Source organism: Psychrobacter sp. TB55-MNA-CIBAN-0194 (assembly GCF_040309505.1).
Classification (GTDB): Bacteria; Pseudomonadota; Gammaproteobacteria; order Pseudomonadales; family Moraxellaceae; genus Psychrobacter; species Psychrobacter fozii.
The window spans coordinates 1-57,671 of the sequence record NZ_JBEOOW010000011.1 but is presented as its reverse complement, the minus strand read 5'-3'; the positions used below and the strand labels follow the sequence as shown (position 1 = coordinate 57,671).

General features: G+C 43.0%; 50 protein-coding genes, 1 tRNA gene and 1 other RNA gene. 27 read left to right on the top strand and 25 right to left on the bottom strand.

Annotated elements, in window-relative coordinates; all coding sequences use genetic code 11:
• Positions 1-27: 27 nt before the first annotated feature.
• The 8 genes from scpB to mrdA all read right to left on the bottom strand — a co-directional run bounded on the left by scpB (position 28) and on the right by mrdA (position 8,108).
• Positions 28-627, bottom strand: a complete 600-nt coding sequence (scpB, locus tag AAEY75_RS12745) for an SMC-Scp complex subunit ScpB (RefSeq protein ID WP_352259783.1) — start codon at positions 625-627, stop codon at positions 28-30.
• Between the two features lie 216 nt (positions 628-843).
• A complete protein-coding gene (locus AAEY75_RS12740) occupies positions 844-1,683 on the bottom strand; it encodes a segregation and condensation protein A (protein WP_352259782.1) in 840 nt (279 codons plus the stop codon).
• Positions 1,684-1,711: 28 nt separating this feature from the next.
• Entirely contained in the window at positions 1,712-2,797 is a 1,086-nt protein-coding gene (locus tag AAEY75_RS12735; RefSeq protein ID WP_352259737.1) for a tryptophan--tRNA ligase, read from the bottom strand.
• 124 nt (positions 2,798-2,921) lie between these two features.
• Positions 2,922-4,013, bottom strand: a complete 1,092-nt coding sequence (locus tag AAEY75_RS12730) for a lysophospholipid acyltransferase family protein (RefSeq protein WP_502944408.1) — start codon at positions 4,011-4,013, stop codon at positions 2,922-2,924.
• 322 nt (positions 4,014-4,335) lie between these two features.
• Complete coding sequence (gene rpsI, locus AAEY75_RS12725) at positions 4,336-4,722, bottom strand: 30S ribosomal protein S9 (RefSeq protein ID WP_110922597.1); 387 nt, start codon at positions 4,720-4,722, stop codon at positions 4,336-4,338.
• A gap of 10 nt (positions 4,723-4,732) precedes the next feature.
• Complete coding sequence (rplM, locus tag AAEY75_RS12720; RefSeq protein ID WP_010199223.1) at positions 4,733-5,161, bottom strand: 50S ribosomal protein L13; 429 nt, start codon at positions 5,159-5,161, stop codon at positions 4,733-4,735.
• A gap of 253 nt (positions 5,162-5,414) precedes the next feature.
• Positions 5,415-6,104, bottom strand: a complete 690-nt coding sequence (gene rsmD, locus AAEY75_RS12715) for a 16S rRNA (guanine(966)-N(2))-methyltransferase RsmD (RefSeq protein WP_352259736.1) — start codon at positions 6,102-6,104, stop codon at positions 5,415-5,417.
• A 24-nt stretch (positions 6,105-6,128) separates the two neighbouring features.
• Positions 6,129-8,108 (bottom strand): penicillin-binding protein 2, encoded by a 1,980-nt coding sequence (gene mrdA, locus AAEY75_RS12710; RefSeq protein WP_352259735.1) that lies wholly within the window; start codon positions 8,106-8,108, stop codon positions 6,129-6,131.
• Between the two features lie 480 nt (positions 8,109-8,588).
• Here mrdA and AAEY75_RS12705 point away from each other — a divergent pair, with 480 nt between their 5' ends.
• From AAEY75_RS12705 to adk, 6 genes are all read left to right on the top strand, one after another.
• The gene (locus AAEY75_RS12705) at positions 8,589-9,920 is read left to right on the top strand and encodes a DUF445 domain-containing protein (RefSeq protein ID WP_197099958.1); all 1,332 of its coding nucleotides are present in this window, start codon (positions 8,589-8,591) and stop codon (positions 9,918-9,920) included.
• 233 nt (positions 9,921-10,153) lie between these two features.
• On the top strand, positions 10,154-12,184 hold the full coding sequence (locus tag AAEY75_RS12700; RefSeq protein WP_352259734.1) for a heme lyase CcmF/NrfE family subunit: 2,031 nt from the start codon (positions 10,154-10,156) through the stop codon (positions 12,182-12,184).
• Positions 12,184-12,843, top strand: a complete 660-nt coding sequence (locus tag AAEY75_RS12695) for a DsbE family thiol:disulfide interchange protein (RefSeq protein WP_110922602.1) — start codon at positions 12,184-12,186, stop codon at positions 12,841-12,843. The genes AAEY75_RS12700 and AAEY75_RS12695 overlap by 1 nt, the downstream gene beginning before the upstream one ends.
• 65 nt (positions 12,844-12,908) lie before the next feature.
• A complete protein-coding gene (locus AAEY75_RS12690) occupies positions 12,909-13,403 on the top strand; it encodes a cytochrome c-type biogenesis protein (RefSeq protein ID WP_245905654.1) in 495 nt (164 codons plus the stop codon).
• Entirely contained in the window at positions 13,400-14,680 is a 1,281-nt protein-coding gene (gene ccmI / locus AAEY75_RS12685) for a c-type cytochrome biogenesis protein CcmI (RefSeq protein WP_197216874.1), read from the top strand. The genes AAEY75_RS12690 and ccmI overlap by 4 nt, the downstream gene beginning before the upstream one ends.
• 219 nt (positions 14,681-14,899) lie before the next feature.
• Entirely contained in the window at positions 14,900-15,556 is a 657-nt protein-coding gene (gene adk, locus AAEY75_RS12680; protein ID WP_110922605.1) for an adenylate kinase, read from the top strand.
• A 234-nt stretch (positions 15,557-15,790) separates the two neighbouring features.
• On the opposite strand, the gene secB is transcribed toward adk, so the two are convergent.
• The 4 genes from secB to rsgA form a co-directional block, all read right to left on the bottom strand.
• Positions 15,791-16,243, bottom strand: coding sequence for a protein-export chaperone SecB (gene secB, locus AAEY75_RS12675; RefSeq protein WP_110922606.1), 453 nt, complete (start codon positions 16,241-16,243; stop codon positions 15,791-15,793).
• Positions 16,244-16,426: 183 nt separating this feature from the next.
• A complete protein-coding gene (gene grxC, locus AAEY75_RS12670) occupies positions 16,427-16,690 on the bottom strand; it encodes a glutaredoxin 3 (RefSeq protein ID WP_197216876.1) in 264 nt (87 codons plus the stop codon).
• Between the two features lie 268 nt (positions 16,691-16,958).
• Positions 16,959-17,414 (bottom strand): rhodanese-like domain-containing protein, encoded by a 456-nt coding sequence (locus AAEY75_RS12665; protein WP_110922608.1) that lies wholly within the window; start codon positions 17,412-17,414, stop codon positions 16,959-16,961.
• 142 nt (positions 17,415-17,556) lie between these two features.
• Positions 17,557-18,660 (bottom strand): ribosome small subunit-dependent GTPase A, encoded by a 1,104-nt coding sequence (gene rsgA / locus AAEY75_RS12660; protein ID WP_110922609.1) that lies wholly within the window; start codon positions 18,658-18,660, stop codon positions 17,557-17,559.
• Between the two features lie 228 nt (positions 18,661-18,888).
• Here rsgA and orn point away from each other — a divergent pair, with 228 nt between their 5' ends.
• Positions 18,889-19,476, top strand: coding sequence for an oligoribonuclease (gene orn, locus AAEY75_RS12655; RefSeq protein WP_197099964.1), 588 nt, complete (start codon positions 18,889-18,891; stop codon positions 19,474-19,476).
• A gap of 106 nt (positions 19,477-19,582) precedes the next feature.
• Here orn and AAEY75_RS12650 read toward each other — a convergent pair whose 3' ends face one another.
• Together AAEY75_RS12650 and AAEY75_RS12645 are read right to left on the bottom strand one after the other, a co-directional pair.
• On the bottom strand, positions 19,583-20,437 hold the full coding sequence (locus AAEY75_RS12650; protein ID WP_352259733.1) for a UDP-2,3-diacylglucosamine diphosphatase: 855 nt from the start codon (positions 20,435-20,437) through the stop codon (positions 19,583-19,585).
• Between the two features lie 101 nt (positions 20,438-20,538).
• Positions 20,539-21,054, bottom strand: coding sequence for a peptidylprolyl isomerase (locus tag AAEY75_RS12645; protein WP_194197192.1), 516 nt, complete (start codon positions 21,052-21,054; stop codon positions 20,539-20,541).
• 273 nt (positions 21,055-21,327) lie between these two features.
• On the opposite strand from AAEY75_RS12645, the gene AAEY75_RS12640 reads away from it, so the two are divergent.
• From AAEY75_RS12640 to AAEY75_RS12620, 5 genes are all read left to right on the top strand, one after another.
• Positions 21,328-23,067 carry a glutamine--tRNA ligase/YqeY domain fusion protein gene (locus AAEY75_RS12640; protein ID WP_197216880.1) on the top strand — a complete coding sequence of 580 codons (1,740 nt, stop codon included), beginning with the start codon at positions 21,328-21,330 and terminating at the stop codon, positions 23,065-23,067.
• 145 nt (positions 23,068-23,212) lie between these two features.
• Positions 23,213-23,986, top strand: a complete 774-nt coding sequence (locus AAEY75_RS12635) for a phospholipase D family protein (protein ID WP_197216882.1) — start codon at positions 23,213-23,215, stop codon at positions 23,984-23,986.
• A gap of 217 nt (positions 23,987-24,203) precedes the next feature.
• Entirely contained in the window at positions 24,204-24,842 is a 639-nt protein-coding gene (locus tag AAEY75_RS12630) for a peroxiredoxin (protein ID WP_197216884.1), read from the top strand.
• Between the two features lie 337 nt (positions 24,843-25,179).
• The gene (locus tag AAEY75_RS12625; protein WP_197216886.1) at positions 25,180-25,842 is read left to right on the top strand and encodes a glutathione S-transferase family protein; all 663 of its coding nucleotides are present in this window, start codon (positions 25,180-25,182) and stop codon (positions 25,840-25,842) included.
• A 440-nt stretch (positions 25,843-26,282) separates the two neighbouring features.
• Entirely contained in the window at positions 26,283-27,272 is a 990-nt protein-coding gene (locus AAEY75_RS12620) for an META domain-containing protein (RefSeq protein WP_197216888.1), read from the top strand.
• 89 nt (positions 27,273-27,361) lie between these two features.
• On the opposite strand, the gene ruvC is transcribed toward AAEY75_RS12620, so the two are convergent.
• Entirely contained in the window at positions 27,362-27,946 is a 585-nt protein-coding gene (gene ruvC, locus AAEY75_RS12615; RefSeq protein ID WP_045446965.1) for a crossover junction endodeoxyribonuclease RuvC, read from the bottom strand.
• Between the two features lie 258 nt (positions 27,947-28,204).
• Between ruvC and AAEY75_RS12610 the strand changes: the two genes are divergently transcribed.
• Positions 28,205-28,828, top strand: a complete 624-nt coding sequence (locus AAEY75_RS12610; protein WP_197099972.1) for an FxsA family protein — start codon at positions 28,205-28,207, stop codon at positions 28,826-28,828.
• A 138-nt stretch (positions 28,829-28,966) separates the two neighbouring features.
• On the opposite strand, the gene ssrS is transcribed toward AAEY75_RS12610, so the two are convergent.
• A non-coding RNA gene (gene ssrS, locus AAEY75_RS12605) (6S RNA) lies at positions 28,967-29,162 on the bottom strand.
• Between the two features lie 245 nt (positions 29,163-29,407).
• Here ssrS and gpmI point away from each other — a divergent pair.
• Together gpmI and AAEY75_RS12595 are read left to right on the top strand one after the other, a co-directional pair.
• Positions 29,408-31,066: a 2,3-bisphosphoglycerate-independent phosphoglycerate mutase gene (gene gpmI / locus AAEY75_RS12600; RefSeq protein WP_197216889.1), complete on the top strand. Its 1,659-nt coding sequence runs from the start codon at positions 29,408-29,410 to the stop codon at positions 31,064-31,066.
• 346 nt (positions 31,067-31,412) lie between these two features.
• Positions 31,413-32,795, top strand: coding sequence for a S41 family peptidase (locus AAEY75_RS12595; RefSeq protein ID WP_352259732.1), 1,383 nt, complete (start codon positions 31,413-31,415; stop codon positions 32,793-32,795).
• 174 nt (positions 32,796-32,969) lie between these two features.
• Here the strand turns inward: AAEY75_RS12595 and AAEY75_RS12590 are convergent, their stop codons facing one another.
• From AAEY75_RS12590 to AAEY75_RS12580, 3 genes are all read right to left on the bottom strand, one after another.
• Positions 32,970-34,634 carry a sigma-54-dependent transcriptional regulator gene (locus tag AAEY75_RS12590; protein ID WP_352259731.1) on the bottom strand — a complete coding sequence of 555 codons (1,665 nt, stop codon included), beginning with the start codon at positions 34,632-34,634 and terminating at the stop codon, positions 32,970-32,972.
• 215 nt (positions 34,635-34,849) lie between these two features.
• On the bottom strand, positions 34,850-36,625 hold the full coding sequence (locus tag AAEY75_RS12585; RefSeq protein WP_352259730.1) for a sensor histidine kinase: 1,776 nt from the start codon (positions 36,623-36,625) through the stop codon (positions 34,850-34,852).
• Between the two features lie 36 nt (positions 36,626-36,661).
• Complete coding sequence (locus tag AAEY75_RS12580) at positions 36,662-37,297, bottom strand: response regulator (RefSeq protein ID WP_201550272.1); 636 nt, start codon at positions 37,295-37,297, stop codon at positions 36,662-36,664.
• A 413-nt stretch (positions 37,298-37,710) separates the two neighbouring features.
• Here AAEY75_RS12580 and AAEY75_RS12575 point away from each other — a divergent pair, with 413 nt between their 5' ends.
• Positions 37,711-38,772 (top strand): serine hydrolase, encoded by a 1,062-nt coding sequence (locus AAEY75_RS12575; RefSeq protein ID WP_352259729.1) that lies wholly within the window; start codon positions 37,711-37,713, stop codon positions 38,770-38,772.
• Between the two features lie 81 nt (positions 38,773-38,853).
• Positions 38,854-39,522, top strand: coding sequence for a thiamine phosphate synthase (locus AAEY75_RS12570; RefSeq protein ID WP_352259728.1), 669 nt, complete (start codon positions 38,854-38,856; stop codon positions 39,520-39,522).
• 29 nt (positions 39,523-39,551) lie between these two features.
• On the opposite strand, the gene AAEY75_RS12565 is transcribed toward AAEY75_RS12570, so the two are convergent.
• Positions 39,552-39,881 (bottom strand): TraR/DksA family transcriptional regulator, encoded by a 330-nt coding sequence (locus AAEY75_RS12565; RefSeq protein WP_352259727.1) that lies wholly within the window; start codon positions 39,879-39,881, stop codon positions 39,552-39,554.
• 374 nt (positions 39,882-40,255) lie between these two features.
• On the opposite strand from AAEY75_RS12565, the gene AAEY75_RS12560 reads away from it, so the two are divergent.
• From AAEY75_RS12560 to ruvB, 5 genes are all read left to right on the top strand, one after another.
• Positions 40,256-41,458 carry a phosphoglycerate kinase gene (locus AAEY75_RS12560; RefSeq protein WP_352259726.1) on the top strand — a complete coding sequence of 401 codons (1,203 nt, stop codon included), beginning with the start codon at positions 40,256-40,258 and terminating at the stop codon, positions 41,456-41,458.
• Positions 41,459-41,714: 256 nt separating this feature from the next.
• Positions 41,715-42,080: a hypothetical protein gene (locus tag AAEY75_RS12555; protein ID WP_197131570.1), complete on the top strand. Its 366-nt coding sequence runs from the start codon at positions 41,715-41,717 to the stop codon at positions 42,078-42,080.
• A 515-nt stretch (positions 42,081-42,595) separates the two neighbouring features.
• Positions 42,596-43,633, top strand: a complete 1,038-nt coding sequence (gene fba, locus AAEY75_RS12550; protein WP_197216899.1) for a class II fructose-bisphosphate aldolase — start codon at positions 42,596-42,598, stop codon at positions 43,631-43,633.
• Positions 43,634-43,715: 82 nt separating this feature from the next.
• Positions 43,716-44,339, top strand: coding sequence for a Holliday junction branch migration protein RuvA (gene ruvA / locus AAEY75_RS12545; RefSeq protein WP_197216900.1), 624 nt, complete (start codon positions 43,716-43,718; stop codon positions 44,337-44,339).
• A gap of 175 nt (positions 44,340-44,514) precedes the next feature.
• Positions 44,515-45,495, top strand: a complete 981-nt coding sequence (gene ruvB / locus AAEY75_RS12540; protein ID WP_110922844.1) for a Holliday junction branch migration DNA helicase RuvB — start codon at positions 44,515-44,517, stop codon at positions 45,493-45,495.
• A 142-nt stretch (positions 45,496-45,637) separates the two neighbouring features.
• Here ruvB and AAEY75_RS12535 read toward each other — a convergent pair whose 3' ends face one another.
• The 4 genes from AAEY75_RS12535 to AAEY75_RS12520 all read right to left on the bottom strand — a co-directional run bounded on the left by AAEY75_RS12535 (position 45,638) and on the right by AAEY75_RS12520 (position 50,083).
• Positions 45,638-47,299 (bottom strand): ABC1 kinase family protein, encoded by a 1,662-nt coding sequence (locus AAEY75_RS12535; protein ID WP_197216901.1) that lies wholly within the window; start codon positions 47,297-47,299, stop codon positions 45,638-45,640.
• A 52-nt stretch (positions 47,300-47,351) separates the two neighbouring features.
• Positions 47,352-48,056: a ubiquinone biosynthesis accessory factor UbiJ gene (locus AAEY75_RS12530; protein WP_197216902.1), complete on the bottom strand. Its 705-nt coding sequence runs from the start codon at positions 48,054-48,056 to the stop codon at positions 47,352-47,354.
• 101 nt (positions 48,057-48,157) lie between these two features.
• Complete coding sequence (gene ubiE, locus AAEY75_RS12525; protein ID WP_197216951.1) at positions 48,158-49,033, bottom strand: bifunctional demethylmenaquinone methyltransferase/2-methoxy-6-polyprenyl-1,4-benzoquinol methylase UbiE; 876 nt, start codon at positions 49,031-49,033, stop codon at positions 48,158-48,160.
• Between the two features lie 336 nt (positions 49,034-49,369).
• The gene (locus AAEY75_RS12520) at positions 49,370-50,083 is read right to left on the bottom strand and encodes an FFLEELY motif protein (protein WP_110922632.1); all 714 of its coding nucleotides are present in this window, start codon (positions 50,081-50,083) and stop codon (positions 49,370-49,372) included.
• Positions 50,084-50,321: 238 nt separating this feature from the next.
• Between AAEY75_RS12520 and AAEY75_RS12515 the strand changes: the two genes are divergently transcribed.
• Both AAEY75_RS12515 and AAEY75_RS12510 read left to right on the top strand, forming a co-directional pair.
• Positions 50,322-52,034 (top strand): ATPase, encoded by a 1,713-nt coding sequence (locus AAEY75_RS12515; RefSeq protein WP_352259725.1) that lies wholly within the window; start codon positions 50,322-50,324, stop codon positions 52,032-52,034.
• Between the two features lie 535 nt (positions 52,035-52,569).
• Positions 52,570-54,177, top strand: a complete 1,608-nt coding sequence (locus AAEY75_RS12510) for an inorganic phosphate transporter (protein ID WP_110922634.1) — start codon at positions 52,570-52,572, stop codon at positions 54,175-54,177.
• Positions 54,178-54,276: 99 nt separating this feature from the next.
• Here AAEY75_RS12510 and AAEY75_RS12505 read toward each other — a convergent pair whose 3' ends face one another.
• Complete coding sequence (locus tag AAEY75_RS12505) at positions 54,277-55,929, bottom strand: aminotransferase class I/II-fold pyridoxal phosphate-dependent enzyme (protein ID WP_197216953.1); 1,653 nt, start codon at positions 55,927-55,929, stop codon at positions 54,277-54,279.
• A gap of 365 nt (positions 55,930-56,294) precedes the next feature.
• Between AAEY75_RS12505 and msrB the strand changes: the two genes are divergently transcribed.
• The 3 genes from msrB to AAEY75_RS12490 all read left to right on the top strand — a co-directional run bounded on the left by msrB (position 56,295) and on the right by AAEY75_RS12490 (position 57,671).
• Complete coding sequence (gene msrB / locus AAEY75_RS12500; RefSeq protein ID WP_194197216.1) at positions 56,295-56,720, top strand: peptide-methionine (R)-S-oxide reductase MsrB; 426 nt, start codon at positions 56,295-56,297, stop codon at positions 56,718-56,720.
• Between the two features lie 170 nt (positions 56,721-56,890).
• On the top strand, positions 56,891-57,376 hold the full coding sequence (locus AAEY75_RS12495; RefSeq protein ID WP_197216904.1) for a glutathione peroxidase: 486 nt from the start codon (positions 56,891-56,893) through the stop codon (positions 57,374-57,376).
• Between the two features lie 223 nt (positions 57,377-57,599).
• Positions 57,600-57,671 (top strand) — tRNA-Val (locus AAEY75_RS12490).

Sequence of the window (57,671 nt, the reverse complement as noted above, 5' to 3'; positions counted from 1 at the left end):
TATTGTGTGTTGAGTATATTCAAAGATTTAAGACATGGCTTTGATAGCATTCATATCTGGCATCGGTGGTAATTCATCTAAATCACTCAATCCAAAGGCATCTAAAAACTGCGGTGTGGTGTGTAGCAATGCAGGACGACCTAACGTATCTTTATAACCGTCTTCCTTGACCCAGCCTTTATCAAAGAGCTGCCTAAGTATGTTGCTCGATAGCGTCACACCGCGTACATACTCTATGTCACTACGGGTGACGGGTTGTTTGTAAGCAATGACACTTAACGTCTCTAGTAACGCTTGGCTGAGGCGTTCCTGACGTTGTGGAAAGACAGTCTGAATGAGGGCGCTGTAGTTATCTGCTATTTGTAATCGATAGCCACTAGCGGTCTCGTGTAAGCTAAGTACACCCGTGTCCAATCGCGTCTGTAATAATGCGAGCGCTTGTTTGAGATCTTTGGTAGATAAATTCAGATGCTTCTTTAATACATTAGCGGTCAGTGGCGTTTCTGAAGCATGTAACAGTACTTCGATATCTTTGCTGATACTTTCAAATCTTTGCAGCTGATCATTAGGCAGTGATGAGCGTCCGGCTGCTGATATCGATTTTTGTGTCTTATCGTTTAGTGCCATGTCGTTTGGTGTTATGTAATTTGGTACTGTGTCATTTAGTGTCATGTCGTCAATATCTACCATCGAGAGTATGCTCTTTTATAAGTATTGTATTTTTCATATAGGGCAGGTTAAATATAGTCGGTTCAATAGCATCTAGATAAAAGGAAGGCGAGTGAAATTACGACAAGTAGCAGACTAACACCGTATCCAGTTTATAGAGGATCGATTATATGGCTAAGCCAACCACTGCAAGGTCAACGGCCCAATGTACGAGTCGTTTTCAGAACCACTATCAGCAGTGGGGTTGCTTGCTAAATCAGTATCCACGACACCGACTAACTGCCGTTTTATTAGCTCTAATACCGCGACGAAACTGACCACCACACCTATCTTACCTTGTGCTTTGTCCAATAACTCATAAAAAGAGCGTGCACCATCAGTACTGAGCTGCCGACTGATACTTGCGATACGATCAGCAAGCGGTACAGCATCGACCTTAATATTGTGCATCTGATAGTCGGGCTGTAGCTGCATTTTAAACAAACTATCAATTAACAAATTTGGTGAGTAGTTTGGCAGTTCGGTATTCATGATTTCTTGACTGGGCATACTCACCATGGCCAAAAACACATCGCGCTCAAGACGAACCAAATTGTCTAGGCGCTGACTGGCTACCTTAATCTGAGCATAAGCTTCAAGACGTTCAATCAATTCTGCCTTTGGGTCGCGCTCATCGGTAGGTGCTTCTGGTTTAGGCAGTAATAGCTCTGTTTTGATGGCGATTAACGTCGATGCCATCAGTAGATAGTCACCTGCCAATTCAAAATGCTCAGTATCTAACTCACCAATGTATGCCAAATACTGCTCAGTGATGGGCAGTATTGGCATCTGGGTCAGATCAACATTGTTCTTTTTGACCAAATACAACAGAAAATCCAATGGTCCAGCAAACTGCTCTAGCCAAATGGCAAAGGCTTGCGGTGGCACATATAAATCTTCTGGCAAATGTTGTACTGGCGTCTGATAAATACGCAACGACATATCATGAGCGTTGGCAGAGGATACTGGTATCATTTCTGGTACATGGTATGTCTTCAATGGATTACTTAAGCTTGGCAAGTGGACGAATACCAATGGCACGGCGAGTCTTGTCTAGTTGCTTACGGCTATGACGACGTGCTTTTTCTGCGCCCATTTGTAAGATTTCTTCAAGTTCTTTCGGATTGGCCATCAGTTCTTGATAACGCTCACGGAATGGGGCGATTTCATCGTTTATTTTTTCAAACAAGGCTTTTTTTGCATCGCCCCAACCAATACCAGCTGCAAACTTCTCACGCATATCAGCAATTTCTTCAGGCGTTGCAAAAGCTTTATAAATCTCAAAAATAGCAGAGTCATCAGGATCTTTTGGCTCTTCAGGCAGCTGCGAGTTGGTGACGATTTTCATGATGGCTTTATGCATCTGTTTTTCGGCGCTGACTTGCGGATTAGAGTCACCAAATAGAGGAATGGTATTGCCATAGCTCTTACTCATTTTACGGCCATCAAGTCCCGTCAATAACGGGATATTGTCATCAACGACAGCTGATGGTAGCGTGAATAAGGTTTTGTAACGATGATTAAAAGTACCAGCAATATCACGCGCCATTTCGATATGCTGTATTTGGTCGCGGCCAACAGGCACATGAGTAGCATTGAACATCAATATATCAGCTGCCATGAGCACAGGATAGCCGAATAGCCCCATATTGATACCTTGATCAGGATCGACATCTTCTTTGTCCATATTGATATCGACCGCTGCTTTATAAGCGTGAGCACGGTTCATCAAACCTTTGGCACATGAGCAATTCAATACCCATGCTAGCTCTGGAATTTCAGGCACGTCTGACTGACGATAGAAGGTCACACGCTCTGGGTCTAGACCACAGGCAATCCAGGTCGCGGCAATCGCTTTGGTTGACTCATGAATGATAGCGGGATCGTAACAGCCAATAATGCCGTGATAATCTGCCAAAAAGAAAAATGCTTCATCGTCACTGTTTTGAATAGCTTGGATGGCTGGACGAATCGCACCAACATAATTACCCAAATGTAGGGTGCCAGTTGGTTTAATACCAGTCAAAACACGCTTTACAGCTGCTGCCTCAGTAGAGGTTTGATTGTTAGATGTACTATTACTAGTCATAGGAAATCCGTTATTTTGTTTATCAAATTATTATAAATGCGTTGTTATTTATGAGTCGATCATATTGAAAATATTGGTCACAAAGTATAACAAACTTTTCGACCATTTTTCTTTGGAATAACGGCTACTTATAGATATCCGTGCGACCTTTCGGACCATGTTTAAAGCGCCGATGAAACCACATCCACTGGGTGGGATCGATACGAATAAGCCCTTCTAAGACTTCATTGATCTGAGTGGCATCAGCGACTTCATCATTACTTGGATAATTACTTATCTCAGGCGTAATCGTCAGATGATAATGCGGACGTTTACCACTGGGTAAATTGTCAGGCGTTTGACGATAGGTATGTAGTGCCATGAACACTGGCGAATGGGCCTTATCGCCTAATTTAGCCATACGTCGTGAGGCAGTAATAGTGGCAGCTGGCACACCGAAAAATGGTGCCATAACACCTTGTTTAAGACCATAGTCTTGATCAGGAGAGTACCAGATAACGTGTTTTTCCTTGATGGAGCTGACCAAACTCCGCATATCTCGACTGGAGATTTGCTTACCAAAGATATTGGTACGACCGTTATAAATGAACCAATCTAATAAAGGATTATTTTGCGTACGATACATACAGTCTAAGGCAAAAAACTGAGCACAAAACAAGCCACCCAAATCAAGCATCGTATAGTGGGCGCCAAGCAAGATAACTGGACGGCCCTCATTTTGGGCATTAACGAGATGCTGAAGTCCGGAAATAGAAACCGTACGAGTAAAGACGTTGGGACGAAACCAAGCACACAAGGTTTCAAACACTCCAATACCCTGATTGACAAAGACTTGCTTGGCCATCAATTCACGTTCAACTTCCGGCTTTTCTGGAAAGGCCAGCTTAAGGTTAATCAACGTATCACGTCGGCGTGAGCCTGCTACTTTATAAAGTAAAGTACCCAGTTTACGACCTAGCCAAAACTGATAGCGTAAGGGTAAGTAAATCAGTGGCAATACCAAAGCGAGCAATAACCATATACCCCAGTATTTAGGCGATAAAAACTGCCATTCAAAGGGTTTCTTATCCGCTTGCGCTGTACGCTTATGGGTTTGCGTAATCGTTGGCGTACCAGCAGGTAGTGCCGGTGACTTAGCCGACGGCTGTATGCTCGGTGAAGGCATGCTGTCTTTTGAAGGTTGCTTACTAGGGTCGTATTGTTCGGGCGCTTTCATAATATCCTTTTGCAGCACTTTTATGGCATCGGGTTATGGCATCTTATAGCATTGTCACTATTGATGAAAAGTTATTATGATAATGGGGTAGTGGCAACGGGTTTACAAGTTGCTCTTTGGCAAAGTAACTCCATAAACATGCTATGAATTGGCGTATCTATAAAATATGAAAGATAACGCTCTATCTAATAAATAGCCATAAAAAAACCTTACAAGCTGCGAACAGCTTGTAAGGTTTTGCAAATCTACTCTTTCATTTAATGCGAATACTGTTGCTCTGAGATAAAGACAACAGTCGCAAAAAGATAAGAGATAGCTTTGATTAACGTTTTGAGAATTGTGGACGTTTACGTGCTTTACGTAGACCCAATTTCTTACGTTCAACTTGACGTGAGTCACGAGTAACAAAGCCAGCTGCTTTTAGAGCAGGTTTCAAAGCTTCGTCAGCTTCGATTAGCGCACGAGTGATGCCGTGGCGGATTGCGCCAGCTTGACCACTAATACCACCGCCTGCAACAGTTACATATAAGTCATATGCGTTAGCAGAGTCTAGTAGTTCTAATGGTTGACGTACTACCATGCGTGAAGTTTCACGGCTGAAGTATTCGTCAAGTGGCTTGCCGTTAACGACAATGCTACCAGTACCTTTTGATAAAAAGACACGAGCAGTAGAAGTCTTACGACGACCAGTTCCGTAATTGCGTTCCATAAGTGTATCCTTAGATGTCTAGTGCTTTAGGTTGCTGTGCTTCATGTGGATGTTCAGTACCCGCATATAGTTTCAGCTTCTTGATCATCGCATAGCCAAGAGGGCCTTTTGGAAGCATACCCTTAACTGCTTTGTGTAGAACATCTTCAGGCTTATGTGCAAGCAATTTACTGAAGTTAGTTTCTTTGATACCACCTGGGTAGCCACTGTGACGATAGTATTTTTTATCTTGTGCTTTTTTACCCGTTACCGTGATTTTGTCAGCATTGATGACAACAATAAAGTCACCAGTATCAACGTGCGGTGTAAAAGAAGGCTTATGCTTGCCACGTAAGCGAGTAGCAATTTGAGTGGCTAAGCGACCAAGGGTTTTGCCGTCAGCATCTACGACATACCAGTCATGGGTCACTTCAGCTGGTTTTGCACTAAGTGTTTTCATGATAAAACCTTAAAATTAGAATTCGTTGAGAGTTTAGCTGGGAACGGGGCTCTCAAAAAACAGACTGCACATTATAAGCAGTAGAGCCTACGCTTGCAAGCTGCATTAGGGTTTATTTTTGCCTTATATACATTTAACTGCAGCGTTTGGCCAGTTTTAAGCGGTTTTAGACATTTTTAGTGGGTATTAAATGATTTCTCAAACAAGACAAATTACATAACCGTCAATGTTATGTTTGGTAATCACCGTGCAATTATGACGATGATAGCCGATAAAGTCCAGCGACAACTTGTCCGACTTTGGTTTGTTTCAAGCATTCAAACGCCATGACCTCTAGGGTTGTCTGCGCTTGAGCAGTTAAATTATTATTCAAAATATTTGCCAATTGCTGCAGTTGACTCTCTAAATCTTTGTCAGCTTCCAAATAAATGAGCGTGTCAGTATCAATTAATGTTTGAGTCATTAGGGCTGTCAAAATTGGTTGCCACAGATCTTGAGCATAAGGCGGGTCAATGAACACGATATCAAAAGTTTGCGGGACGACTTGCTGCTGGCTCAAGACTTTCTCTGCTGTGCCAGTGATGATTTGATGGCTGTCAGCATCAATGCGCAGTTGTAAAGCGCTTTGGCTTAGCATGTTGCTTTGCGCAGCATTCATTTCAATGAAAGTGCAGTGTGCAGCGCCACGCGATAAAGCTTCGAAGCCTAACACGCCACTACCTGCACAGCTATCCAGCACATAAGCCCCATGGATATCAGCCAGTAGCCAATTAAACAATGTCTCGCGTAGGCGATCAGGCGTTGGTCGTAAACCTTCTGCGTCGATAAAGCCCACAGTGCGGCGTTTAAATTGACCACCAATGATACGCACATCGCCACCAGCAGATGCCTTTTTTGCTTTATGGCTTTTTTTAGTATCTCGGCTGCTTATAGACTTTTTCATGATGTTTTCTCGCTGACCGTCTTTTTATTCAGGCGTTGCTGCTTCTGTTACAGTTTCAGTTTGCTCTTTTAGAGCCTGCTCTTCTTTATCACGCAGCGCATCCCGCAGCGCTTTATCAAATGCCTTTTGACGTTTGATGGCTTTCAACTCATCAGCTGTTGGCGGCAGTATAGGGTTGGTTTTGCGTTGTAAGACCCAGTAATCAAATAGGGCACGACCGATAGGTGCAGCGACGGTACTACCACCACCACCGTTTTCGACCAATACAGCAAGGGCAATCTGAGGGTCTTCTACTGGCGCAAAGCCATTGAACCAAGCATGATCCCAATGTCGCTTATCTATTGCGGATTTATCATAACGCTTACCCTGTGCAATCGATTTTACCTGAGCTGTACCTGTTTTGCCGGCGATACGATAACGAGGGGTATAAATACCGTGTGCAGTACCACTTTTGACAGTGTTTTCCATAGCATCGTGCATACGTAACCAATCAGAAGGCTGGCCGTTGTATTCAATTTTGCCATCAGGTTTGGTGATAACTTTGACCTCTGCTGCACCATCGCTATTTTTTAATAAGTGCGGCGTAATATGATAGCCCTTATTCGCCGTCATGGCTGTGGCATTGGCCACTTGCAGCGGCGTGGCTAGAAAATACCCTTGACCGATACTGACGGAGATGGTTTCACCTGGTAACCAACGTCTATCATAAGTGTCTTTTTTCCATTTTGGCGATGGCATGACACCTGACTTTTCATTAGGCAAATCAATCCCTGTTTGCTCACCGAAACCAAAGCGTATCATCCAATCATGTAGACGTTGTATGCCCATCTCGTAGGCCAACTTGTAGTAATACGTATCTACTGACTGCATGATTGATTTTTTGAGGTCTACCGTGCCATGTCCGCCTCGTTTCCAATCACGAAAACGATGTGAGTCACCTGGTAAGCTAAAATAACCGGGGTCATAAATAGTCGTGTTCCAGTTGCGCAGACCATAATGAATACCGCCCAAGCCTTCAAAAGGTTTGATGGTAGAGCCGGGTGGATACATACCTTGCAAGGCACGATTGTATAACGGCTGATCAAGATCATCGCGCAAATCACCGTAGTCTCTAAAGGAGATACCCGAGATAAAAGGATTGGGATCATAGCTTGGGTTACTGACGAAAGCCAATACATCACCATTCTTTGGATCGATTGCGACAATGGCACCGCGACGACCATCTAGTTGCTGTTGGGCGATCGTTTGTAAGCCATAGTCCAAGCTCAACGTAATATCGTTACCTGCTACAGGAGGCTTGGTATCTAATTGACGGACAATATTGCCAAGGGCATCCGTTTCGACTGATTGATAGCCCGGCTGTCCGAGTAAAATATCTTCATAGTAATCTTCGATACCAATCTTGCCGATGAGGTCAGTACCAGCATAGCGTTCTTTATCAATACGTTTGCTTTCTTTGTCATTGATACGACCGACATAGCCAATGACGTGTGCAAATAGTTTGTCATAAGGATAAGAGCGCGTTAGCTTACTCTGAATGCTGACACCACGAAAAAAGGGCTTACGTTCACTAAACTGTGCCAGTTGTGCATCAGTCACGTCGATTTTGATCGTGACAGGGTCATTTTTGCTTTTGCTCAGGCGCGCCAAAATATCAGTAATGTCTTTTTCTGTCAGATCAAAAATAGGTGCGAGTAGCTGTAATGTACGCTCTGGATTTTCAACTTCGTTGGGGCTTAACATCGCCGTAAATACGGGTTGATTGTCCGCGAGTATGACCCCGTTACGATCATAAATGTAGCCACGGCTAGGCGGTGCAGATATCAGCTTGATTCGATTGTTATCAGCTTGTGTGGTGTACTTGTCATGGGCGTAGACTTGTAGGTAGCCATAACGCGTTATCAGGCCGCCTAAGCCAATGAATATTAAAAACCCAAAGACAATGATACGGTTGGTAAAAATTCGATTGACCTGATCGGTGTTGGGAGTTATCGGTTTATTCATATAAAGTCAGAGCCCAAACGGTCAGTAAGTCAATTAAAGAGAAATAAGATAGGCGGGGTCGTTAACCAAAGTGCGGTGAGCAAAAAGGACAATACAAAGGATTTCAAACACATAAGCGATATGGTTGGAAATGATGACATATACAATCTGTCTATAGATATTCGTTGTCACTTAATCACAAATTATAACAGAACAAACGCGAGGACGCAGTACTTCACTGTCTGTTTTGTCTTTATTATTGGCACATCAATGATAGCTTATATTTCTGCGTTTGCCGTCTGAGGTGAACGATAAAACGTGTCATGTCTGGTCACAACTTGGCTAGGGTCTACGTGTGCTAATGGATAGCAAGTATGCTAAAATCAGGCGGTTTATTTTATAGTCATTATTATGGGTAGAGCGTGTGTTTGTGCAGCGTTCTAATGTGCTAACGGTATGTTATTAGCAACGACAATCAACCTGTCAGGGACAAGATAAGTCATGGACACAACTTCATTGTGGCAGGCGATAGCTGAGCACCCAGAGTTCTTTGCCATGCTAACCATTCCGCCGGTAACGGCATTCGTTACTTGGATACATGTGTGGATGGCGCTCAAAATGCTGTTTTATCCGGTTAAGTTTTGGGGTATTCGTATTCCTAACTTTCCGTTTTTTGGGTTGCCGGGTATTGGCTGGCAAGGTATCGTACCGCGAAAAGCTGGCAAGATATCAGGTGTCATCGTTGATCAGACGCTGTCAAAACTGGGCTCGCTTGATGAGTTCTTTCAGGCGATGGAACCTGAGCAGATGGCCGTCTTTATCACTGATACAGTCGATAAAAACCTTGAGGCACTGATTGATGAAATTATGCTGGATCATTCGCCTGCGCTGTGGGGCAATCTGCCTTATGCGTTAAAGCGTCGTGTCTATGCCCAAGCACACCAAGAGCTGCCCAATATTATGCAGTCGTTGGTGACAGACTTGACCCATAATGTCGAAGACTTGGTTGATATGCGTAAGATGATCGTCAACACGATGGAGGGTGATCGTCGGTTGATGGTTAATATGTTTTTAAAGGTAGGCCAAAAAGAGATCGATTTTATTTGGCATATCAGTGCCTTGATTGGTTTGATTTTCGGTCTTATCCAAATGTTCATATTTTTGGTAGTACCGCAGCATTGGACAGTGCCGTTTTTTGCAGCAATTTGGGGCTTTCTCACCAATTGGATCGCTATTTGGATGGTTTTCAATCCGGTCGAGCCACACTTTATCCCCTATGTTAAGTTTTTTACTGTACAGAGCCATTTCCCATTTATAAAACCACAGATACCGCGTATTGATCGATACCGTCTACAAGGTGGCTTTATGAAACGTCAGGAGGAAGTCTCTGAAGTTTTTGCTGAGATTGTGGTAAAGGATTTGGTCACGCTTGAAAACATCATGAATGAGATGATGTATGGTGACCGTGCTGTGCAAACACGTGAGCTGATGAAGTCACATTTATATAAAGTATTAGAGTCGCCGGTGATTAGTACGACGTTGCGCGTGGGATTGGGTCGCCGTGAGTATGGTCAATTAAAAAACACGATTATAGATAAATCCATTGTCGCAACGATGGTGCCACTGCGTGATCCTGAGCTGAATGAGAGCCGAGCGAGTAAGATATTTGGGCTATTTCGTGATCGTATCCGTGCATTGACGCCAAATGAGTTTCAAAATTTATTGCGTCCCGCTTTTCGTGAAGACGAGATGACGCTGATTGTATTGGGTGGTCTGACAGGGTTTTTGGCTGGTTGGCTGCACCTTATTTTGGTCTTTTTTCCATCGACTTAACCAGATATTAAATTTTATGCGCTTTATACACATCGCATACAGAGTGGATACAAAAACGTGACAAGTTGGCGCTAATGTACCATGCTGTAAGCGTCTCAAGCTGCAAGGGCTAGTGACGCTCACCATCGCACTCATAAATATAGCAGTCACAAATACTGGATGCTTATAACGTCTTAACATTCTAATCCCTCAAATAAACTATGACCGTATCAAGGTAAACAAGGTTAGACCGTATGTTAATCACAGAATTGGGTTATTTTGCCTTGCTCGCCGCCTTTATGTTGGCGATTTTGCAGGTAGTATTACCGACCATCGGTATTATGCGCGACCACGTTGCATGGCAGCGTCTAGCGCCAAGTTTGGCATGGGCACAGTTTGCCGCAATGATTACCTCATTTGCCGCGCTGATGGCAGGCTTTTATTACAATGACTTTAGCCTCGTCTATGTCACTCAGCATTCCAATACTCTGTTGCCTTGGTACTATAAGTTATCAGCAACGTGGGGCGGACACGAGGGTTCATTGCTGCTTTGGATGACCATTATGGCCACTTGGTGTGCGCTGGTCTCTTATTTCAGCCGTGGTCTACCATTGTCTATGCGTGCGCGAGTATTGGTGATATTAGCTGGCGTGCAGATGATGATGCTAGCGATGCTTATCTTTACCTCATCGCCGTTTGACCGTACATTGCCTAATTTACCTGTTGATGGTGCGGATCTAAATCCTGTACTACAAGATTTTGGTTTGATTATTCATCCGCCGATGCTTTATATGGGCTATGTGGGTTTAGTCGTGCCATTTGCTTTTTGTATGGCGGCATTGTGGGAAGGTCGTTTAGATGCCGTATGGACACGCTGGTCGCGTCCATGGGCGCTAGCTGCTTGGGGCTTTTTGACCGTTGGTATCGCACTAGGCTCATGGTGGGCTTATTATGAGCTTGGCTGGGGTGGTTGGTGGTTCTGGGATCCAGTAGAGAATGCGTCTCTGATGCCATGGCTGGCAGGTACGGCATTGCTACATTCGCTTGCGGTTACCGAAAAGCGCGGTGTGTTTAAAGCATGGACTATTATGCTGGCGATTTTTGCCTTTGCACTTAGTTTACTGGGCACATTCCTGGTGCGCTCAGGTGTTATTACCTCTGTGCATTCGTTTGCCGCTGATCCAACTCGTGGTCTTGTCATCTTGGTGATTCTTGGTGTGATTATCGGTGGTGGCCTATTGATGTTTGCTGTACGCGGCTGGCGATTGACGGTCGAAAGTCAGTATCAGTTAGTTTCACGTGAGTCATTCTTAGTTATTAATAACGTCATTCTTTTGATTTCGACTTTGGTCGTACTGCTCGGCACGCTATATCCTATTATTGCTGATTCCTTCAATTTAGGACAAGTCTCTGTCGGCCCTCCGTATTTTAATGCGCTATTTGTCCCATTAACTTGGTTGATATTAGTCGCGATGGGTATGGGCTCCAATATTCGCTGGAAGAAAGACAGCCGTCCGCTATTGGGCGCCGGCATGGTGATTGCGGCAAGTAGTGTTGTATTGGCAGCAGTTATCACGTATTTCACTAGCCCGTCTGCGATGCTCAATATTGGCGTCACATTGGCAGTCAGTTTTTGGGTGCTGTTCTGGATGGTGGTGGATTTCAAAGACAAAACCAAAAATGCCCCGAGTTTTCTTAAGGGCTTACGTCAATTACGTCTGAGCTATTGGGGTCAACAGACCGCTCACGTTGGTGTGATTGTGGCGGTTATTGGTATTGCATTTACCAGCACATTAAGTATCGAGCGGGATGTCGCGCTTGGACCAAATGACAGCGTTCATGTCCAAGGTTATGACTTTACTGTCAAAGGCTTTAGTGAAGTAAAAGGCAGTAACTTTGATGCGACACAAGCTGAAGTTGAGATAACCAAAGACGGTCAGGCGGTGACCACACTGTACCCTGACAAACGTAATTACATTATTAGCATGATGCCAATGACAGAGGCGGCTATTGATGCGAGTCTAATGCGTGATGTCTACGTAGCACTTGGCGAACCTATCGCAGAAGATAGTAATGAATGGGCCTTCCGTATCTACGTCAAACCGCTTATCCGTTGGATATGGCTTGGTGCTTTGATTATGGCATTTGGTGCATTGCTCAGCATGCTGGATCACCGTTATCGTATTAAGAAAACCAAAACGCCTGCGCAAATTGCGGCAAACAAATCAGGCTTTACGACAGTGGCCGATTTGGATTCGCCAGCAATAAAAATGGGGGACAAGTAATGAGTACATCAAATCATTCCTCTGACCCAAGTCCGAAAAAAGACAAGGCAAGCAACACAAAAACCATGAACAAAAAACAGCTTAAATTATGGTTTGTTATTCCGTTGATTGTATTCCTTGGTTTTGTCGTCATGTTATATATGCGTTTGGGTAAACCAACGGATATCGTTACCAATACGGCACTTGAGCGCCCAGTACCAACATTTGAGCTGCCGCTATTATCAGACACTAGCCGCATCATGACCAATGAGAATTTACCTGATAAGCCCTTTCTAATGAATATTTGGGGCTCTTGGTGTCCAACTTGTATCATTGAACACCCGTTTTTAATGCAATTAGAAGAGCGCGGTGTCAATCTGGTCGGTGTCAATTATAAAGACGATATTGGCGATGCGTTAGGGTACTTAAACCGAGGTGGTGATCCGTTCTCGATGTCCATTCAGGATCTGTCTGGTCAGTTTGCATTAGACTTGGGTTTGACGGGTGCGCCTGAGACTTTCATCGTCGATGGCGAGGGTATTATTCGTCAGCATATCATTGGTGAGATCAATGAAAGCAATTGGCAAAGTCGTATTACGCCTTGCTTGATGGTACTCAATGAAGCCAATGATAAAAACATCAGTCCAGAGCTGAGTCAGGTTCAGGAGGCGTGTCAATGATCGCTTACCAAGTAAAGAAGGTGACGCTACAGTTAGCAGGCTTTATCATTGCTTGTCTCTTAAGTATGAGCAGTTATGCTGCAATTGAGGTCTATGACTTCGATTCTCCGCAGCAAGAAGCTCAGTATCGTGGTCTCATTGAAGAGTTTCGTTGCCCCAAATGTCAAAACCAGAATCTTGCAGGTTCTGATGCACCGATTGCTCAGGATTTGAAGCAAAAAACCTATGATTTGATAAAAGACGGTCGTAGTGATGGTGAAATTCGCGCTTATATGCAGGAACGTTATGGCGACTTTATTAGTTATAAGCCGCCCGTACGTCCATCAACGTGGATTTTATGGTTTTTTCCGCCATTATTGCTCATCATTTTGGTCGCAGGCTGGTTCTGGCAAAGCAAACGGCGCCAGCTTGTGGCTAGCGGAGAGAGTGGGGTGACAGTAAATAATACTGCTACGGCGCTATCTGCTGCCGAAAAAGCTGAACTTGATCGCTTGTTATCACGTGCTGATAGCGATGATAAGAAAGATCATGACATCACAAGTCTCGAGGACAAAAAATGACCATATTCTCTACTGTGGGCTTATTTATTGCTCTAAGCTTACTTACAGCCTTAATACTTGCTGTGATTACTATCATACCGTGGTTAAGATCGCCTCGTTCACAAGAAAAACAAGTAGACAATCAGCTATTAGATATCAACGTTGCGGTGTTCCGCGAGCGTTTAGCAGAATTAAAAACCGATAAAGATAGTGGCACTATTGACGACAGTCACTATGAGAATCAAAAGCTTGAGCTTGAGCGTCAGCTGTTAGATGCTCAGCGTGAAGTCACACCGATGGTCACACCTGGCGTTAAGAGCCGCCTGATTATTATCGTTTGGGTACCTGTATTGTCGGCTCTGGCGTATGTTATGGTCGGTGATCGTACCCCTGTGTTTGAGCTGTGGGCAGCCGAAGACAAAGTCAGCCAAGTTGCTGATGATTTACTGACTGGTAAGATTGATCAGCCACCATCTTGGGCGATCGAAGATGGTCAGCAGCTCATTAGTGCTATGCAGACCAATGTCTATCGTCATGCCGATGATCCTAATCGTTGGATGCGCCTATCGGAGCTTTTCTTATCATTAGAAGCGACCGATTCGGCACTAGAGGCATTGTCACGTGCTTACCGCTTAACGCCCGACAACGAAGAAATCGCGACTACCTACGCACAGATTAGCTTTTTTGCTAATAAAGGCCAGTTAGATTCTAATACTCGCCGAGTGTTAGAGGGCGTATTGGCTAAAAATCCTGCGCATGAAGGCGCGCAAATGCTCATGGCAATGGGTGAGGCACGCAGTAGTAATTTTGACCAAGCACAAGGCTGGATTAGACGTCTACGCGAGAGTATTTCTGCCAAGCCTGGCGACCATACCCAAGCGCTATCGAGTTTGGATGAGTTAAGTGCCAGTGTGAGTGCTCAGAAGCAGCAAGCATCTGAAGGCGTCGAAGTCACCGTGAAAGTGAATGCAAGTCTATTGCCGTTGGTTAAGGCTGACGATGTACTGTTTGTGGCGATACGTGATGTGAAAGGTGGTCCACCATTTGCAGCCAAGCGGTTACCAATTAGCGTCATTAAACAAGGTGAAGCCAATATTAGCCTAAGTGATTTGGATGCTATGATGCCTGAACGTACTTTGAAGTCTGCTCGAGACGAGAAGGTTCAGTTAGCAGTCATCGCACGCATCAGTCATAGCGGTACTGCTAGTGCTGAGTCAGGTGACTTGTCAGGCAATCCAGTCGTGATTGGCCCTGAACAAACTGAGGTCAACGTAGACATCAATCAGCAAATCCCTTAGCTGACTATCTGTTGCTGTCAGCCCCTATGACACAAGCGCTGTTGTCCAACACAGCAGCGCGCAACAGCGTTATATGAACAGGTAAGTCATCGCAACTTATCACCCCAAATAATTAAAATACTTGAGCTTTGCAGGGCCACGAGGTAAGGTAGCCTTGCAAACAACCAATCCCAACGTTGTATTAGTCCCAAAATCCTATTTATTAAGGAGAAACGTGTAATGATGCGTATTATTTTGCTAGGTCCACCAGGCGCCGGTAAAGGTACCCAAGCCCAGTTCATTTCGAAAGAATATGATATCCCGCAAATCTCAACTGGCGATATGCTGCGTGCAGCAATCAAAGAGGGTAGCGAACTTGGCAAAAAAGCCAAAGACATCATGAATGCGGGTGGCTTGGTTTCTGATGACCTTATCATTAACCTAGTGAAAGAACGTATCGCTAAGCCTGATTGTGTCAACGGTTGTATCTTTGATGGTTTCCCACGTACGATTCCACAAGCTCAAGCGCTTGCAGATGCTGACGTTGCGATCAACCATGTGGTTGAAATCAGCGTTCCTGATGATGAAATCGTCAACCGTCTGTCTGGTCGCCGCCAGCATCCAGGCTCAGGTCGCGTTTATCACGTCCATCACAATCCACCTAAGCAAGACGGTCTTGATGATGTGACTGGCGAAGCGTTAATCCAGCGCGAAGATGATAAAGAATCTACGATTCGTGATCGCCTAGCGACTTATCATGAGCAGACATCTGCACTTGTTGGTTTTTATCAAGACAAAGCCAGCAAAGGTGCTGATGCGCCTAAGTATGATAAGTTCGATGGTACTCAAGGTATCGATGACGTTAAGCAGCAGATTTTGTCTGCGCTAAAAGGCTAATTATCAATTTTAGCTAATTGATATAGTCATTAAAGACCCTGTTTAATAGCAGGGTTTTTTTATGGCTAATGATCTTGTATCTGATGGTTTTATATCTCACGAATCTATTTTTCGTAATGGCCTGTTCATTTAGAATTAAAAAGCACCCACAAAAAAACCGCTCACTCATCATAAGTAAACGGCCTTTTTATCAAAATATGTGACTGATAAAGCTCGCATATTTCTGATTAAAGCTTAGGCATTACCTTCAGCACCAACTTGTGCTTGCTGCTGGCTTTGTGCGTAAGCTTGATCAAAGTTTACTGGTGCTAGCAATAACTGCGGGAAACTACCACGTGTCACGATGTCACTGATGACTTCACGAGCGTATGGGAATAGCACATTAGGGCAGTATGCACCCAGGATTTGACCGATTTGGTCTTCTGGAATATCTTTTAATAAGAAAATACCCGCTTGATGAACTTCAGCGATAAAAGCTGCTTCATCAGCATTTTTAGCCGTAACGCTCACAGTCAAGATGATTTGATAATGATCATCATCAAGTTTTTCAGCATTGCTAGATAGGTTGATATCAAGCTCTGGGTTCCACTCTTTGGTGAATACACCAGCGCCTGGCACTTCAAGTGACATGTCTTTTACATAGATGCGTTCTAGTGCCAATTGCGGTTGTGCTTGTTCGTCAGCCATGGTAATTCCTCTAAAATTGAATCAAATAATTGGGAAAATGGTCATTTTAATCAAAGTTCATTGTAATATAAATCGAGACTGAATCTCGACATTTTTATCAATACTTTTTATTGCTAGTCTTGAACCTACCTCTTTCTCTCTATCTTTGTATAAGTAGAGGTGGGTTCAAAAACAGACAGCAGATTAACCCGCTAATAGCTCGTCAAGTTTGCCTTGTTGGTTCATCTGATTGAGCTCATCGAAACCACCGACAAAGGTATCACCAACGAAGATTTGTGGCACAGTGCGATAGTTATTGGTTTTTTTCATCAGTGCTTGGCGCTCTTCGCTACTCATGTCATGCATGCCAATTTCTTCATATGCAACGCCTTTTGTTTTTAGCAGTTGCTTGGCGTTTGAGCAGTATGGGCAGATAGGGGTCGTGTAGACTTTCACAGATACGGTCATGATGAATCCTTATTTATTTAGAAGGTAAACGTTTTATTGTAATCCGATACCAGTACATAAATTGATATTAAAAATATATTTGGTGATGCTCATTATTAAAGTGGGGATGAGCATATCAAATTCAAGATGCTGGCGCATAAAAGCGCTGAGGGTAGCATAAATGCCACAAACAAAAAAACACCTATCGATAAGGTGTCTTTTTTTAAGCGTATCAATCAGATATCAATTGATGCCCACTGAGCATTTTTCTAAATAGTCATAAGATTTGCTATTTATGCAAACTCGGCTTGGCTTTGCCTTTGTTCTTTGGCTTGACATCTTTTACACCAACCAACGGCATGCCAGCACCTTGCCAACCACCAACACCACCTTCTAAGCGGTAGACGTCATCTTTACCGATCATCTGAATCGCAGCGCCTGCTTGCACACCCATATCACAGATAATAATGACGGGTTGCTCAATGGCACGAATTTCTTCTATGCGGTCTTTGAGATCAGTGAAAGGTATGTTGCGGCTGCCTTGGATATAACCTGACTCAAACTTCTTTTTGGCACGAATATCGATCAGCTGCGCATTTTGCGAGTTAACCATCATACCAAGGGTATTAGGCGATATTTTTCTGCCGCTACGTTTGTTTTCAATAGCAAAAAACAGCACGGCAAGTACGGCCAATATACCAAATAAAAACGGGTGGTTGCCCACAAAATCCAGCGCACGATCCAAACCATACCTCCAAAAAATAAGTGTTCTGTTAAGCCGAGAAGCCAGCCCAACGATATTGAACAAGGCGCTATTATACCGATTAGACCATCCATAGTAAACGTGTGATGGTCAACCTAGTGATGAACGATTAGTAAGGCCGCGATTAATAAGGTTTAGTATCGGCCTCTTCTCTAAGGGTCACGAGGTTTTCGACACGGCGCTGCAATACTTCACCATCAGCCACGGCTTGCCATAATGCGCAGCCTTTGCTGTTGTGAGTGTGACGACAGTCACGGAACTGACAGTAGCCTGCTAGTGGTGCAAGCTCAACGAAGCCCGAGATAATGTCATCTGGACTCAAATGCCAAATACCGTATTCACGGATACCGGGCGTGTCAACGATGCCACCTTGGGTTAAGTCATCTGGATTAAACGGTAATAAGCGGCTGGTGGTGGTGGTATGTTGACCGAGCTTCGAGTTTTCAGAGATGATGTTTACCACTTGACCAGATTCTGGCAGTAGCGCATTGATTAAACTGCTTTTACCAACACCAGACTGTCCGGCAAAGATAACCAGTTTTTTATCTATGTAGCGTTTTAGCTCGTCCAGTCCTTCTTGCTCATCACTATCAGCGACGTTTTCAGGGCAGTCGACTGAGGTTAAGACGCTCTCATAACCAAGTGCTGCATATTGTGCCAATAGCTCATTGGTATCGACACCGTTCTCTTGCGCCAGTAAATCGGCTTTGTTCAGCACCAATAATGGCTTTACGTCAGCAAGATGACAAACCACTAGGTAGCGATCAATCAGTGTGGGTGCAGCAGCAGGCAGAGGTGCGAAGACAATGGCCAAAATATCGACGTTGGCAGCGACAGGTTTAAGCTTATGATAGCGGTCAGGTCGAGAGACTAGCGAGGTGCGTGGTTTGACGGACTCAATACGGCCAAATCCAGTATTGGAGTCGGCGTTCCAGCGTACTTGATCACCAGCGGCTAGCATCGGCAGGTTGGTACGCACATGGCAGCGCCAGATATCACCTAGCTCAAGCGTTTGCCAAAACGGCTCAGGATCATCAGGCCCAATCTCTGGTTGCTCAGGTATCACAGCAGGCAAGCTGGTGACTTGTACTTCTAGCTGCTTACCGTAATGCGCCATGACCACGCCATCCATCAAACTGTCATCGATGCTGTCTTGACTTAACAATTGCTGCTTGTCGATGCGACGAATCTGCTGTTTGGTCAGTTTGCGTTGCCGGATTAATGCCATGGGTTTGAACCTATTAAAAAAATATTGCTAAGTGTAGCGTGAAAATTTGCTAACATACAGCCTAAAGCGCCTATACCAGACGGTGGTTTTGTAATGTTTTAAGTTTTTGAGACGTTATGAATCCGTCAGCGCAATATAATATCATTTGAGCATGACCATTTATATGTGGTTTATTTAGTTCACATTGCCCCAAAGTTGTTCCAAGCTTTATTGACCATAGGACAAAATATGAGTACCGATGACCATCCCAATAAAATCAAAATCAGAAACCAAGGCAAAAAAGGGCTGGTATGGATTGACCTAGAAATGACAGGTCTTGATACCGTCAATGACGAGATTATCGAGATTGCCACTGTCGTCACTGACGAAGATTTGAATGTATTGGCAGAAGGCCCTGTATTTGCCATCAAGGTATCTGATCAAGTCTTAAATAAGATGGATGATTGGAATACCAAGCAGCATGGCCAGTCAGGATTGGTCGACCGTGTGCGTCGCAGTACCGTGACATTGGCAGAAGCCGAAGCTGAGACCATTAAGTTTTTAAACAAATGGGTTGATAGCGGCAAGTCGCCAATGTGCGGCAACTCAATCTGTCAAGACCGTCGTTTTATGGCTCGCCAAATGCCAGAGCTTGAGCGCTTCTTTCATTATCGCAATCTAGATGTGTCGTCTATCAAAGAGCTTTGCTTCCGCTGGCGCCCTGACATCTTAAGAAACTTTGAAAAAGGCGGCAGTCATTTAGCATTAGACGATATTCGTGACTCTATTCGTGAGCTAAAGCACTATCGTCAGCATTTCTTTAAGTTAATTCCTTAAAGCGGAAAGTGCTCTAGATATAAGCGAGCAGTTGCGAGAGAGTAAAAAGGGTCTGTTGTATCATCAACAGACCCTTTTTATTTTCAAAATATATTCAAAAATCACATCAAACGAGTGCTTTAAACTCAAACAATCCAAACTCAGTATCATTATTACTAAAGCTGTCATTTGTATATTCGGCGTCTGTTACTGCACCAATAACCGCACTGACCTTCGGCTGGCGTGTCTCTGTATTTAGTAGTCGCCAATCACCTAAGACATAACGAATTTTATCATTGGCAGTTTGATGAATGTCTGGACGATGCGTATGACCATGTAATAAGGCATCATTATCAGCCATCACTGTACTGACCGCGTCTGCATTGACATCCATGATATGGGTAGCTTTATTAGCGTTATTTTTCTGACTTTTTTGCCGCATGTTATCGGCGATCGCCAAACGCTTTTCTAATGATTTATTCAGTAAATACCACTGAGTTAAACGGTTGCGCATTATCTTGCGAAAAAACTGATATTTTTTATCATCGGTACAGAGCGCATCGCCATGCTCTAATCGGTAGTTTTTCTGCCCAACGTTTAGGGTGTATGGCTCATAAATAAGCTCACCACCGAATAAATTACAGAATGGTTGATCTAATAGAAAATCACGATTGCCATGCATCACTAAAATCTCACAGCCAGCCACTCGCAGCTTTTTTAACTTCACGATAAGCGGGGTGAGCCAATGGGTCTGGCGTTCATCTTCTGACAACGATAGATAAACATCATCACCCAGCCATACTTCGAACCAATCACCTAAGATGAATAGACGCTTGAGAGCAGGCAAGGCAAGGCAATCGTCAAGCAGCGCCAAAAAAGCCTGCACTAGGGCAGGCTCTTCAGGCGATAAATGCAAATCGCTAATCAAAACTTGCCGCACCTCATGAGGGCGGGTCGTGATTAAATGATTAAAAATTTGCATTTATCTTTATCCTCGTGACTTATCAAAATGCTTTCTTAAGAGGCTATTTTAATAAGTGCTTATTGAGTAAATATGACTACTTAACTGCTCCTAAGAAACAATTACTGAGTAATGATGGTCGCTGAGTTGATAACGACTGGCTCTTTTGGTACATCAGCATGCATACCGAAACGACCTGTTGGTACGCCGCGCATTTTTTCGATGACATCCATACCGCTTGTGACTTTACCAAATACAGTATAGCCCCAACCTTGCATGTTTTTGCCAGTGTGGTTTAGGAAGTCGTTGTCTTTTACGTTTACGAAGAACTGGCTGGTTGCTGAATGCGGATCTTGCGTACGCGCCATCGCAATCGTACCTTTGTCATTCTTTAGACCGTTGTCCGCTTCGTTTTCAACGGGAGCATTGGTTGGTTTTTCATTCATTTCAGCGTCCATTCCGCCGCCTTGAATCATGAAACCGTCAATGATGCGATGAAAAATCGTACCGTCATATTGACCAGATTTTACATAGTTCAAAAAGTTTTCTACGGTTTTTGGTGCTTTTTCTTCATTGAGTTCGATAACGATCGCACCCATACTGGTGTCAAGTTCTACTACTGGTGGCATGTCTACCATGGGGTATTCCTTTTTGGTCGCAGCGCCTTAAATGACGCTGTTAAGTGGTGGGTAAAAAGCTGGTTAATAAAAAGTCATGGGTAGTCTAACGGCTTTTTTAGTCTGTGTCATGTATCAGGCTGTTAATGCGTTCGCAAAAGCTGATAGAATAACGCAACTTTAACTTTTTATTATCATTTTTGATAACCTGTTTTTAATAGTTTGGTTTGAATTTTCCATGATGTGTGATGGCATGCATCATGAACTGACAATTTGCGTTAGGAGCAATACCCGATGAGTGAGAACTCAAGCAATAATGCACAAAAAGACGAACACAAAAACGACTTTATTCGTAATATTATTCGTGACGATATCAAAGCGCAAAAACAGCAACAGATTGTGACGCGTTTTCCGCCTGAGCCAAACGGCTATCTGCATTTGGGTCATGTAAAATCTATCTGTTTAAACTTTGGTGTGGCTAAAGAATTCGACGGTGTGTGTAACCTGCGTTTTGATGACACCAACCCAACGGCAGAAAAGCAAGACTTCATCGACAATATCGAAAACGATGTGAAATGGCTCGGATTTGAGTGGTCAGGTGAAGCGCACCATGCATCAGGCTACTTTGACCAGTTGCATGCATGGGCAGTACAGTTGATTGAACAAGGTGATGCGTATGTTGACTTACAATCGCCTGAACAGATGAAAGAGAACCGTGGCTCATTCAATGAGGCAGGCACGCCGTCTCCGCAGCGTGATGCCAGTGTTGAAGAAAACCTAGCGCTCTTTAATGATATGAAAGAGGGCAAGTATACTGAAGGTAAAGCCGTGTTGCGCGCCAAGATTGATATGGCAAGCCCAAACATGAACATGCGTGACCCTGTCATCTACCGTGTCATGCATCAAGCGCATCATCAAACAGGGGATAAATGGTGCATCTATCCTATGTATGATTTTGCCCATCCGCTCTCTGATGCGCTCGAAGGGATTACTCACTCACTATGTACGCTAGAGTTTGAAGACCATCGCCCGTTCTATGATTGGGTCATCGAAAAAGTTGGCTTTGCCACGCCGCCGCGCCAGTACGAGTTTAGCCGCTTGAATGTGGACCATACGTTGACCAGTAAACGCAAACTTAAGCAGTTGGTTGATGAAAACATCGTTAGTGGCTGGGATGATCCACGTATGCCAACCGTCGCTGGTATGCGTCGCCGTGGTTATACGCCAGAGGGTTTACGTGACTTCTGTGAACGTGTGGGCGTGACGAAAGTAGATAGCGTGGTTGATTTTCGCTTATTAGAGTTTAGTATTCGTCAGTCGTTAGAGACGACGACTGCCCGTGGTATGGCAGTACTCAAGCCATTAAAAGTGACCATCACTAACTTTGCAGAAGCGGTTAGCAGCTGGGACTCTCTAAAAGCGGATAGCGTCAACGCGCGTTTTGATGATGCCGCACAAACCTTATGGTTGACTCAGCCGAACCATCCCAATGTCGATATGGGCGAACGTGAAATCCCATTCACTGAGACGATATATATCGATCAAGGCGATTACGAGATTGAACCGCCAGCAGGCTATAAGCGCTTGTCACCAGAAAAGCCAGAAATTCGTCTGCGTAATACCTATGTATTGGCAGTGACTGAGCATATTACGGATGAAGCGGGCAATGTGGTTGAGCTAAAAGCCACCATTGATCCGACTACGTTGGGTCAAAATCCTGAAGGCCGTAAGGTCAAGGGTGTCATCCACTGGGTATCGGCCAGTCAAGGTGTTCCAGCAACCGTGCGTATGTATGAGCAGCTATTTAGTGTTGAAGACCCAAGCAGCGTTGCTGATGTCCATCAAGCATTGAATACCAACTCGTTGACTGAACTTAATGCCGTGGTTGAACCATCACTTGCCAATGCTGACGCTGGCACGCGTTTTCAGTTTGAGCGTGAAGGTTACTTTATCTCTGATAGCGAAGACCACAGCACGGATAAACCAGTCTTTAACCAAATCGTTAGCTTGCGTGATAGCTATAAACCTGCTTAATGCATAACGAGCGATGCAAAATGTGTTCGTTTTGAGACAATACTGAACAATAGTAGTTTGCAAGCCTGCCCATTTCTAGTACGCTAGGGATGGGCTTTTTTGTGCATCTGTAAAGTTGAGTATCGTAATATTTAAGGAAATGAGAATGGCAAAGTTTTTGAACAGTAGTGGTACGACTTATCATTTAGAAGAGTTGATTAAAAATGCCTCTGATAGGCTGATTATTATTAGTCCGTATTTAAAGCTTAATGAGCGCATTAAAGAATTATTAGAAGACCGTAATCGTCTCAAAATTGATATCAGAATCGTTTATGGTAAAAATGACCTACACCCTGAAGAAATAAATTGGCTCAAAAACTTAACCTTTATTCGTACCAGTTTTTGCAAAAATCTGCATGCTAAATGCTATCTGAATGAAAATGAGTGCATTATTACCAGTCTGAACCTTTATGAGTTTAGCCAAGTCAATAATAATGAAATGGGCGTGCTGATTTATCGTAATGAAGACAGTAAGCTTTATGCTGATACTTATGAAGAAGCCCAACGCATCATCCGAATCAGTGATGAAGTGAGAATGTCGCTTGAAAAAGTGACTGAAATTGAATCTGGAACCGATGCTAGCACTGATAAAAAATCCGCGTCTAGTCATGCTGCGGTAAGTGCTAATAATGCTAATACAACGGCAAAATCTACCACAGAAGCGGCGACACCGAATTATTCTAGATTGACGACTGCCAAGCTTGCTAAAGAACTGGGGTTTAAAACTCAGGCGTTAAATGATAAGTTGTTGGCAGCAGGTTATTTAGAAGCGCAAGATGGCGAGCTAGTATTGACTGATGCTGGACGAGCAGCTGGTGGCACTAGTAAAAAGGGCAAGTTTGGTGAGTTTTGCTTATGGGATGCAGGGATGGTCATCTAGTTGACCCTCTAGAAATGTATGGGTTTATTTATTGCCAAATAGAATAACCGTATTACAATCCGTCACAAGACATTCATAACCAGTTTGTTAAGATAAAGTCAGTTTTTACTGAGGCGCTCTGTGTTATATTTGATCACGGAGCACGTCGATGATAATAATAGAGCGCGAGGCCGACGTGTCGATATAAGCGTTCATCAACATAGCTAAGGAATAGAGCATGGCACATTTACGTTTAGGTGATACCGCACCGAATTTTGATGCAGCAACCACAGAGGGTGATATCAATTTCCACGAGTGGGCAGGCGATCATTGGGTGGTGTTTTTTTCGCACCCAGCTGATTTTACCCCAGTATGTACCACTGAGCTTGGTCGCGCCGCTGCCCTTAATGGCGAGTTCCAAAAGCGCAATGTCAAGCCGATTTGTATCTCTGTCGATAGCTTAGAAGACCACAAAGCATGGGCGAGTGATATCGGTGAGACCCAAGGGACAGAGATGAATTTCCCAATCATCGCTGACCCAAATAAAGAAGTCGCTGAATTGTATGACATGATGCATCCAAATGCCGATAGCACTCACACTGTACGTAGCGTATTTATTATTGACCCAAGCAAAAAAATTCGCCTAACACTGACGTATCCAGCCAGCTGTGGCCGTAACTTTGATGAAATCATCCGCGTCATTGATGCGATGCAGTTGTCAGATGAGTACAATATCGCGACGCCAGTAGATTGGAAAGACGGTGATGATGTGATTATTCCACCAAGCGTGAAAAACGAAGACATTGCTGCCAAATACCCTAAAGGCTATACAGAAGTTAAGCCGTATCTACGCACCACACCTGCACCAAATAAGTAAGTTGAACGAACTTGCCCTATAGTGATAAATATTAAGCCCTGTAACGTAACGTTATGGGGCTTTTTGCTGTTCGTGTAACAACCAGCGTTAGGTTTTACTATAGTTAAAGAATTCTAAAATGGCTACAAGGCAGCCGATTTCAGATTGTACAAGTAGGACATCTAGGGACGATAACGCCGTAGCGGTTTAGCAGTTCGCTGACTATATGATGGCAAAAGAACCATATATTATGTCTAGGTAATATCGTCTTTGAATGATATATTTTTAATGAGCGTTACCTACTATAAAAACCAACAGCCTTCATTCACTTTTCAATCCATATTTTAAGGAGTTTGCCATGAAAAAACTATACGTCACCCGTACTGCACCGAATCCACGTAAAGCACTTATTTTATTAGCATCAAAAGGTATTGATGTTGATGACATGGACGATATTGATGTCATTGATATTGATTTTGCTGCTAATGAGCAGAGTTCAGATGAGTTCACTGCAATGAACCCGATGCGTACTGTGCCAGTGCTCAAGTTGGGTGATGGTACCGTACTCAATGATTCACAGGCCGTTTGCGAATATCTCGACCGTGTCTATGGTGAGCGCTCTGTGATGGGTAACGATGTCATACAACGTGCACAAGTTTGTTCTATGCGCCGCATTGCAGAGTTTGAGGTGTTATATAACTTCATGTTAGCGTTTCAGCACAGTAATCCCGCTAAAGCCCAACGTGTTGAGCAAGTGCCAGAGTTTGTCGCACCCTCTATCGCACGAGGGGTCAAAACACTCGCGTATTTTGAAAACATACTAGAAGGCCGTGAGTATTTGGTCGGTGAGCAATTGAGTTTTGCAGATATCGTGCTCTATTTAGGTTTAGATTTTGGTAAAGTGCTCAAAGTTGATCCCAATGAGCAAGGTGAAAATCTTGCCCGTTTTTATCACATGATGAATGAGCGTTTTAGTATCAAAAACATGGCAAAAGCCAAACCTACTCACGAAGAAGACTGAAGCAAACACTAAGAATTAAAAATCATTTATAATCAGCGGTCTTAGGTAGTTGATAGTAATGTCAATTGCCTAAGACTATTTCTATGGATGTATGACAAGTAAGAATAACCCGTAAAATAGTAGTTATACCAAACCCAAGAAGTACGATTAGCTGCGTCAAACTCGTTTAGTCTACAATGCGTAGTACTTGCACTTGTTTTCCTTGCTACTCTAATTTTTGTGGATGGTATTACTATGACTACATAAAATTAAACACTTTGTTACAACCGCCATAGTCATCAGCGCTATAGTGGTGAAATCATTACGCTTTTTGTATTAGATACGGTTCGCTATCTGACCCTAAAATTCGTAATTTAGCCTCAAAGAGTTGATGGTTTAAAGCATAGTTCTGCAAAAAGGATAATCGCGATGCATGTGAATGGCCAAAAGGTATGATTGTTATGACATCGTTTGTTAGAAAACAGCCTGTTCGTTTGGGGTCGCTACCTCGTTCGGTATTGCTACTAAGTATGCTAGCCACCAGTTTGGCATTAAGTGCTTGCCATGGACCTTCTGACGAAAATGAAGGGCCAAATGATACGGATGTAGCGGCTAGTGAAGTCACTAATAACGGTGCGGTTAATCAAGATGCTAGTAATACCGATGCGATGGATAAAGAGTTGATAGCCGATAAGATGAGTGTTGAAGATGTAATGATTAGCAATCTTTCACGCTATCGTTGGACACTGATATCTGCAACGGACAGTCATGATCAGCCATTAGATATGTTAATGCAAATCACAGACCAAGTGCGACTGTCACTCAACCAGTATCAGGGTCAGAATACCTTAAACTATAGTGTTGGTTGTAACACCATAAGTGCGACTTATCAGTTACAGGGTTCTGCTTTAACCGTTGAAGATAGCATGAGCACTAAAATGTCCTGTGGCGATCTTAATAAGGCTGAAGACAACTTAAGTACGCTGATGCAAGGTGATAGCGAACTGGTATTGGCGATAGCTAACAATGCTAGCGTTGACAGTCTCAAAAGTGATATACCAATATTGACACAGACTATCAGTGATGCCGCTACTTTAGTTTGGCAAGGAAAGCTGACCCCACAAGCCAGATATAGTAGTAAGGGCGAGGCTGTATTTTGGGCAGTAAGTGCAGACATGGTAGCGTGTGCTGATAATAACCCACAGATGTGTTTACGAGTGAAGCCCGTTACTTATAACAGTCAGGGTATTAAAATAAATGAAGGTAAATGGCGCGTATTTATTGGTGAAATCGATGGTTATCAGCATGATGGCCAGCATGAAGAGGTGTTACGTCTACAGCGCTATCGATTAGACGGCAGCGATACGGCAGAGGATGATACTTCCAACACATCAGATGAAGAATATGCTTATGTATTGGATGCAGTCATTGAAAGTTCAGTAGTAGAATAGATTCGTTCATTATCGTTATGAATATATTGGGTTAATGATTCAAAAAACACGCGTCCATGTTAAGCGTGTTTTTTTATGGTTTTTTATATTTAACGTAAATTACCTAAATCTTCTTCCGTTAAGCGCCAACGGCCTTTCTTTTTAGAAGCACCGCGTCCACGCATAGCGCTATTCAATATCAGTTTGTTCATTGAATGGCTTGAGTGTGCGTGACAGATGGCGCAGGCGAGTCCATCGGCAGCATCTTGCTGTGGTACTACATCTAGAGACAATATACGGCAAACCATCTCTTGAACTTGCTCTTTTGCCGCTGCACCATAGCCGCAGACGGCTTGCTTGATTTGGCGGGCAGTATATTCTGACACTTCTAGGTCCAGTGCTACCATGGCAGCAATCGCTGCACCTCGCGCCTGACCAAGCTTAAGCGCAGAGTCTGGATTTTCAGCCATAAACACCTGCTCAATAGCCGTATAGATAGGCTCGTCTGCATATTTTAAATGATGTTGGGTGATCCGTGTCAGACCATTAAAGATACGCTTAAGTCGTTCAGGCATCTCTTTGGTATCCGTACGAATAGTACCTGCATCGATATAAGTCAGTTTGTCGCCGGTTTGTTGAACAATTCCATAACCCGTCATGCGTGAGCCTGGATCAATCCCGATAATAATGGCCATAATATCCCGTCTTGCTTACATTTTATTTTATATTCAATCCTATATAAATCGGATAGGGAGTCAGACTCGCTCAGCCTACTCTCGTAGCACTTTTACTTACCGTCCTTGTATCCAAATTATATTGTACCGACTATATGGCTTAAAAATTAGCCGTAAGTTTGATAGTATAGCAATCAATCCCCATATACATCATATGTTAGCCATCTTAATTTGCATGGCGCTCAATTTATTGGTTTTTATTTTATAGGACGACACTTTATGGGTCAGATAGTTGGTATTGCCATCGTTTGGTTTATTATCGAGATGCTGCTTTGGTATTTGCTTGCTCAGTTTATGAGTGGTTGGTGGGTGTTTATGTGGTTTATCATTGCCGCCGTCATCGGTATCTCACTGTTGCGTAAAGGAATGGCAGCACTGAATCCAATGGCACAGCAGATGAAAGCTGGTGGGATGACGAATCCGTCGATGCGTCCGCAAGAGTCGACCATGATTAAAAGTGTCGCGATGGCAGCAGCGGGTGTCTTACTGCTCATACCAGGGGTGCTCAGTGATTTGCTCGCATTATTGGTCGTATTGCCACCAGTACAGAAGAAGCTTAAAGACTTTGCCAATAACTATGTCATGAACAATCAGCAAAAAATGATGGAAATGATGGCGAAGCAGATGGGTGGTCAAATGGGCGGCGGTCAAAATCCGTTTGGCGGCATGGGTGGTCAAAACCCATTCGGCGGAGCAGGCGGCACGAATGGCCAAAATCCATTTGGTCAGCAACAACAAAACCCGTTCGGCGATGTGTTCAAACAGCACACGACTGTGGACGGTACAGCAAAAAATATTCCTAAAGATGTGAAAAAAATCACAAAATCAGCCAATGATGAATAGTGTATCGTCTATAGACTAGGAATACAGAAAAAGTCATAAAAAAAGCCCCTTTCGTCGATGACAAAAGGGGCTTTCTGTTGGTTGTAACCGTACTATCGTAAACTTATTTGTTATGAATAAAACGGTCAATAACCGAATGAAACAACCGAAGTGCCGCTGTAAGATGGTGACCCATGAACCGTGAAGTTCAGGGCGGATGCGTCATCATCTCTGCAGGTTTCCTGATACACCGCAAGCGGTGCAGGCATACACAATGAGATGATAGGTACCACATCCTGGTAAAGCATTATCGGCTCAGGGAATAAACATCTACTAGCCAACACTTCAGAATATAATTATCTTAACCAATGAATTGAACGATTGCAAGTACGATTTACAGATTGATACGTAGGGTTGATGATTACAAGATTCATGTCGAGTTTTAACCCTTTTTCCAATGATGCAAGAGCATACTAGGCGCTTAATTACTAGTTAAAAATAGCGATTTTTCAGCTATTTTGAGATGTGTGTTAATATAGAGGGCTTTAAACATCCTAGTACAGCATCATAGGCGTTCATTCACTTGAGGAGCGGTAATTCATGACCCATAATCACCAACAATCAGAATTTATCAACGATAGTCAGGCTCAACTCAATAATAAAAAAGACAGCGATAACAATAAAAAAATACCGCATGTCTTAATGATATTAGATGGTTTTGGGCATCGTGAAGACGATAAGGACAATGCAATTGCTGCTGCCGATATGCCAAATCTTGATAAGATTTATCAGCAGTATTCACACGGATTGATATCTGCTTCAGGAGAAGACGTTGGTTTGCCAGACGGTCAATTTGGTAACTCAGAAGTTGGGCATATGAACTTGGGTGCTGGCCGTGTTCTTTATCAAGACTCAACTCGTATTTCAAGTGAAGTGAGTAATCGTGAGTTTTATAAAAACGAAGCACTAGTAAATGCCGTAAAAGCGGCAAACGAGCTTGGTGGCAACGTGCATATTATGGGGCTGTTGTCGGACGGTGGCGTGCATTCGCACCAAGATCATATCGAGGCGATGTGCCATTCAGCACTTGTCCATGGCGCCAAAAATGTCTTTGTGCATTGCTTTTTAGATGGCCGTGATACACCGCCAAAGTCTGCCGATAAATACATCAATCGTTTACGTACACATATCGGCAAGCTCAATGAGCACTATGAAGGTGGTCGAGTACAGATTGCGAGTATTATCGGACGTTATTATGCGATGGATCGTGACAATCGTTGGGATCGCGTACAAAAGGCCTATGAGCTTATCACTGAAGGTAAGGCTGATCGCTTGTCGACCCGAGCTGACGGTGCTGTACAAGCCGCTTATAAAGCACGTGAGACAGATGAGTTCGTTAGTCCTACTACCGTAATCGGACGTGATGAAGTGCCATACACGGTTGATGACAATGATGCTTTAATTTTTATGAACTTCCGTTCTGACCGTGCCCGTGAACTTGCACAAGCATTTGTACTACCGGATCATGAGTTTTCTGGATTTGCACGTAATAAACAACCTAGATTGGCAGCTTTTGTGATGCTGACCAAGTATTCAGACGTTTTAGCAGATAACTCAAAGACTAGCATCGCGTATTATCCAACGTCATTGACGAATACACTTGGTGAATATCTGCAAGATCAAGGTAAGACACAGCTACGTATCGCAGAAACCGAAAAATATGCTCACGTGACATTTTTCTTTAGTGGTGGCCGTGAGGATGAGTACAACGGTGAGACACGTATTTTAGTGCCTTCTCCAAATGTTGCCACTTATGATTTGCAGCCTGAAATGAGTGCGCCTGAAGTGACAGATAAGTTGGTAGAAGCGATTGAATCTGGTAAATATGACGTGCTGGTCGTGAACTATGCCAATGGGGATATGGTTGGACACACAGGTATCTTTAATGCTGCTGTACAAGCGGTAGAGGCGTTGGACGTATGTGTGGGTCGTGTTGCGACTGCAGTGCGAGCAGCTGGAGGTGATATGTTAATCACGGCCGATCATGGTAACTGTGAGCAGATGCAGGACTATGACAGCGGTCAAGTACATACTCAACATACTACTGAACTGGTACCTTTTATTTATGTTGGTGACAAAAAGTTAAAAGTGCGTCATGGTGGTAAGCTGAGCGATATCGCACCGACTATTTTGGCACTGATGAATATCGAAGCACCAATTGAGATGACGGGTGAAAGCTTATTATTACCAGTATCGTAATTGATAATTAAAAGATTTTAGCCTTCGTATTCTGATAGCAGATTATCGTTGTTAGACACTAAAGTCTTTGGACACTATAAAAGGAAAGATATCTATTATCTTTCCTTTTTTTGATACATTTTGCCTAAGTTATTTGCAATACTATTCTAGTCTTAAACATACGCTTGATGTTATGTTATGAGGCATATTTGATAAATATATCTATAATAATAACGTTGTACATTCTATTATTTAAACGAGTTCTCTTATGCATCCTACCTATTCTGTGCGATCGTCTGTCTCTAAGCGATTGGGTAAACCAACGCTGAAGCTACCTGCCACACCAACTTTTTTTAAGCCTGTATTCATGATAGGTTTACTGGGATTGAGTACTTTTAGTGTATACGCACAGGCAGCAATATTGCCTGAGAACGATGCACGTAACCCTACAGCCAACCTACAGCTGATCAGTTTAAATGATGACGAGATAGCGGCCAAAAACGACACTAATAATTTATCAGATATTGCTGATATGCTTGAAGCTGCAGACGATGCTGATGACTCAATAGATAGTGTGCCAGATGAAAGTGCTTTAACTGACGATACGGAAGATATCGATACCAGTATTCCTTCTGACGTTGCACAAGTATCACTGAATGCCATTTCTCCAGAGACGCTTAAGACGTTCGTCGCAGTAGTGGATTTAGTGCGCCGCGAATATGTGGATACGGTGAATGATGAAGAGCTATTCAGCAATGCGATGAGTGGTATGCTGACCAAGCTTGACAGTCATGCTGAGTTTTTAGGTGCTGAGGCGTACGAAAATCTACGCGCTTTTACAGAAGGTGATGTGGGCGACGTTGGTCTCAAAGTCACTTATCAACCTGTGGCTGGCTACTGGGTAGTTACAGACGTCGATGATGACTCACCTGCTGATAAAAAAGACATCGCTGTTGGTGACTATTTGCATCAAATTGGCGATCTCAAACTGGATGCTAATAAAGAAAGTAATGATATCAAGCAACTCCTAACAGGGATTGCGGGGACGCAAGTGGATATCGTAACCTCGAGAGCTGGTCGCCGCAAACATACCACTACCTTACAGCGTAATAATAGTCACCCTCAAGTCGTTGAAGCAAAGCTCATCAATGGTATTGCCGTTATTAAGTTGCCTGCGTTTCAAAATAATAGCCGTGAAAAATTATTGGAAAGCTTGATTGATTTAGAGGCACCCGTATCTGGTATTTTGTTAGACATGCGTGACAATCCAGGTGGTGTATTAACGTCAGCGGTGAGCGTTGCTAGTTTATTCATGACTGATACTGATGTGGTACAAGTGAAAGCTCGTCAAAGTGACACACGGACTCTATCGACTCAAGGTGCGGCATTATTCGAATCACTGCCAGTTGTTGTTTTACAAAATAGATATTCGGCATCAGCAGCAGAAGTGTTGGCCAGTAGCTTACAAGCACAAAAGCGAGCCATTATTGCTGGTGAGGTCAGCTATGGTAAGGGGTCAGTGCAGTCAGTCATCCCGCTCAATGATGAGCAAGCCGTTAAATTGACAGTTGCTAACTATATGACAGCATCAGGCAAAAAGATAGATGGTATCGGTGTAAAGCCTGATGTCACACTGTCAGGCAATGAGGGCACATGGGAGCAGCAGGCACTCGAGATACTACGAGCACAAAAGTTAGGTTCAGGTATTCGTTTTGTCCGAAAGCCTACTGAAAATAACAAAGCGCTATAGGCCGAAGGCAGTTGGCTAAGCGCTACTCATTATAGGTAGGCTATAGAGTCAAATCATCACTATAGTCAATCCTCTATAAAAGAGTGACAGCGTTAACCTCGCTTGAAGTATCACATATACATCTGCACTCGGTTGCCTTGAATCTCTTTTGAACTGAATCAGCTATATAAAGGTTTATGATTCAGACTCATCCTCAGATATTTCTAACTTTTTCATGCGGTAGCGCAAAGAGCGAAAAGTCGTACCTAATAGTTCGGCAGCCTGAGTTTTGTTCCATCCGGTTTTTTTGAGCGCAGTAATAATCAGTTGCTTTTCTTGCTCTTGTAAGTAAGTTTCTAGCCCTTGAACGGGCAGTTGTCCATCAGATAACTCGCTTAGATTGACCTTTGCATTGCCTTCTTGCTGGGTAGAGTCAGGTTCGATGAACTCTTCGTCGCTAGGAGCTGTTGTGGAATTGAATATTTCTGTTTGATTAACTGATGAACGCTGTCTCATAGCAGGGAAGTGCTGAGTAGTAGTGCGATAAGGGTGCAGGTTGGTTGGTATCTGTTGGATCTGCGGTGCTATTACTTCATGTGTTGGTTGGATGGTTTTTTCACCCGCTTCTAGCGTTCCACCCACTACCTTATCGTTTAACTCAGTTTCTGGTATTTGCGCATGACTGATATCAATATCTGTAAGACCTAAGTGATTGACGTCAATGTGTGAGCTCTCTGCTAGGGTCACGGCTCGCTCAAGGATATTGCGTAGCTCACGGACGTTGCCAGCAAAGTCATGATGCTGCAAGCGCTCGCAAGCCTCATTGGTTAATGATGGTGGCGTCTCTAACTGCCATTCATTAGTAATCATGGCCAAAAAATGCTCAGCTAAAACAGGTATGTCGTCACGACGTGCATTTAGAGTAGGGAGTTTTAGTTCAATCACATTGATACGGTAGTATAAATCTTGTCGAAATGCGCCATCTTGTACCAATTGACTTAAGTCTTTATGAGTTGCGGACAAAATGCGAATGTCTACTGGCACTTCCTTAGTATCACCGATGGCTCTTACTGTTTTTTCTTGAATGGCACGCAGTAGTTTTACCTGCATTGCGAGTGGCAAGTCTGCTACCTCGTCTAAAAATAACGTACCACCATTTGCTTGTTGGAACAGTCCTTGTTTGTCAGCGACAGCACCAGTAAAGCTGCCTTTTTTGTGACCAAAAAACTCTGACTCCATGAGCTCTGAAGGTATAGCACCGCAGTTGACTGGCACAAAGCTACCATCTCTACGTGGGCTTAAATCGTGAATCAGTCTGGCAACCACTTCTTTGCCTGTACCCGATGCGCCTGATAAAAAAACAGGCGCTTGTGAGCGTGCCAGTTTTAAAATAGTTTTTTTCAGAGGATGCATCACGGCAGAATTACCGATAAGCCTGCTGTCTAACATCTTTTGCTCAGGTGAGGATTCAGGTGTGGCACTTGCTACATTGTCTTGGTGTATAACCTTCAAGGCATTTTCGACCAGTTGGCGTAAGCGTGGCAGCTCAAGTGGTTTATTAACGAAATCAAAAGCACCAAGTTTGAGTGCCTCGATCGCTAGATCCATACTGCCGTGGGCGGTAATAACCGCTATTGGAGTGCTAGAGCTGTCACTTATTTCCTTCACTAACTCTAACCCTGACCCATCAGGGAGGTTTAAGTCGGTCAAGCAAAAGTCATAGTCATTGTCTTTCCAGAATGATCTTGCTTGTGACAACGTATATGCGACATCACTTTTGATGCCCATTTTGGTCAAAGTAATTTGCATTAATCGGCACAAATCTACTTCATCATCGACGACTAGCGCGGTTGTTGTCATACATTATCTCATTGTGTTCAATAGCTATAGTCTGTCCTATATAATTCAGGCACGATGTCAGGAGAGTTCAGTCTACTGTTTGTAGTACTTTCTCTCGCCCTTTTTGTATCTAAATTATCTTACAACTGACTATATAGAATTAAAAAAATAAATAGTAAACCTTAAAATAAACATAACTCAATGGTAAAAATTTTGCCACAGGATAAGACTGCTATTTACAAAACGCTTTTATTCACGTTTTTTTTGTTCATTGATCCGTACGTACCAGCATCAGCAGAAGGCGCTATCAAGCGAAAGCATGTTTTCTTATGCTCAGGTATATAAAGTAAACGAGTCTGGTTGGCCTCACAAAATGCTTGTGATAGGTACAGTCCTAAGCCTGTACCTGCTTGATCTGTAGTAAAGAACGGATTAAATAAATGCTTTAAACTTTCGGTGCTCACGCCAGCACCATCGTCTAAAACATCAATTATAACATCGTTGTCGGCACAATAAATCTCGATTTCTACATAAGCATGAGGCTGAGCATAGCTGCTATAGCGTAGACCATTATTGATTAAATTAATCAAAACTTGCTCTAATTGATGAGTATCGAATGATATGGTAGGTTGCGTTTTTACTCGTAAAAAAACGTCATGTCCTTGAAAATAATTTTCTAAAAATGTTGGCATCCACTCAGCCAATACAATCGACTGTTGACTGGCTGCTTGCTGGCGCGACAGTTTTAGGACGTCTTCTATAATGCGATTGACGCGTTTTGTTTGCGCAAATATCATCTTATAAAGCTCATAATTACCGGACAAATCGACATTTGAGTTACCAACCACCATATTCTCATCTGCGGTATTGCTTTCCTCGATTTCTATCACATCTTCCATTAATAGCTGACTGGCCTGAGAAATAGCCGCTAAAGGATTTCTTATTTCGTGAGCAATACTGGCGGTTAATTGTCCTAGAGATGCCAGCTTTAACTGTTGAGCACTGGCTTGCTCACGGCGTAAATCTTCTAGCATTATTAGTTTGCTACCATCCTTTAATGGAATGATATGTACGCGTAGTTTACCAAATATAGAAGCATTTGCTACTGCAGGCAGGTCGTACGTAAAGGTGCAAGATTGACCTGCTGAGACTGATAAACAGGCATGCAAGAGCTGCGTATGTTGTTTGCTAAGCTGTTGCTCAAAGTCGGTTAATAGTTCGGTGTAGCTCTCATGTCGTGTACTACTATCTGCTTCGTCAGATACGCTTGGTAATGATATTGATGCATTATAGGGAAGGCTAAGTAATTGATGAGCGGCAAGGTTAGCTAATACGACATGCTGATTATCGATGACAATGACACCATTAGCCATTTGCGTGATGACTTCTTGATTGATAACGTTCAGTCGTTCTACTTCTTTAGCATGACTCGCGGCTACTTTTTCTAGCTGTACTAAGCGATAGGAGATCGACCAACTCAATCCACCAACTGCCAAAAAACTGGCTGACATGAGTAAAGCATTACCTAAATTGGCCAAATTCATACTATTAGCAATGGCATAAAAAAATTGCTGATAAATGACAAAGATAATAGCAAGTAGCGTAATGATTAGTGCTTGTGAGCTGTGTAATAGCATAAAACTCGCTGCGACTACTACCATGTACAGCATGGTTAACTGTAAGTCAGGTGCGCCAGCTGTGTAAAGCAATAAGCTTAAGATAGTAACGTCTAAGACCAAGCCAAAGGCTAGCTGACGTCGCATCTTTTTATGGACGACATAAAACAGTCCCAGCAGGATTAAACTCAGTAAAATATAAAAGCTGAGGACGGTTTGTTGCAAAAAGCTTGGTAGAGAGACGATATTGCCAGTCTGAGCAGTGATATACACCATCAACATAGAAAATAGGCCAACGATGAAGCGGTAACTACTATAGATCAGCCCTAATCTGCGTAACTGTATCAGCGGAAGGGTTTCATCTTGATGCAAATAATGCGTAATAGCAGGCTTCATAAGTTGACCATGGCAAAGAAAGGAGAGTTAAGTGACTTATGGTTGGATAAGACCGTGACGAATGGCCAAATGAGTCAATTTAACATCACTATCCACACCGACTTTTTCGTAAATACGATAGCGGTACGTATTGATGGTTTTAACACTGACGAATAGCTGATCGGCTATTTGTTGAGGACTTTGACAGTTAACTACCATCATAGCTACTTGCTTTTCACGGTCACTTAACAATTCAAACGGTGAGTTGGCATTGTCTGATAATAGAACATCGGCCAATTGTTCAGCAACATCTTGACTGAAATAACGTCCGCCTTGATAGATTTTTTTGACCGCTCTTATCATCTCATCAAGTGGTGTACCTTTAGTGATATAACCGTTGACACCTGCTTTGATGAGCATTGAAGGATAGGGCTGTGCGGACATACTACTGACGGCTAATATTTTAACGCCTATATCAAGCTGAATTAAACGTTTGGTTGCTTCGAGACCACCGATATTAGGCATGTTGACATCAAGTAATATCACGTCAGGGCGCAGCTGTTTAGCCAGTTTAATAGCCATATCGCCACTATCAGCTTCACCGATGACTTCGATGTCGATACTGTCTGATAACATACGACTAATACCCATTCTCACCAAATCATGATCATCTACTACTAATACTTTAATCATAACGATACTCTTTATTATTTGTCAGAATGGAGGTGTTGAATGATGTTAAATGACAAGTAGTTTCAAGTCATCTGAACCATTTTTAGTTCCGAAAACATCATATACTGCTAACATATTGTGTCGTTATCGCTGCGCAATATTATGAAATATAAAAGGTTACTTTGTGCACGATGAACATATGTTTCTGAAATGTGAAGCATTGTTTCTATAGTATCAAGTGGTTGTAGCGAAATTTGAATTAGGTCGAAATAAACTACTAAATCAGTTTGATAGATTAAACTTAAATGCAATCCATGATACACTAAAAATACAAAAACTCTATATGAGTACTCATAAACACATCCATAAAGGCTACGTACGTTTGTGGCGTCAGGCAGTGTATAACTGGCGTGATAACGACAGCAGGGGGCATAATGAAGCAACTACCATTAACCAAACAGCAATTAATCGCTGCTATGATTTCATTGAGTTTGGGCAGTGCTGCACAAGCCGCACTTACGATTAATGGTAGCGCTGACAACGGTTCTAGTGCTCGCATGAGTTGGGGCGGTGCGGACAGTCTATCTGAAGCACGTAATATCATGTACAAGTCTAACAGCTCTACTATCAAAAAAATTGATAATGGTTCTGGTTCAACGACTTCTAATAGTTTCGGTAGTAGTAATAATAGTTACAATACCACTTACCGCGGTGCATTCGGTAGTAGTGATATGATTCCTATCAGCACTGACTCTCGTAGCGTCGCTGTCATTGATGCCGAGACTGGTGAGTCTATTTACGAAAAAGATGCCGATGTTGCACGTCCGATGGCCAGTATTACTAAAGTAATGACGGCTATGGTTGTACTGGATGCCGGTCTCGATATGCGTGAAGAGATTACCCTTGATCCAGAAGATTTCGTCGGTCCTAAGCGTGCAAGCTCGAACCTAAAGTCTGGCGATCGTATGAATCGTGCTGAAATTTTATTAATGGCATTGATGAAATCAGAAAATCCGGCTGCAAAAAGTCTAGCGCGTAACTATCCAGGTGGTTATAGTGCCTTTATGCGGGCGATGAACCGTAAGGCTCAAGACTTAGGCATGACGACCGCTTTCTTCGGTGACCCAACAGGGCTTGATAAGCGCAACGTCGCTTCACCAAAAGACCTCGTAAAAATGGTACGTGCTGCTGGTAATTATGATGTCATTCGCCGTTTCTCTACTACTAAGAGCTATGACTTTTTTGTCTCAAACTACTCAAGTGGTAACCGTACTTACAAAGCCAATAACACCAGTAGTTTGGTCCGTGATGGCAGTTATCCAATCGGTATCTCAAAAACAGGATTTATCAATGAAGCGGGTCGTTGCGTCGTGATGGAGACTCGTGTCAACAACCGCCCAGCAATCATCGTGATCTTAGGGGCGAACAGCTCAGCCACGCGTTGGGGTGATGCCAAAAATATTCTTAACAGTTTAGCGACACGTCGTACAGTGTAAGCTTATTGGTTTGGTACTTATAAAAAAGCTGTTATGTGATATAACAGCTTTTTTATTGTGTGAATATTAAGGACACATTGTATGATCCAGTCATCAAATTTTTTAATGCCAAAGCTATACTTGTTGACCAACGACGATGAGTTTTCACTTTTGTATCAGAAGTTAGAAGCAGCACTAGCAACTGGACTAATTGCGCTACTACAAATCCGCCGCAAGAAAATACTTGCGTTACCCGATGGTGACTCGCAGCTATATGATGAGGCGCTACAGATCGTTGATTTGGCCAATGTGTACAACGTTCCAGTTGTTGTAAATGATGATATTGGCTTAGCTGCTAAGCTTGGTATCGGTGTGCATCTGGGTCAAAAAGATGGGAATGTTAGTGATGCTAAACAGACTTTAGCACCGAATCAGATTATTGGTCGTACTTGCCATCATGACTCAGCATTAGTTAAAGAAGCAAAAAGTGATGGCGCAAGTTATGCTGCAATGGGCGCAATCTTTACTTCTACAACCAAACCCAATGCTAATATTGTATCCCATGAGCAGCTTGTTTTGGGTTGTCAGCAAGGCATAGACATGTGCGTGATAGGTGGTCTGACGGCTGAAAATGTCTCGACTCTAGCAGGGTTGCCAATTAAATATGTCGCAGTAGTAGGCGATATCATGGATTTACCAGTCGCACAAATCGCTAAACGTTGCCACCAGTGGCAGCAGGTATTTTCTGAGTGGGAAAAACCTACTTTATAGTCTATTTATTGAAAATAGAAGCCAAATGCTTATTCAGCATGTTCCATACACAGTGTGGCGTAGGGTAGGGCTTCTAAGCGTTGCACTTCGATCTGCTTGCCGCATACCGCACACTCGCCGTACGTACCGTTTTCGATACGGCTTAAGGCATTATCGACATAAATTAAACTTTGACGAGCTTCACCCATGAGGTTTTTGCGCATGTCATTTTGACGGTATGAGATGGCTTGGTCGTCCCAATGCTCATTGAGATCGTCTTGTGGGTTTTTAATGTGGTCTTCAATTTTATCGATTCGAGTCTCATAGTCGTTTTTTAATGTTAAGAGATTCTGTTTGGCAATATCTAAGTTGATGGTCATTGTACTCTCCTAATAGTTTATTTTTATTATCCACACTTCTATCGTAGAGATGCTGACGGTTAAGTACCACCACAAAATGTTACTGGCTCTTTAACAAGGTTCAAAGAGTAAGCGTTAAGTTTTTGGCAAGTTCCGTATGAGCTTTTGACAGAAAACTGGTAGAATGCACCGCCGTTAATTTTTGCCTAAACAGATATGTTGATAATCGAATAACAAATATAAAAAATTATCACAAAGGTAAAGCTCAACTCAAGAATATGAAGATCAATATAGACAACAGTTGGTCACCTTCTTTTATAAAAATCATGTCATAACACATGTCATAGCAATAGTAACCGTAAATTAACTAATAGATTGATGCATAGGAGCAGGTAATGAATTTTTTGCGTATGAGTGAGCTGAGCTTGACGGATAAAGTCGTGTTAGTTCGAGAAGATCTAAACGTACCTATCAAAAATGGTAAAGTTACGAGTGCTGCTCGTCTGCAAGCAAGCCTACCTACTATAAAGATGGCACTAGAAAAAGGCGCTGCTGTTATCGTTTGCTCACATCTAGGACGTCCGACTGAAGGCAACCCTGAAGAAATATATTCATTAGCGCCTGTTGCTGACTATTTAAGCGAAAAATTAGCAGCGCCAGTGAGCTTGAATCGTGATTATTTGACGCAAGGTGCTTCTATCAAAGCTGGTGAAGTCGTACTGCTAGAAAACGTGCGTTTCAATGAAGGCGAAAAGAAAAACGATGCCGCTTTAGCAAAAAAATACGCAGATTTATGCGATGTGTTTGTGATGGATGCTTTTGGTACGGCACATCGAGCACAAGCATCGACAGAAGGTGTTACTCAAGCCATGCGTCAAGCGGGCAAAATAGTTTGTGCAGGCCCTCTATTAGCTGCTGAACTTGATGCACTGAGTCTAGCACTTGAGACCCCAGCTCAGCCGATGTTAGCTATTGTCGGCGGCTCGAAGGTATCAACAAAATTAGAAGTTTTGCACAGCTTGGCAGAAGTCTGCACACAAATTATTGTTGGTGGCGGTATTGCTAATACTTTCTTGGCCGCTCAAGGTCATAGTGTTGGTGCATCATTGTATGAAGCAGATTTAGTAGATACGGCTCGTGACATCATGAATAAAACTGAGATTTTATTACCTGAGTACGTCGTAGTCGCTGATAAAAATGATATCGACTTCGCTGATTTTACTGGCTCACTGCAAAAGGCCGCCGCAACGATTAAGTCTGTTGATGCGATTGGTGACAATGACATGATATTGGACATTGCACCAGAGAGCGCCAAGCAGCTTGCCGATGCGATTATTAATGCAAAAACGATCTTGTGGAACGGTCCAGTGGGTGTGTTTGAAGTAGATGCTTTCGGCCAAGGTACGCATATAGTGGCGAATGCTGTTAAAGATAGCCAAGGCTTTTCAATTGCTGGTGGTGGCGATACATTAGCAGCAATCGATAAATATCAAATCGCTGATGGTGTCAGCTATATGTCAACGGGCGGTGGTGCATTCTTGGAATTCGTAGAAGGTAAAGTGCTTCCAGCGGTTGCTGCTCTGCAAATTGACGCTTAACTAAGTCGATGCTACCGAGTCGTTTAGTAACATTAGACGTACAACTAATGTTAAGCATCTAATGTAGGCTATCGACATAATGTGATGGCTAGTGCTTTTTTAGTCTGTCCTCAGAACAATTATAAGCAATAGTCGTTGATTATTAAGTCATTATTATTTGTATCCATACTGAAAATTATTATTGCATGTGTTATTTGCACTCTATAAAATAGTGCCACCATGTATTTTGACATGTTTTATTTACGAGAGGTTTATTATGTTAAAACGTCATTTGTTACTTGCTAGCGTACTTGCTGGTACTTTTGCAGTTACTGCATGTAGCCAACAGACAGAAGAAAATGCTGAAGCGACTACTGAGTCTGCTGCTGACGACATCTCTGCTGAAACTGAAGCGACTGCTGCTGACGCTGAAGCGGCTGCTCAAGACGCTGGTACTGAAGTTGCCGAAGGCGCAGAAACTGCTGGTGCTGCTGCTACAGATGCATTGCAAAACACTGGTGATGCTATCGCTGAAGGTACTAGCACTGTCGTTGAAGGTACTGCTTCTGCGGTATCTGAAGGCGCTACTGCTGTTGCTGAAGGTGCAGACGACATCGCTGTTGACGCTGAGCAACAGTACTAAGTTAAGTAACAAGCTAAGTAATAGGTCACTTCATTACTGATTTATTGACCTGCTATTGATTGATAGAATAAATCAATAGCAGGTCACTTCATTACTGATTTATTGACCTGCTATTGATTGATAGAATAAATCAATAGGTTAGTAACGAACATAGATTTCTGTACTATAAGCCTCATGATATATTAGAAAAGCCTTGGTGATTGCCAAGGCTTTTTGCATTTCTTATTTTTAATTTGAAATTTTATATGAACTAACCTATTAGCTGATTATTTACAGAATGAGCCAAAACGAAGCATAGAGTAAACATATAAACAAATAGTCAGGCAACGACTACGAAGACAGAGCAATTTTTGTTATAATCACCGCGTATTCATTGTCCTGAAATGATTCACTATTATGCTGATTGACAGTGCTATTACTGTTATCAAGCAAAGCTTTTTGCTAATGGCTTTAAAAGCCGTCATTTCAAGAGCTATTTTTAAAATATTATTCAAAACTCAATCAGAGAGCGTTTTATGGCCTTAATATCTTTACGTCAACTTCTAGATCATGCCGCTGAACACAGCTACGGTGTTCCTGCCTTCAACGTCAACAATCTAGAGCAGATGCGTGCAATTATGATGGCTGCAGATGCCTGTGACTCACCTGTTATCGTTCAAGCTAGCGCTGGCGCACGTAGTTATGCAGGGTCAGCATTTTTGCGTCATTTGATTATTGCTGCTATCGAAGAGTGGCCACATATTCCAGTCGTTATGCATCAAGATCATGGCATGTCACCAGCGATTTGCCAACGTTCAATCCAGCTTGGTTTTTCATCAGTGATGATGGACGGCTCGCTTGGCGAAGATGGTAAGACACCAATGGATTATGATTATAATGCTAGCGTTACTCGTGAAGTCGTCAAAATGGCGCATGCTTGCGGTGTGTCTGTAGAAGGTGAAATCGGTTGCTTGGGCAGTCTTGAGACTGGTATGGCAGGCGAAGAAGACGGCTCTGGTGCAGAAGGCGTATTGGATCATGAGCAACTATTGACCAGTGCTGACGAAGCTGAACAGTTCGTTAAAGACACCAACGTCGATGCGCTAGCTATTGCTATCGGTACAAGCCACGGTGCGTATAAATTCACGCGTCCACCTACAGGTGACATCCTGTCTATTGAACGTGTAAAAGAGATTCATGCTCGTATTCCTAACACTCATTTAGTTATGCATGGTTCATCATCAGTACCGCAAGAGTGGCTAAAAGTCATCAATGAAAATGGCGGTAATATTGGTGAGACCTATGGCGTACCTGTTGAGCAAATCGTTGAAGCAATTAAGCATGGTGTCCGTAAGGTTAATATCGATACAGATCTACGTTTGGCCTCAACAGGTGCTATTCGTAAATTTCTTGCAGAAAACCCGAGCGAGTTTGATCCGCGTAAATACTTTAAAGCCTCTATGGTAGCGATGTCAGACATCTGCACCAATCGTTTTGAAGCTTTTGGTTCTGCTGGTCAAGCGCATAAAATTCGTCCAACCAGCCTCGAAGGTATGGTTGATTTTTACCAGTAAGATTTGTCTGGTGAAAAGTCGCGGACAATAATGTGGCAGCTGATATTTTTTATACGATAGCCTATGTAAGAGGTAGTGAGTGATGATTGGATTGATTACTGGACAGGTGCAATACTTAATGGCACCAACCGCTTGTATCATGACGACCTCTGGTGTTGGTTATGATATTGAGCTGCCATTGCCTTCATTTTGTCAGCTACAGCTTAATGAGCAGGCAAGTATTTGGACGCATTTCCATGTGCGTGAAGATGCGCAGCTGATCTATGGCTTCATTGATCGCAAAGAGCGAGATGTCTTTCGTCAGTTGATTAAAATAAATGGCGTTGGGGCAAAAATGGCATTGGCGATGTTATCTGCGATGTCGGCAGCTGAGCTCAAAATGCACGTTGAGCAGGATTCAGAGACAGCCCTGACTCGTATTCCAGGTATCGGTAAAAAGACGGCGCAACGTTTGCTGATTGAACTAAAAGACAAGCTGAAAAATATTGAAGTGGATAATAGCAATTTAGAATTCGCTATTCAGCCTGCTGAAATTTCTGCCGAAGACAACATCATCGCTGAAGTAGAAGGCGCTCTGATTAGCTTGGGGTATAAAGAAAAAGAAGCTCAGCAAGCGATCAAAGCCGCTAAGAGTAACGGCGATGTCTTTGCAGATACGCAAGGATTGTTAAAAGCTACCTTACAGCAGCTATCAACGTTTAAGTAATTTTGGCTGCTGTTGCTATTAATAGTTGTATCAGAAAGTATTGAACAAATAAGCGACATTAATTGTCGCTTATTTTCGTTTTGGCAGATAACTTTTGATGTTTTGCATGACTTATAGGTGGCGTTTGGTTATGCTATTTATTACCTAATTTTTTAATATAATGATAAAAACTATGATGCAAGATCGTTTGATTAATCCGCTAGAAGGAGCAGGGGATGCTCCTGATTCCAATATTCGACCAGCACTATTGGCTGAATACATTGGCCAGCCGGTCGTACGTGAGCAGATGGAAGTGTTTATTGGTGCAGCGCGAGGCCGTAAAGAAGCGTTAGATCATACCCTTATTTTTGGTCCGCCAGGTCTAGGTAAAACCACGCTTGCCAATATTATTGCTCGTGAAATGGGCGGTAATTTGCGCTCGACCTCAGGGCCAGTGCTTGAGCGTCCAGGTGATTTGGCAGCCATGTTAACCAATTTAGAGGAAGGTGACGTACTATTTATTGATGAGATTCATCGGCTGAGCTCGGTCATTGAGGAAATATTATATCCAGCAATGGAAGATTTTCAGCTGGATATTATGATTGGTGAAGGGCCTGCTGCTCGTTCTATCAAGCTTGATCTGCCTCCGTTTACCTTGGTCGCAGCGACCACCAGAGCAGGGCTGTTGACGTCACCACTACGTGATCGCTTTGGTATTGTACAACGATTAGAGTTCTATAATATCGCTGACCTAACGACGATTGTCAGTCGTGCAGCACGTTTGATGCGTGTGCCTATGAGTGAGGATGGCGCGGTAGAGATTGCCCGTCGTGCGCGTGGTACACCGAGGATAGCCAATCGATTGCTACGCCGTGTTCGTGACTATGCCGAAGTCAGGGGCGATGGTAGTATCAATGGTGCGATAGCGGGCAGTGCGCTAGATATGCTAGCTGTTGATAGACGCGGTCTCGATCATTTAGACAGACGCTATATCGAAATATTGCATGAGCGTTTTGATGGTGGACCTGCTGGAGTCGAAGCGGTAGCAGCAGCGATGGCTGAGGATCGTGGTACACTCGAGGACGTGATTGAGCCGTATCTGATTCAACAAGGCTATGTGTTGCGTACGGCACGTGGTCGCGTATTGACTCAAATGGCGATTGACCAAATGCTATAGTATTCAGTATTCAGTATTCAGTATTCAGTATTTAGCATAAGAAATGCACCTGCTTCTCATTAAAAGCAGGTGCATTTCTTTGTTTGAGTCTAAAGTTACGAGGCTTTTTCTAAACTAAGTAAATAAAAGATAAAGCTGGTCTTTAAGCCAATATACGCCAAACAACTACCAAGACAGCCAGTATATAAAATATAGGTGATAGCCAGCCGATGACTTGCGTAGCAATAGCAATAAATATAGCAAACCCTGCCAGTGCTAGCCAGTCACGACGACGGTCGTTAAGCATGTCAGCACGAATTTGCTGTATTTCTCGTAGTTGACTGTCTTGACGTGATCCTTGTGAAGCAAGGCTTTGTAAGCCTTGATCCAACAGTTTTGGAATATCAGTGGTAGACAGTAATATCTCGGGTAATTGCTGACGAAGCTGCTGTAAGTTGCGCATAGGATCTAGCTGCTCTTTGATCCAACTGCTTAAAATTGGCTTGGCAAGTGACCAGATATCAAGATCAGGATATAAATCGCGACCCAGGCCTTCGACATGTACCAATGTTTTCAGTAAGAGCATGAGTTGCGGTGGAATGCTCATATGATGACGGCGTGCAATGTCTAGAATCTGCATTAAGACACCAGCAAAGTCGATATCATTAATGGATTTTTTTAGCATTGGCCCAACGGTGCGCTTCATATCGCGCATCAAGGCGTGTTTGTCAGTATTTGGCGGTATCCAACCTGCTCGGCTCACAATATCAACCATTGCCGTAAAGTTATCATTCATGACTGCCAACAGCATACGCGCGACGATAAGTTGATCGTCTTTTGATAAAGTGCCCATGATGGCGCAATCTAGACCGATATAGCGTGGCTCATGACCTAAATCGACCGCTGCCATACCTGCGTGTAGTGTTTGAATTGGTGGTGTCTCTACAAACACATTACCCGGATGCATATCGGCATGAAAGAAGTTATCACGGAAGACTTGAGTAAAAAATATCGTTAAGCCTTTTTTGGCCAGTGCCGCACGGTCATAGCCCAGCTGGTCAAACATCTCAACTTGTGAGATGGGAACGCCTTGAATACGCTCCATCACCATCACATTTTTGGCCGCATCATAGACTTCAGGTACATACATCAATGCTGAACCCAAGAAGTTATTGCGCATTTGAGTAGTATTGTCTGCTTCAAGTGTCAAATCCAACTCGTTAAGCATGACTTGACGGTAGTCTTCGACAATATCAATAATATGTACGGCACGAGCCGCTTCGATACGAGCAGATGCCCAGTTGGCTAACTCACGTAGTAGCTCAAAGTCCGCAACAATGGTGGTACGGATATCGGGACGAACCACCTTTACGACGACTTCACGGCCATCATGTAGGGCAGCAGTATGAACTTGAGCGATAGAAGCGGCGGCAAGCGGCTTGATATCAAAACGTGCAAATAGTGTTTCGATAGATTGACCAAGACCGTTTTTATTATCTTGAATTTGTACAATAGCAATCTCAGCCTCAAACGGTTTGACCTTGTCTTGTAGCTGAACCAGTTGCTCAATAATCTCAGGTGGCACTAAATCACGACGCGTAGAGAGCAGTTGTCCAAGTTTTAAAAACAGCGTGCCCATATCTTCAAGCGCATATTTAATCGCATTTGGTTGATGTTTTTTACCCCAAGCAGCTGGATGCATACGGATTAGACGTGCTAAAGGTTGCAGCTGCGGTGCTTCTTCGACCGAAAAATGGGTATCAATGCGATACGTAGCGGCGATACGCCAAAGCTCAAATAAACGGGCGCGATGAGATAATAGCATGAGATATATGTACTCTAAATAAAGTCAGAAATAGGGTGGGCGTAGCGATTGTCTATTGATGAAATGAGTTGTTAAGGAAGCGTACTTGTTCATCTTTGATAGCCGCAAGTTTGGCCTCTTCACGTTCGACATCAGCACGTAGTTTTAGGAGTTGTTGCTTGAGGTCATTCACTTCTGCTGTCTCAGCTGGATTAGGAGAGCTATTACCCGCTACGTCATTTGCCCAATCACTGACATCGTTAAAAGCACGCTTAGCACCATGACGCCAGCTACCTTTGAGCTGTGAGATAAGCAGATGCAACTGACTCGCCATTGGTTTACCAATGAATGGCTCAAGTTGTCCGGCAACATCAGGATCAAAGCCTGCGACCAACTGTTTGAGCTGCATTAGCACTTTATAGTCACCAGCGATAGGTAAGTTACCTTCCGCGCCGCGCATCAGGTTGAGCAGTTGAGCGGGGTTTTCTACAGTAATGGTACAGTCTGGCTGACTGTGACCTAGACGTGCTCGTTCCATATTGGCTTTTTGGCGCTCATTCATTTGGCCGCTTGGCTCAAATACGCTATCAGTCGTGACGGGCTCAAAACGTAAACGCTCATGAGTAAACAGCACATCTAGATTGATTTCAGGCATGCCCATATTCAGTCGTAACACTTTGCCAGCAAGTGGTACCAGACCTGCTTGAGTAATCTCATCACTAGCAATGGCCAGGTTGATCAGCTTTTCGGCACCAGCTAATAGGAGGACAGTCAGCATAAGGCTCTCGCATCGTTAAATGAGCGCCTTTGCATTAGCTGCATCAGCGCATAGTATGTTCGTGTCAGGCTCAATAAGATCTTGCTCATCGTACTTTAATGTTATGCCTTAAAGCCACGATGTACGGCAACGATACCAGCAGTTAAATTATGATAATCACAATTTTCAAAGCCCGCTTGTTGCATCATTTGTTTCAGCGTTTGCTGATCAGGGTGCATGCGAATTGACTCTGCTAAATATTTATAGCTTTCTGAATCGTTGGCGATGATTTTACCCATCAATGGTAGTGCGGTGAAAGAGTATAGGTCATACGCTTTTGATAATGGCTCAAAGACAGGCTTTGAAAACTCTAATATCAACAAACGACCGCCCGGCTTCAACACGCGATACATGGCTTTTAGCGCAGCATCTTTGTCTGTGACATTACGCAGACCAAAGCTAATGGTCACTAAGTCAAAGCTTTCATCATCAAAAGGTGCAAGTGTCTCAGCATTGGCCAATACGAAATCAACATTATTACAGCCCGCATTGATCAGACGCTCACGACCCACTTCTAACATGGCCGCGTTGATATCAGATAATACTACGTGACCATTTCTACCGACTTCACGGCTAAAGACTTTGGCCAAATCCCCAGTACCGCCCGCGATATCAAGTACATGTTGACCTGAACGCACACCTGACAAGCTGATGGCATAACGCTTCCATAGACGATGGATACCGAAAGACATTAGGTCATTCATAATGTCATATTTTTTGGCGACAGAGGTAAAGACATCAGCTACGCGCGCCTGTTTTTCTGCTTTATTGACTGTTTTATAACCAAAATGTGTTTCTTCTTCGCCATCAGTATCAGAGGTATGTGGATTATTGATGTCATCACGCTGATTAAAAAGCGTTTGTTTAGCTGCTTCTGCCTTTGCAGAGACACTTTCTACTTTGCTATGGCTATTATCGATGGTGTCATTGGTTGGCATAGTCGTTTGTTGGCCTTGTGGTGTTCCAGTTGGTAAGTCTTGGACTTGCGTAAAGTCATTACTCTTTGCACTGTTGTTCTGGTTTTTTACATTGGCTGTTGGCAGAGTCTCTACGTTAGCAGTTTGTGCTGCTAGGACTTGGGCTGTGATATTTTGATTGTTGGCGATACTATCTTTTACCAGCTGATCTTGTAAATGACCGTTGGTTGTCGTTGGTTGGTTGAGATGCGTATTTTTATTGTTTGCAGTATCGGTCATGGTGTTGTCCTATCATTCATTTTATGATTGTCTTTCTAAGAGATATAAGATGGCGGTGACTCAGGTGTATTATGTATCCTATGATACACCAAACGTCATTGGCTTACCGCCATTATCCGTATCATGGACTTGGTCAATAATTATCAGCTCACGCTCACAAAAAGGCTCGATAAAATCACTCACGCTTTTGAGCGGCTTCATGGCTTTAAATCCTGTATCAATGAAGTCATAGAGTGGCTGAAAATTGTAGCGATACGCAGTGCCTTTAGCTAGGGCAAAGGCTTTTTTGAGCATGAACGAGTTCAAGTGCTTATCAGTGCGGTAGCATACCTCTTTTAGGTTACGAATCTGTACTCGGCGCTCGTCAGCTTCATCGACAGCACGATACGCAGCAAGCATATTCTCTTCATTAACTGGTAACGCTGCAGCGACCAGCCATTGAGCCAAATGCAAGTCTAGTTCTATTGCTAAAATCGCCGCTTGGATACCCATGCTCCCTGCTTCTAACGCAGACTCTTTAGCTAGGCGCTCAAGTTTTTGAGCTTTAGGTAGAATGCGTGCTAGCTGCTTGGCTAGTAATTTGAACTCATCACCGCCGTATAGCTGCGTTAGAAAATAATCTGCCATCAGTTGATTCTTTGGCTGTTCAAAGAGGTCGCTGTGCGTGTGTTTAATCCGTGTTTGTTGCCATGATTGTACGTCTTTGAGCTTGGCATCTAATGCCAAATCTTCATGATAGGGCAACGCCCAAAAACGTGTCAAATGCTGTTGTAAATCGGCTAAAGCGGCCATAGTACGTAAACCTACAAATAAGTAAAAGTAGTAAAAAGAATATAATCAAAATGATAATTTATACTTAGTGTCTTACACTGATAAATAGTTATTAAAGCATGTATTCTAGATGGTGTTCACAATAAAAGAAAATAAAGTAGAATACAAATGTCAAACTGTTACATAGCATCGTTATTTACTCGATTAATCGAATGCTATGATTAAAGGACTGCGTTTTAAATCATAGGACGATTAGGTTATGAGCAAACATAATAATACGACTAAACCAACCGCGCTAGAGTCAGTCAGTGCGCAATTTAGTGAGCAGGTTGTCGATCAGCGTCTGACGCCTAATCCCCTTAGTCAGTTTTCTATGGATACAGATTCTCTGAGACTGGCCTTGGTTACCGCTCAATACGCTCTACGAGCAACGCGGCAACAGACGCCGCCCACACTCAATAAGCCAACAGGTTTGTTAGTATTGGTCAATGGGATGGAGCAGGCAGGTAAAGGAACGGCGGTTAAGCAGCTGCGAGAATGGGTTGATCCTAGGTTGCTTAAGGTTGAGGCTACGATAGGTTCTCGTCCATTGGCGTCTCAGCCTATTTGGCAAGCGCATACTCACGTGATGCCACGTCATGGTGATGTGATGGTTTACTTTGGGAACTGGTACGCCGATTTGCTCTACAACGCTATGCGAATGGCAACATCAGATAGTGATAATGAACAGTCAAAAAGCAAGCAGTCAAAAAGTAAAAATCCAAAAGATAAAAAATCGGTCAACGTGAAGTCGCTGCCTATCGCTAAATGGCAAGACTATCTAGAGCAGCAACTCATCAAGCTACAAGCCTTTGAGCAAGATCTCGTTGCCAACCAAACTAGACTATTAAAGTGCTGGTTTCATGTCGATATCGAAACCCTACAATCACGGCTGAACGACAAAGAAGCTGATCCACATTTTTTATATCAAATTGACTGGAATAGTCAAAAGGTTATCGAAAAATTCAATGAAGTGGCCGCAGCCTTACTACGACAGCAAGATGACTGGGTCATTATCGATGGTGATGATAAGTCACAAGCGGCCGATAATTTTTGTCATGAAGTGCTACATGCGATGCAAACTGCACTAGTGAGTAGTAAAGCAAGCTCTACTGAGACGGCTAAAAAGCAAACCTCATCCGATAAATCAGAATCTAATGACCAGACAAAAACAGCGCTAGAGCTAGAAGCGTTTAAATCAGTAAAAATACCGAAGCAATTAAAGCGCATCGTTGATGTAGACATAGATAAGTCTGACTACCGAAAAGCATTGGCAGAGAAGCAAGCGCGTTTTGCTGAATTGCTACGCGCGCGCAATGGTCGGCATGTGGTATTTGCCTTTGAAGGCATGGATGCGGCTGGCAAAGGTGGGGCAATTAAAAGGTTGGTCGCGCCGCTCGATCCACGTGAGTATCAAGTTTATAACATTAGCGCGCCAATGCTGTATGAGCTGCAACATCCTTACTTATGGCGCTTTTGGACGAGACTACCTAATGAGCAAACCGATCATATCAGTCGTGTCGCCATTTTTGATCGGACTTGGTATGGACGTGTACTGGTTGAGCGTATCGAAGGGTTTGCAACGCGTGATGAGTGGCAGCGCGCTTATGATGAGATCAATCGTTTTGAAGCGGACCTAGTCACCGCAGGCACGATAGTTATTAAGTACTGGCTGGCAATTGACAAAAAAGAGCAGCTTAAGCGTTTTGAAGAGCGTCAAGAGACCCCTCACAAACAATTTAAACTAACGGATGATGATTGGCGGAACCGTGATAAATGGTCTGATTATGTGCAATCTGCCGCTGATATGTTGGCGTACACAGATACCAAAAATGCTCCTTGGTGTGTCATCGCTACTAATGAAAAGCGCCAAGCACGATTGGACGTGCTAGATCACGCTATTGAGCAGTTATCTTCAGCATATGATAGCTAGTACTTGTTTTTATACTGGCTTTTATACTTGGTTGGCTTGTATCACTTTTAAATTGAATCGACTATAGTCAGCCATAAATAATAGAGTTGTATCGCTCAAATACTGGCAGTTACAAATCTCGCAATATCATCATGCATTATGCGCTCATATTTAATATAATAGAGCGCGTAACAGCGTCTGCTAACTAACAATTTTAATTTAGCAAATAGCGCGTTTGGGTTATTTAATACAGATACCTTAATAATTACGACAGAAATTGTTACAATAGCCGCTAGTAGCACCACAAATATCACTATGAAATATCTAAGCCGCAAGATGCTGTAATCAGACGATTTGGCAATATAACTTGCGGCTTTGTGACATGTTGAGGGATGCGTTCTTCGCCTTGGCCATAGTTAGTTTAAGACCATTTAAAAGCATGTTGCGTGTTTCATGTATGCTACGCCATAAGATGCCCCAACAAGCCTTATGAGTAGCAGCGCAATGTTATCAACCTCATATAATTTCAATCAGCTTACGCAGGACGTATTAACGTATGGGTATTAGTAGCAGTTCTACAGAGTCAGTCAAAACCGTTGGCTCGATGAGAATAAATCTATTTTTTGGCATTTTATTGGTTGCGATGACCAGCTACTTTTTGTGGTGGGGTCTAGATTACACGATGCGTCAGCAAACGACGCTATTTATTGTGGCGACTGCTTTTGGTGTCTTTATGGCATTCAATATCGGTGGTAACGATGTCGCCAACTCATTTGGTACTTCAGTAGGTGCCGGGACGTTGACTATCCCTCAAGCATTGGGTATCGCCGCGATATTTGAAGTGTCAGGTGCTGTGCTGGCAGGTGGCGAAGTAACCGATACGATTCGAAGCGGCATTGTCGATCTAGATGGCCTCTCAGTCGCGCCCAACCAGTTTATTTATGTCATGCTCTCAGCACTTATTGCTGCTGCATTTTGGCTGTTATTTGCGACCAAAAAAGGTCTGCCAGTTTCGACCACACACGCGATTATCGGCGGCGTGGTTGGTAGCTCCATTGTATTAGGTATCACCTTAGGTGGTACTGAAATGGCGTTATCAACTGTGAATTGGGGTAAGATTGGTACTATCGCCATCTCTTGGGTTCTATCACCGTTACTAGGCGGCGTTTTGTCCTATCTGCTATATGGACAGATCAAGAAAAATATCATTGAATATAATGATAAAACAGAAGCCTATATTGCGACGCTAAAAGGTAATAAAAAAACCTTAAAGCAAAATCATAAAGAATATCTGGACGGTCTGACAGAGTCTGAGCAGTTGGCTTATACGTCAGCTATGTTACGCGATCAAGAAATCTATAAAGATGATGACTGTGTCGTTGAAGACTTAGAAACGGATTATTACAAAGAGCTGTATGAGATTGAAAACGAACGCAGCAACCTCGATACGCTAAAAGCATTGAAGCAATGGGTGCCTATAATTGCGGCTATGGGCGGTGCAGTCATGGCCTCTCTGGTTGTCTTTAAAGGTCTAAAGAACGTCAATAATGGTATGACGACGTTGCAAGGCTTTTTAATCATGGGAATGATTGCAGCGCTAGTATGGCTGGCAACCTATATTTATACCAAGAGTATCCGCGGCAAGCATAAAGAAGACTTGACCAAAGCCACCTTTATTATGTTTAGCTGGATGCAGGTCTTTACGGCATCAGCATTTGCTTTCAGTCATGGCTCGAACGATATTGCCAATGCGGTTGGTCCTTTCGCTGCCATTATGGATGTTATTCGTACCAATAGCATCTCGACTGAAGCGGCAGTACCACCTGCGGTCATGTTGACTTTTGGCGTGGCATTGATTGTGGGTCTTTGGTTTATTGGTAAAGAAGTGATTCAGACGGTCGGTACCAATCTCGCGAAGATGCATCCAGCTTCTGGCTTCTCAGCTGAGTTGGCTGCTGCTGCTGTCGTGATGGGTGCATCAACCATGGGTCTGCCTGTATCAAGCACGCATACCTTGGTAGGTGCAGTACTGGGTATCGGTATTGTCAATAGAGATACTAACTGGAAGCTTATGAAGCCGATTGGCTTAGCATGGGTTATTACCCTTCCTGCAGCAGCCTCAATGTCTGCAATTAGCTATCTGATATTGGTAAATATCTTCTAGGACTAATGCTATAGAGTTCACCAATAAAGCCTATCTTAGCATCATAAAAAACGCTTATCAGCATCATGCCGATAAGCGTTTTTTGTATCAAATACAGGTTTAATCAGTGCCAAACTGCTGGCGTTTTTTGGCAAAGAAGCGATCTAAGCGATCCATTGCGTCTTCTAATTCATGTAGATTGGGTAGGAATACTAAGCGAAAATGATCTGGTCTGTCCCAGTTAAATCCAGTACCTTGTACCATTAAGACATTTTCTTCAATCAGTAAGTCCATCATAAAGTCCATGTCATCCGTGATAGGGTAGACGTCAGGATCTATCTTTGGAAAACAATAAAATGCGCCTTGGGGCATGGTGCACGAAATACCTTTGATAGCGTTGAGACGTGTTACAGCCATTTCTCGCTGTTTATACAAACGACCTGTCTTGGAAGTAAGGTCTTTCATACTTTGGTGGCCACCCATCGCTGTTTGGATGGCATATTGCCCCTGAACATTAGAGCACAAGCGCATAGATGCGAGCATGTCTAATCCTTCGATGAAGTCTGTTGCGTGTTGCTTGCGACCAGAGACCATCATCCAGCCTGCACGGAATCCAGCGATACGGTGCGACTTTGATAAGCCATTATATGAAAGGACAAGCACGTCGTCAGTCAGCGTACTCATTGGTGTATGTACGGTGTCATCATAAAGAATACGATCGTAAATCTCATCGGCCATAATAATTAGATCGTGCTCTTTAGCGACGTCGATAATTTGTAATAGCAGCTCATCGCTATAAAGCGCACCAGTCGGGTTATTCGGGTTAATAACCACAATACCCTTTGTCTTGCTGGTAATCTTAGACTTGATATCCTCGATATCAGGATGCCAGTTGTCTTCTTCGTTACAGCGATAGTGCACTGCCGTACCACCAGACAGATTGGCTGCTGCTGTCCATAGCGGGTAGTCGGGCATTGGAATGAGCACTTCATCGCCATCATTCATCAACGCTTGCATGGTCATGACAATCAGCTCAGACACGCCATTACCCAAATAAACATCACGCACATCAACAGCTGATAACAATCCTTTCGATTGATAATATTGCAATACCGCTTTACGTGCAGAAAAAATCCCTTGAGAGTCTGAATACCCAGTCGCTTCTGCTAAGTTCATCGCCACATCACGCAAAATCTCATGCGGCGCTTCTAGACCGAACGGTGCTGGGTTGCCGACATTTAGTTTTAATATGCGCTTGCCTTCCGCCTCCATCTTATTAGCAGTCTGTAGTAGGGGACCACGAATGTCGTAACAGACATTCTGTAATTTATCAGATTTTTTAATTGTATTCATAGAGTGACCACTCTTAGGATTTTGTTGTGAGTTTTTTTGAGCGTTAGAGGTTGTAGAGACTGTTTTCGATTGATCTTGGTCTGTATGATTGGGCTGCATGTCTACAGGTAAAGAAACAGATGAATCGTCATTCTTGCCTGAACCACCTTTTATGGATTTTGTCGTAGCACTGGCTTCGTTTTGAAGTTCGCCGCGCAGTAAATAGCCTTCGCTACAGCCTAGGATGCGTGCTAACGTCGGCAGTTTAGACGAGACAATACCGTTCGTGCCACGCTCCCAGTTAGAGATAGCGCCACGACTTACCTTTGCGCCTGCTGCCGTCATCGCTTGTGCCAGTTGTTCAGCGGTAAAGCCTTTCTCACGGCGCAGCTGTACAAGTCGCTCAGCTTGTGTACTTTTATTCTTATCACTAGCCATAATCAGTTAAGCCTGTGTTCATCAATAGGTTTGTAATAAACGGATTACTTTAATTGAAGAGTAATGTCTATGTACTAATGCAAGATATTATTGCATAAATAATAGCAATGCAAGTTAACTTTGAAATTATTAGAAAAATGAAAGTAAATCTTGCATTTATAAGTATGTGAGACAGTTTTATACTAAAATGACACATGATTACCTATTACTAATTGCTTTACCAACATAATATTATTGTAATATATGCCTTGAATATTGGAGTAGTAAGCAATAGATAGGGCGCATCGTTTTTAGAAAGCAATAACGATAAAACTCAAATAGTAGCAACATAAAATATTAGATAATACCTATCTAACTAAGGGTAAATTATGCAAGATAATCAACTTAGCAAAGAAGAAATCAGCCAGTTAACAGAAGCTGACTGGAAAGAGCGTTTAAGCGCTGACGAATATCATGTGCTGCGTGAGAAAGGCACAGAGCGTCCGTTCACAGGTGTTTATAATGATGCGACCGATGATGGCGTTTATCGTTGTAAAGGCTGCGGTGCCAGCTTATTTGACTCAAGTAATAAGTTTGATGCTAGCTGCGGTTGGCCAAGTTTTGACCAAGGAATCGATAACAGTGCTATTGAAGAGCATGTCGATAACTCGCTGGGCATGACTCGCACAGAAGTAACCTGCAGCAACTGCGGCGCGCATTTGGGTCATGTATTCCCTGATGGGCCGAGTGAGACAACTGGCATGCGCTACTGCATCAACTCAGTATCTATCGATTTGGATAAATCTGAGAAGTAGTTGTCAGCTGTTTAGATAAGCTTAGACGTATAAAAAGGAAGCATAATGCTTCCTTTTTATTTGTTGGTACTCTTTTCATTTATTGGTAGTATGGTTGTGGTTGCTACTAAAAATATAGTAATGCTTAAAAAACAATTAAAATAATAATTCAATCAATTTAAGGATAGATGATGAGTACTATTTATGATTTTACGGCTGAGCGCATGGATGGTAGCTCGCAAGCCTTTTCAAATTACCAAGATAAAGTGCTATTAATCGTCAATACCGCAAGCAAATGTGGATTTACGCCGCAGTTCGAAGGCTTAGAGTCGTTATATCAACAGTATAAAGATCAAGGACTGGTGGTTATCGGTTTTCCTTGTAATCAATTTGGTAGCCAAGATCCAGGCAGCAATGATGAAATTGGTGCGTTTTGTCAAAAGAACTATGGTGTTAGCTTTCCAATGATGGCAAAGGTTGATGTGAATGGGGAAGATGCTCATCCAATTTATGAATGGCTTAAAGAGCAAAAAGGTGGGGTGTTGACAGATGGTATCAAATGGAATTTCACTAAGTTTTTAATTAGTAGTAATGGACAAGTCATCGACCGCTATGCACCAACGACTAAGCCAGAAGCCATTAAAAATGATATTGAGCAAGCATTAGCCAATAAATAAGTATAGAACTCAAAAAATATTGGTTTTTTATAAAAGTATAAAACCAATAAAAACATATGCTTGCTAGAAATTTCGATAAAAATGCAAAAAATATGTGAAAAACTCGAAAATACCGTTTGACACCCAACTATAAATCTATATAATACACACCCACAGCAGCAGAGCTTAGTGACAAACTTAAGAGCTCAGTTGATGTTGAATAAATTGCATAGCAATTGTTCGCGGGTGATTAGCTCAGTTGGTAGAGCGTCTGCCTTACACGCAGAATGTCGGCGGTTCGAATCCGTCATCACCC

Excerpts from the sequence above, each read along its gene's own strand:
- AAEY75_RS12535 (WP_197216901.1), bottom strand. The coding sequence starts at position 47,299 with ATGCTATTATCTCATCGCGCCCGTTTATTTGAGCTTTGGCGTATCGCC.
- AAEY75_RS12625 (WP_197216886.1), top strand. The coding sequence starts at position 25,180 with ATGAAAAAACTATACGTCACCCGTACTGCACCGAATCCACGTAAAGCA.
- AAEY75_RS12575 (WP_352259729.1), top strand. The coding sequence starts at position 37,711 with ATGAAGCAACTACCATTAACCAAACAGCAATTAATCGCTGCTATGATT.
- AAEY75_RS12530 (WP_197216902.1), bottom strand. The coding sequence starts at position 48,056 with ATGCTGACTGTCCTCCTATTAGCTGGTGCCGAAAAGCTGATCAACCTG.
- ruvB (WP_110922844.1), top strand. The coding sequence starts at position 44,515 with ATGCAAGATCGTTTGATTAATCCGCTAGAAGGAGCAGGGGATGCTCCT.
- gpmI (WP_197216889.1), top strand. The coding sequence starts at position 29,408 with ATGACCCATAATCACCAACAATCAGAATTTATCAACGATAGTCAGGCT.
- ruvC (WP_045446965.1), bottom strand. The coding sequence starts at position 27,946 with ATGGCCATTATTATCGGGATTGATCCAGGCTCACGCATGACGGGTTAT.
- AAEY75_RS12570 (WP_352259728.1), top strand. The coding sequence starts at position 38,854 with ATGATCCAGTCATCAAATTTTTTAATGCCAAAGCTATACTTGTTGACC.
- ccmI (WP_197216874.1), top strand. The coding sequence starts at position 13,400 with ATGACCATATTCTCTACTGTGGGCTTATTTATTGCTCTAAGCTTACTT.
- AAEY75_RS12510 (WP_110922634.1), top strand. The coding sequence starts at position 52,570 with ATGGGTATTAGTAGCAGTTCTACAGAGTCAGTCAAAACCGTTGGCTCG.
- AAEY75_RS12520 (WP_110922632.1), bottom strand. The coding sequence starts at position 50,083 with ATGGCCGCTTTAGCCGATTTACAACAGCATTTGACACGTTTTTGGGCG.
- AAEY75_RS12495 (WP_197216904.1), top strand. The coding sequence starts at position 56,891 with ATGAGTACTATTTATGATTTTACGGCTGAGCGCATGGATGGTAGCTCG.
- AAEY75_RS12590 (WP_352259731.1), bottom strand. The coding sequence starts at position 34,634 with ATGACAACAACCGCGCTAGTCGTCGATGATGAAGTAGATTTGTGCCGA.
- AAEY75_RS12635 (WP_197216882.1), top strand. The coding sequence starts at position 23,213 with ATGGCAAAGTTTTTGAACAGTAGTGGTACGACTTATCATTTAGAAGAG.
- AAEY75_RS12610 (WP_197099972.1), top strand. The coding sequence starts at position 28,205 with ATGGGTCAGATAGTTGGTATTGCCATCGTTTGGTTTATTATCGAGATG.
- rsmD (WP_352259736.1), bottom strand. The coding sequence starts at position 6,104 with ATGAAAAAGTCTATAAGCAGCCGAGATACTAAAAAAAGCCATAAAGCA.
- AAEY75_RS12585 (WP_352259730.1), bottom strand. The coding sequence starts at position 36,625 with ATGAAGCCTGCTATTACGCATTATTTGCATCAAGATGAAACCCTTCCG.
- orn (WP_197099964.1), top strand. The coding sequence starts at position 18,889 with ATGAGTACCGATGACCATCCCAATAAAATCAAAATCAGAAACCAAGGC.
- rpsI (WP_110922597.1), bottom strand. The coding sequence starts at position 4,722 with ATGGAACGCAATTACGGAACTGGTCGTCGTAAGACTTCTACTGCTCGT.
- ubiE (WP_197216951.1), bottom strand. The coding sequence starts at position 49,033 with ATGCCAACCAATGACACCATCGATAATAGCCATAGCAAAGTAGAAAGT.
- AAEY75_RS12700 (WP_352259734.1), top strand. The coding sequence starts at position 10,154 with ATGTTAATCACAGAATTGGGTTATTTTGCCTTGCTCGCCGCCTTTATG.
- adk (WP_110922605.1), top strand. The coding sequence starts at position 14,900 with ATGATGCGTATTATTTTGCTAGGTCCACCAGGCGCCGGTAAAGGTACC.
- AAEY75_RS12645 (WP_194197192.1), bottom strand. The coding sequence starts at position 21,054 with ATGGTAGACATGCCACCAGTAGTAGAACTTGACACCAGTATGGGTGCG.
- AAEY75_RS12565 (WP_352259727.1), bottom strand. The coding sequence starts at position 39,881 with ATGACCATCAACTTAGATATTGCCAAACAGAATCTCTTAACATTAAAA.
- AAEY75_RS12555 (WP_197131570.1), top strand. The coding sequence starts at position 41,715 with ATGTTAAAACGTCATTTGTTACTTGCTAGCGTACTTGCTGGTACTTTT.
- AAEY75_RS12705 (WP_197099958.1), top strand. The coding sequence starts at position 8,589 with ATGGACACAACTTCATTGTGGCAGGCGATAGCTGAGCACCCAGAGTTC.
- mrdA (WP_352259735.1), bottom strand. The coding sequence starts at position 8,108 with ATGAATAAACCGATAACTCCCAACACCGATCAGGTCAATCGAATTTTT.
- AAEY75_RS12515 (WP_352259725.1), top strand. The coding sequence starts at position 50,322 with ATGAGCAAACATAATAATACGACTAAACCAACCGCGCTAGAGTCAGTC.
- ruvA (WP_197216900.1), top strand. The coding sequence starts at position 43,716 with ATGATTGGATTGATTACTGGACAGGTGCAATACTTAATGGCACCAACC.
- rsgA (WP_110922609.1), bottom strand. The coding sequence starts at position 18,660 with ATGGCATTAATCCGGCAACGCAAACTGACCAAACAGCAGATTCGTCGC.
- msrB (WP_194197216.1), top strand. The coding sequence starts at position 56,295 with ATGCAAGATAATCAACTTAGCAAAGAAGAAATCAGCCAGTTAACAGAA.
- scpB (WP_352259783.1), bottom strand. The coding sequence starts at position 627 with ATGGCACTAAACGATAAGACACAAAAATCGATATCAGCAGCCGGACGC.
- grxC (WP_197216876.1), bottom strand. The coding sequence starts at position 16,690 with ATGACCGTATCTGTGAAAGTCTACACGACCCCTATCTGCCCATACTGC.
- AAEY75_RS12595 (WP_352259732.1), top strand. The coding sequence starts at position 31,413 with ATGATAGGTTTACTGGGATTGAGTACTTTTAGTGTATACGCACAGGCA.
- AAEY75_RS12620 (WP_197216888.1), top strand. The coding sequence starts at position 26,283 with ATGACATCGTTTGTTAGAAAACAGCCTGTTCGTTTGGGGTCGCTACCT.
- AAEY75_RS12740 (WP_352259782.1), bottom strand. The coding sequence starts at position 1,683 with ATGATACCAGTATCCTCTGCCAACGCTCATGATATGTCGTTGCGTATT.
- AAEY75_RS12730 (WP_502944408.1), bottom strand. The coding sequence starts at position 4,013 with ATGAAAGCGCCCGAACAATACGACCCTAGTAAGCAACCTTCAAAAGAC.
- AAEY75_RS12640 (WP_197216880.1), top strand. The coding sequence starts at position 21,328 with ATGAGTGAGAACTCAAGCAATAATGCACAAAAAGACGAACACAAAAAC.
- rplM (WP_010199223.1), bottom strand. The coding sequence starts at position 5,161 with ATGAAAACACTTAGTGCAAAACCAGCTGAAGTGACCCATGACTGGTAT.
- AAEY75_RS12650 (WP_352259733.1), bottom strand. The coding sequence starts at position 20,437 with ATGCAAATTTTTAATCATTTAATCACGACCCGCCCTCATGAGGTGCGG.
- fba (WP_197216899.1), top strand. The coding sequence starts at position 42,596 with ATGGCCTTAATATCTTTACGTCAACTTCTAGATCATGCCGCTGAACAC.
- secB (WP_110922606.1), bottom strand. The coding sequence starts at position 16,243 with ATGGCTGACGAACAAGCACAACCGCAATTGGCACTAGAACGCATCTAT.
- AAEY75_RS12695 (WP_110922602.1), top strand. The coding sequence starts at position 12,184 with ATGAGTACATCAAATCATTCCTCTGACCCAAGTCCGAAAAAAGACAAG.
- AAEY75_RS12560 (WP_352259726.1), top strand. The coding sequence starts at position 40,256 with ATGAATTTTTTGCGTATGAGTGAGCTGAGCTTGACGGATAAAGTCGTG.
- AAEY75_RS12580 (WP_201550272.1), bottom strand. The coding sequence starts at position 37,297 with ATGATTAAAGTATTAGTAGTAGATGATCATGATTTGGTGAGAATGGGT.
- AAEY75_RS12630 (WP_197216884.1), top strand. The coding sequence starts at position 24,204 with ATGGCACATTTACGTTTAGGTGATACCGCACCGAATTTTGATGCAGCA.
- AAEY75_RS12690 (WP_245905654.1), top strand. The coding sequence starts at position 12,909 with ATGAGCAGTTATGCTGCAATTGAGGTCTATGACTTCGATTCTCCGCAG.
- AAEY75_RS12735 (WP_352259737.1), bottom strand. The coding sequence starts at position 2,797 with ATGACTAGTAATAGTACATCTAACAATCAAACCTCTACTGAGGCAGCA.